Origin of the sequence: Nonomuraea angiospora, from assembly GCF_014873145.1 — a bacterium.
Lineage (GTDB): Bacteria > Actinomycetota > Actinomycetes > Streptosporangiales > Streptosporangiaceae > Nonomuraea > Nonomuraea angiospora.
On sequence record NZ_JADBEK010000001.1, the window covers coordinates 8107804 to 8164300 of the forward strand.

General features: G+C 71.4%; 50 protein-coding genes (2 of these 50 running past the window's edge). 24 read left to right on the forward strand and 26 right to left on the reverse strand.

Annotated elements, in window-relative coordinates; translation table 11 throughout:
• Together H4W80_RS37120 and H4W80_RS37125 are read left to right on the forward strand one after the other, a co-directional pair.
• Positions 1-701 carry the 3' portion of a DedA family protein gene (locus H4W80_RS37120; RefSeq protein WP_192789321.1) on the forward strand. 7 nt of this gene lie to the left of the window's left edge, so 701 of the gene's 708 nt are visible here — the last part of the coding sequence; its start codon lies beyond the left edge, outside the window; its stop codon occupies positions 699-701.
• A gap of 61 nt (positions 702-762) precedes the next feature.
• Positions 763-1173 (forward strand): hypothetical protein, encoded by a 411-nt coding sequence (locus tag H4W80_RS37125; RefSeq protein ID WP_192789322.1) that lies wholly within the window; start codon positions 763-765, stop codon positions 1171-1173.
• Between the two features lie 22 nt (positions 1174-1195).
• Here the strand turns inward: H4W80_RS37125 and pyrE are convergent, their stop codons facing one another.
• Positions 1196-1729, reverse strand: coding sequence for an orotate phosphoribosyltransferase (pyrE, locus tag H4W80_RS37130; RefSeq protein WP_192789323.1), 534 nt, complete (start codon positions 1727-1729; stop codon positions 1196-1198).
• 187 nt (positions 1730-1916) lie between these two features.
• On the opposite strand from pyrE, the gene H4W80_RS37135 reads away from it, so the two are divergent.
• Both H4W80_RS37135 and H4W80_RS37140 read left to right on the forward strand, forming a co-directional pair.
• Positions 1917-4259, forward strand: coding sequence for a sigma-70 family RNA polymerase sigma factor (locus H4W80_RS37135; RefSeq protein WP_192789324.1), 2343 nt, complete (start codon positions 1917-1919; stop codon positions 4257-4259).
• 187 nt (positions 4260-4446) lie between these two features.
• A complete protein-coding gene (locus tag H4W80_RS37140) occupies positions 4447-5664 on the forward strand; it encodes an NYN domain-containing protein (protein WP_192789325.1) in 1218 nt (405 codons plus the stop codon).
• Positions 5665-6205: 541 nt separating this feature from the next.
• On the opposite strand, the gene H4W80_RS37145 is transcribed toward H4W80_RS37140, so the two are convergent.
• Both H4W80_RS37145 and H4W80_RS37150 read right to left on the reverse strand, forming a co-directional pair.
• Positions 6206-6835: a response regulator gene (locus H4W80_RS37145; protein ID WP_192789326.1), complete on the reverse strand. Its 630-nt coding sequence runs from the start codon at positions 6833-6835 to the stop codon at positions 6206-6208.
• Between the two features lie 3 nt (positions 6836-6838).
• A complete protein-coding gene (locus H4W80_RS37150) occupies positions 6839-11023 on the reverse strand; it encodes a HAMP domain-containing protein (RefSeq protein WP_192789327.1) in 4185 nt (1394 codons plus the stop codon).
• 600 nt (positions 11024-11623) lie between these two features.
• On the opposite strand from H4W80_RS37150, the gene H4W80_RS37155 reads away from it, so the two are divergent.
• Positions 11624-12688: a PP2C family protein-serine/threonine phosphatase gene (locus H4W80_RS37155; protein ID WP_318787239.1), complete on the forward strand. Its 1065-nt coding sequence runs from the start codon at positions 11624-11626 to the stop codon at positions 12686-12688.
• Between the two features lie 98 nt (positions 12689-12786).
• Here the strand turns inward: H4W80_RS37155 and H4W80_RS37160 are convergent, their stop codons facing one another.
• The 3 genes from H4W80_RS37160 to rho all read right to left on the reverse strand — a co-directional run bounded on the left by H4W80_RS37160 (position 12787) and on the right by rho (position 17195).
• Entirely contained in the window at positions 12787-14559 is a 1773-nt protein-coding gene (locus tag H4W80_RS37160) for a S9 family peptidase (protein WP_192789329.1), read from the reverse strand.
• Between the two features lie 144 nt (positions 14560-14703).
• Entirely contained in the window at positions 14704-15744 is a 1041-nt protein-coding gene (locus H4W80_RS37165; protein WP_192789330.1) for a putative RNA methyltransferase, read from the reverse strand.
• 344 nt (positions 15745-16088) lie between these two features.
• Positions 16089-17195 (reverse strand): transcription termination factor Rho, encoded by a 1107-nt coding sequence (rho, locus tag H4W80_RS37170; protein WP_192789331.1) that lies wholly within the window; start codon positions 17193-17195, stop codon positions 16089-16091.
• Between the two features lie 409 nt (positions 17196-17604).
• On the opposite strand from rho, the gene H4W80_RS37175 reads away from it, so the two are divergent.
• From H4W80_RS37175 to H4W80_RS37185, 3 genes are read left to right on the forward strand one after another with little or no spacing between them, the layout of a single operon-like run.
• Positions 17605-17754 (forward strand): hypothetical protein, encoded by a 150-nt coding sequence (locus tag H4W80_RS37175; protein WP_192789332.1) that lies wholly within the window; start codon positions 17605-17607, stop codon positions 17752-17754.
• A gap of 30 nt (positions 17755-17784) precedes the next feature.
• The gene (locus tag H4W80_RS37180; RefSeq protein WP_318787240.1) at positions 17785-18504 is read left to right on the forward strand and encodes an MBL fold metallo-hydrolase; all 720 of its coding nucleotides are present in this window, start codon (positions 17785-17787) and stop codon (positions 18502-18504) included.
• Between the two features lie 25 nt (positions 18505-18529).
• Positions 18530-19444, forward strand: coding sequence for a TolB family protein (locus H4W80_RS37185; protein ID WP_192789333.1), 915 nt, complete (start codon positions 18530-18532; stop codon positions 19442-19444).
• 14 nt (positions 19445-19458) lie between these two features.
• Here the strand turns inward: H4W80_RS37185 and H4W80_RS37190 are convergent, their stop codons facing one another.
• Positions 19459-21363: a sensor histidine kinase gene (locus H4W80_RS37190; RefSeq protein WP_192789334.1), complete on the reverse strand. Its 1905-nt coding sequence runs from the start codon at positions 21361-21363 to the stop codon at positions 19459-19461.
• A 62-nt stretch (positions 21364-21425) separates the two neighbouring features.
• Here H4W80_RS37190 and H4W80_RS37195 point away from each other — a divergent pair, with 62 nt between their 5' ends.
• Positions 21426-21839: a hypothetical protein gene (locus H4W80_RS37195; RefSeq protein WP_318787241.1), complete on the forward strand. Its 414-nt coding sequence runs from the start codon at positions 21426-21428 to the stop codon at positions 21837-21839.
• A 1-nt stretch (position 21840) separates the two neighbouring features.
• Here the strand turns inward: H4W80_RS37195 and H4W80_RS37200 are convergent, their stop codons facing one another.
• Positions 21841-22197: a hypothetical protein gene (locus H4W80_RS37200; protein ID WP_192789335.1), complete on the reverse strand. Its 357-nt coding sequence runs from the start codon at positions 22195-22197 to the stop codon at positions 21841-21843.
• A gap of 74 nt (positions 22198-22271) precedes the next feature.
• On the opposite strand from H4W80_RS37200, the gene H4W80_RS37205 reads away from it, so the two are divergent.
• Complete coding sequence (locus tag H4W80_RS37205; RefSeq protein WP_192789336.1) at positions 22272-22799, forward strand: DUF6886 family protein; 528 nt, start codon at positions 22272-22274, stop codon at positions 22797-22799.
• Here H4W80_RS37205 and H4W80_RS37210 read toward each other — a convergent pair.
• The 7 genes from H4W80_RS37210 to xylA form a co-directional block, all read right to left on the reverse strand.
• Positions 22774-23736: a ketopantoate reductase family protein gene (locus tag H4W80_RS37210; RefSeq protein ID WP_192789337.1), complete on the reverse strand. Its 963-nt coding sequence runs from the start codon at positions 23734-23736 to the stop codon at positions 22774-22776. The genes H4W80_RS37205 and H4W80_RS37210 overlap by 26 nt on opposite strands.
• A 12-nt stretch (positions 23737-23748) precedes the next feature.
• Positions 23749-24483: a glycosyltransferase family 2 protein gene (locus H4W80_RS37215; protein ID WP_192789338.1), complete on the reverse strand. Its 735-nt coding sequence runs from the start codon at positions 24481-24483 to the stop codon at positions 23749-23751.
• A 62-nt stretch (positions 24484-24545) separates the two neighbouring features.
• A complete protein-coding gene (locus tag H4W80_RS37220; RefSeq protein WP_192789339.1) occupies positions 24546-25076 on the reverse strand; it encodes an AAA family ATPase in 531 nt (176 codons plus the stop codon).
• On the reverse strand, positions 25073-26674 hold the full coding sequence (lysS, locus tag H4W80_RS37225; protein WP_192789340.1) for a lysine--tRNA ligase: 1602 nt from the start codon (positions 26672-26674) through the stop codon (positions 25073-25075). Before lysS ends, H4W80_RS37220 begins: the two co-directional genes overlap by 4 nt.
• Positions 26675-26789: 115 nt before the next feature.
• The gene (locus H4W80_RS37230; protein WP_192789341.1) at positions 26790-27890 is read right to left on the reverse strand and encodes a Gfo/Idh/MocA family protein; all 1101 of its coding nucleotides are present in this window, start codon (positions 27888-27890) and stop codon (positions 26790-26792) included.
• Positions 27887-28630 carry a sugar phosphate isomerase/epimerase family protein gene (locus H4W80_RS37235; RefSeq protein ID WP_192789342.1) on the reverse strand — a complete coding sequence of 248 codons (744 nt, stop codon included), beginning with the start codon at positions 28628-28630 and terminating at the stop codon, positions 27887-27889. The genes H4W80_RS37230 and H4W80_RS37235 overlap by 4 nt, the downstream gene beginning before the upstream one ends.
• Positions 28627-29778 (reverse strand): xylose isomerase, encoded by a 1152-nt coding sequence (gene xylA, locus H4W80_RS37240; RefSeq protein WP_192789343.1) that lies wholly within the window; start codon positions 29776-29778, stop codon positions 28627-28629. The genes H4W80_RS37235 and xylA overlap by 4 nt, the downstream gene beginning before the upstream one ends.
• 89 nt (positions 29779-29867) lie before the next feature.
• Between xylA and H4W80_RS37245 the strand changes: the two genes are divergently transcribed.
• Positions 29868-30980, forward strand: a complete 1113-nt coding sequence (locus H4W80_RS37245; RefSeq protein ID WP_225963869.1) for an ROK family transcriptional regulator — start codon at positions 29868-29870, stop codon at positions 30978-30980.
• A 23-nt stretch (positions 30981-31003) separates the two neighbouring features.
• The gene (locus H4W80_RS37250) at positions 31004-31441 is read left to right on the forward strand and encodes a GNAT family N-acetyltransferase (RefSeq protein WP_192789345.1); all 438 of its coding nucleotides are present in this window, start codon (positions 31004-31006) and stop codon (positions 31439-31441) included.
• On the opposite strand, the gene H4W80_RS37255 is transcribed toward H4W80_RS37250, so the two are convergent.
• The 3 genes from H4W80_RS37255 to H4W80_RS37265 form a co-directional block, all read right to left on the reverse strand.
• Positions 31435-31950: a DinB family protein gene (locus H4W80_RS37255; RefSeq protein ID WP_192789346.1), complete on the reverse strand. Its 516-nt coding sequence runs from the start codon at positions 31948-31950 to the stop codon at positions 31435-31437. The genes H4W80_RS37250 and H4W80_RS37255 overlap by 7 nt on opposite strands.
• Before the next feature lie 87 nt (positions 31951-32037).
• Positions 32038-32490 carry a VOC family protein gene (locus H4W80_RS37260; RefSeq protein WP_192789347.1) on the reverse strand — a complete coding sequence of 151 codons (453 nt, stop codon included), beginning with the start codon at positions 32488-32490 and terminating at the stop codon, positions 32038-32040.
• A 98-nt stretch (positions 32491-32588) separates the two neighbouring features.
• A complete protein-coding gene (locus H4W80_RS37265; protein WP_192793972.1) occupies positions 32589-33575 on the reverse strand; it encodes a LacI family DNA-binding transcriptional regulator in 987 nt (328 codons plus the stop codon).
• A gap of 130 nt (positions 33576-33705) precedes the next feature.
• On the opposite strand from H4W80_RS37265, the gene H4W80_RS37270 reads away from it, so the two are divergent.
• The gene (locus H4W80_RS37270) at positions 33706-34671 is read left to right on the forward strand and encodes a DUF2332 domain-containing protein (protein ID WP_192789348.1); all 966 of its coding nucleotides are present in this window, start codon (positions 33706-33708) and stop codon (positions 34669-34671) included.
• A gap of 13 nt (positions 34672-34684) precedes the next feature.
• Here the strand turns inward: H4W80_RS37270 and H4W80_RS37275 are convergent, their stop codons facing one another.
• Together H4W80_RS37275 and H4W80_RS37280 are read right to left on the reverse strand one after the other, a co-directional pair.
• Positions 34685-37018: an FtsX-like permease family protein gene (locus H4W80_RS37275; RefSeq protein ID WP_192793973.1), complete on the reverse strand. Its 2334-nt coding sequence runs from the start codon at positions 37016-37018 to the stop codon at positions 34685-34687.
• On the reverse strand, positions 37018-37749 hold the full coding sequence (locus H4W80_RS37280; RefSeq protein WP_192789349.1) for an ABC transporter ATP-binding protein: 732 nt from the start codon (positions 37747-37749) through the stop codon (positions 37018-37020). The genes H4W80_RS37275 and H4W80_RS37280 overlap by 1 nt, the downstream gene beginning before the upstream one ends.
• 90 nt (positions 37750-37839) lie before the next feature.
• Here H4W80_RS37280 and H4W80_RS37285 point away from each other — a divergent pair, with 90 nt between their 5' ends.
• On the forward strand, positions 37840-38448 hold the full coding sequence (locus H4W80_RS37285; RefSeq protein ID WP_192789350.1) for a response regulator transcription factor: 609 nt from the start codon (positions 37840-37842) through the stop codon (positions 38446-38448).
• Here the strand turns inward: H4W80_RS37285 and H4W80_RS37290 are convergent.
• Together H4W80_RS37290 and H4W80_RS37295 are read right to left on the reverse strand one after the other, a co-directional pair.
• Positions 38445-40394, reverse strand: coding sequence for a sensor histidine kinase (locus H4W80_RS37290; protein WP_192789351.1), 1950 nt, complete (start codon positions 40392-40394; stop codon positions 38445-38447). The genes H4W80_RS37285 and H4W80_RS37290 overlap by 4 nt on opposite strands.
• Positions 40395-40442: 48 nt before the next feature.
• Complete coding sequence (locus H4W80_RS37295) at positions 40443-41459, reverse strand: hypothetical protein (protein WP_192789352.1); 1017 nt, start codon at positions 41457-41459, stop codon at positions 40443-40445.
• A 147-nt stretch (positions 41460-41606) separates the two neighbouring features.
• Here H4W80_RS37295 and H4W80_RS37300 point away from each other — a divergent pair, with 147 nt between their 5' ends.
• The 9 genes from H4W80_RS37300 (at position 41607) to H4W80_RS37340 (ending at position 52564) form a co-directional block, all read left to right on the forward strand.
• Positions 41607-43520, forward strand: coding sequence for an APC family permease (locus H4W80_RS37300; protein ID WP_192789353.1), 1914 nt, complete (start codon positions 41607-41609; stop codon positions 43518-43520).
• Between the two features lie 234 nt (positions 43521-43754).
• On the forward strand, positions 43755-43844 hold the full coding sequence (kdpF, locus tag H4W80_RS37305; protein ID WP_192789354.1) for a K(+)-transporting ATPase subunit F: 90 nt from the start codon (positions 43755-43757) through the stop codon (positions 43842-43844).
• Positions 43844-45505, forward strand: coding sequence for a potassium-transporting ATPase subunit KdpA (kdpA, locus tag H4W80_RS37310; protein WP_192789355.1), 1662 nt, complete (start codon positions 43844-43846; stop codon positions 45503-45505). The genes kdpF and kdpA overlap by 1 nt, the downstream gene beginning before the upstream one ends.
• Position 45506: 1 nt before the next feature.
• Positions 45507-47603 (forward strand): potassium-transporting ATPase subunit KdpB, encoded by a 2097-nt coding sequence (gene kdpB / locus H4W80_RS37315; RefSeq protein WP_192789356.1) that lies wholly within the window; start codon positions 45507-45509, stop codon positions 47601-47603.
• A complete protein-coding gene (locus H4W80_RS37320; RefSeq protein ID WP_192789357.1) occupies positions 47603-48424 on the forward strand; it encodes a potassium-transporting ATPase subunit C in 822 nt (273 codons plus the stop codon). The genes kdpB and H4W80_RS37320 overlap by 1 nt, the downstream gene beginning before the upstream one ends.
• The gene (locus H4W80_RS37325) at positions 48421-50967 is read left to right on the forward strand and encodes a DUF4118 domain-containing protein (protein ID WP_192789358.1); all 2547 of its coding nucleotides are present in this window, start codon (positions 48421-48423) and stop codon (positions 50965-50967) included. Before H4W80_RS37320 ends, H4W80_RS37325 begins: the two co-directional genes overlap by 4 nt.
• Entirely contained in the window at positions 50964-51632 is a 669-nt protein-coding gene (locus tag H4W80_RS37330; protein ID WP_192789359.1) for a response regulator, read from the forward strand. Before H4W80_RS37325 ends, H4W80_RS37330 begins: the two co-directional genes overlap by 4 nt.
• Positions 51633-51757: 125 nt before the next feature.
• Entirely contained in the window at positions 51758-52018 is a 261-nt protein-coding gene (locus H4W80_RS37335; protein WP_192789360.1) for an SAV_915 family protein, read from the forward strand.
• 147 nt (positions 52019-52165) lie between these two features.
• The gene (locus H4W80_RS37340; protein WP_192789361.1) at positions 52166-52564 is read left to right on the forward strand and encodes a hypothetical protein; all 399 of its coding nucleotides are present in this window, start codon (positions 52166-52168) and stop codon (positions 52562-52564) included.
• 4 nt (positions 52565-52568) lie between these two features.
• Here the strand turns inward: H4W80_RS37340 and H4W80_RS37345 are convergent, their stop codons facing one another.
• From H4W80_RS37345 to H4W80_RS37355, 3 genes are all read right to left on the reverse strand, one after another.
• On the reverse strand, positions 52569-52736 hold the full coding sequence (locus tag H4W80_RS37345; protein WP_192789362.1) for a hypothetical protein: 168 nt from the start codon (positions 52734-52736) through the stop codon (positions 52569-52571).
• Positions 52737-52820: 84 nt separating this feature from the next.
• Positions 52821-53450 carry an ArsR/SmtB family transcription factor gene (locus H4W80_RS37350; protein WP_192789363.1) on the reverse strand — a complete coding sequence of 210 codons (630 nt, stop codon included), beginning with the start codon at positions 53448-53450 and terminating at the stop codon, positions 52821-52823.
• Complete coding sequence (locus H4W80_RS37355; protein WP_192789364.1) at positions 53450-53941, reverse strand: cupin domain-containing protein; 492 nt, start codon at positions 53939-53941, stop codon at positions 53450-53452. The genes H4W80_RS37350 and H4W80_RS37355 overlap by 1 nt, the downstream gene beginning before the upstream one ends.
• A gap of 142 nt (positions 53942-54083) precedes the next feature.
• On the opposite strand from H4W80_RS37355, the gene H4W80_RS37360 reads away from it, so the two are divergent.
• Complete coding sequence (locus H4W80_RS37360; RefSeq protein WP_192789365.1) at positions 54084-56339, forward strand: WD40 repeat domain-containing protein; 2256 nt, start codon at positions 54084-54086, stop codon at positions 56337-56339.
• Here H4W80_RS37360 and H4W80_RS37365 read toward each other — a convergent pair.
• Positions 56336-56497, reverse strand: the 3' portion of a protein-coding gene (locus H4W80_RS37365) for a leucine-rich repeat domain-containing protein (protein ID WP_192789366.1). It continues 90 nt past the right edge of the window; the window shows 162 of its 252 coding nt (coding positions 91-252); the start codon falls outside the window, past its right edge — the gene reads right to left on this strand; the stop codon is at positions 56336-56338. The genes H4W80_RS37360 and H4W80_RS37365 overlap by 4 nt on opposite strands.

The window sequence follows — 56497 nt, forward strand, 5'->3', positions numbered from 1 at the left end:
GGCTCTGGAATCTCCTCGACCCGACGTGGTGGCTGACCGTGTTGGGGGCTTTCGCGACGATCGGCGTTCTCGCCATCATCTTCGCCGAAACGGGCTTGCTGCTCGGGTTCTTCCTCCCCGGCGACTCGCTGCTGGTGGCCGCGGGGATTTTCAGCTCGGCCTCGGTGGCCGCGGGAATGAACATCGAGCCGCTCTCCTTTCCCGTCCTGTTGATCGGCACGCCCCTGTGCGCCATTGCCGGCGCCCAACTCGGGCATTTCCTGGGGGCCAGGTTCGGTCGCAGGCTCTTCGACAAACCTGATTCGCGCTTGTTCAAGAGGGAGCACGTCGTCAGGGCCGAGGAGTTCTTCCAGAAGTTCGGTCCGGCCAGGGCGGTGATCCTGGCCAGGTTCGTGCCGATCGTGCGCACGTTCATGAATCCCGTCGCGGGCGTGCTGGAGATGCCGGCCAAGCGTTTCTTCCTGTGGAACGTCGTCGGCGGCGTCGTCTGGGTCGAGGGCCTGCTGCTGCTCGGTCACTTCCTCGGCAGCAAGGTCGACCCCAAGCAGATCGACAGGTACATCCTGCCGGGCGTCTTCGTCATCGTGTTCATCTCGCTGATCCCGATCATCGTCGAGGTGATCAAGAAGCGCAGGGAGCACAAGAACCTTCCCGAGCCCAACGGCAAACACCACCGCGTGCCGACCGACAGCCAGTTCTGAGCCGAAACCCGGGGGTTACCCGGGGTACGCTCCCCCTGTGGGACGCCACAGGTCAGATCCGATGGGCGTCGCCCGCTTGGCGCTCGCCGTCCTCGCCGCGGGCGCCGTGGTGACGCTGCTGGTCATCGGCGGCCGCGCGCTGTTCGGCTCGTTCGGCGCGACGCCGCCCGAACGCGAGCGCGCCTCGGCCGTCACGCCCGGCCCCGCCGCGGAGACCACCGCGCGGGTGCCGACCGTGCACATCGAGTGCGTGGCCGACACCTGCCCCATCGTCACCGTACGCGTGCCGGGCGGCGACGTGCTGCAGTATCGCGAGATGAGCCGGGGCGAGGAGGTCAGCTACTACGAGCCGGAGCTCGACGTCGTGCTCAGCGACGCGGGCACCGTCCGCGTCACCGAGAACGGCAAGCCGCGCGAGCAGGGGAAGGCCGGCGCGCGCGAGGCGTTCACCGCCAAGGCGTCCGGCGCCTGACGACGGCGGTGTCCCGAGAGTCTCAGAGCCCGAGGTCGTCGAGGGTGAAGACCGAGCGGTACTCCAGGCCCTCGCCGGTGATGCGCTCCCGCGCGCCCCGGTCGACGATCGTGGCCACGGCCACCACCTCGGCCCCCGCCTCGCGCAGCGCCTCCACGGCCGTCAGCGGCGAGGAGCCCGTCGTGGAGGTGTCCTCGACGGCCAGCACCCGCCGCCCCTTCACCTCGGGCCCCTCGATCCGGCGCTGCATGCCGTGCTGCTTCTGCGCCTTGCGCACCACGAACGCGTCGAGCGTGCGCCCGCGCGCCGCCGCCGCGTGCAGCATCGCGCCCGCGACCGGGTCGGCCCCCAGCGTGAGCCCGCCCACCGCGTCGAACTCCAGGTCGGCCGTCAGGTCGAGCATCACCCGGCCGACGAGCGGCGCGGCCACGCCGTCGAGGGTGATGCGGCGCAGGTCGAGGTAGAAGTCGGCCTCCATGCCGGAGGAGAGGGTGACCTTGCCGTGGACGACGGCCTTGCTCTTGATCTCGGCCAGCAGGTTGTCGCGATCCGTCATGCGCCCAAGCTTATGGCTCCGGCCGCGGGACCCGTCGCGGCGGCCTCAAACCTTCCGAAGGTAAAGGCGCGGGCGCGGTTTAGTGCCGACGGGGAGTGCGGAATGAATGCGCGAGACAACCCCGTGTAATCGAGAGGTCACTATGGGTGTCGGAACTCCGCAAAGCGACGCAGAGCTTCTCCAGCAGGTGAGAGCGGGCAACGCCGCCGCCTACGGAAAGCTCTACGAGCGCCACGTCGCGGCCGCCCGCGCGCTGGCCAGGCAGCTCGTCAGGCGCACCGAGGTCGAGGACGTGGTCGCGGAGTCGTTCACGAAGATCCTCGGCCTGGTCGGCAGGGGCGGCGGCCCCGAGTCCGGCTTCCGTACCTATCTGCTGACCGTGGTGCGGCGCACGGTTCACGACCGCTCCAGGATCGAGAGCCACCAGGTGACCACGGGCGAGATCGAGGAGTACGACCCGGGGGTGCCGTTCGTCGATCCGGCGCTCGTGGGGCTCGAGAAGTCGCTGATCGCCAAGGCGTTCCTGTCGCTGCCCGAGCGGTGGCGGGCGGTGCTCTGGCACACCGAGGTCGAAAGGTGCAGGCCGGCCGAGGTGGCGCCGCTGCTGGGCCTGTCGCCCAACGGCGCGGCGGCGCTGGCGTACCGGGCGAGGGAGGGGCTGCGGCAGGCGTACCTGCAGATCCACCTGGGCTCGCCGCCCAAGCACGACTGCCGGCCCGTCCTCGGCAAGATGGGCGCGTACGTCCGCGACGGGCTGACCAGGCGCGACGCCAAGGAGGTCGACGAGCATGTGGGCGCCTGCGAGGAGTGCAACGGGGTCCTGCTGGAGCTGACCGACGTCAACCGCGGGCTGCGCGTCATGGTCGGCCCGCTGGTCGCGGGGCCGATCTTCGGCGGGTACGCAGCGACGCTGGCGAAGTCGGCCGCGGGCGGCCGCGGGGCGAGCGGGCTGCTGCGAAGGTTCGGCGGCGGCGGCGCGGGCGGGCTGCTGCGGAGGTTCGGCCGGCTGTGGCGGGGGCCCAGGCGCCAGCAGGCCGCGATGGCCGGCAGCATGGCCGTCACGGTGGCCGTGGCGGCCGGGCTGCTGCTGTTCACCGACGAGAAGCCGATCTCGAGGCCCACCGCCGCCGTGCCGGTCGCGGGGCCGCCGCCGTTCGCGGGCGAGCCGATGCCGGCGCCCGTGCCCGTGCCCTTGCAGAGCGAGGAGCCCGCGCGGGTCCGGCCGCCGGCCAGGAGCCCGGCCAAGATCAAGGAGCCGGGCAAGGCGCGGCTGCGTGCCACCGTCGAGGCGCTGGGGTCGCTCGTACGAGCCCGGCCCGGCATCGTCGGCCTGCGCCTGCGCAACTACGGCGAGGCGCCCAGCGAGGAGCTGACGGCGCTCGTGGACCTGCCCTCCGGCGTGACGCTCGTCCCGCCCGCCCGGCACGACGACCACGACACCGTGCGCGCCGCGGACGGGTGGGCGTGCCGCCCCTCGGGGCACGACGCGCGGTGCGCCAGGGCGCCCCTGGCGGCGGGGCAGGGCACGGCGCTGTTCCTGCGGGTACGCGTGGCGGCGCAGGCGCCGCAGGGCGCGGGCCCGGCCGTCCGGGTCGACTCGGGCCCGCTGCGCGTCACGGCGCAGGCGGAGGACGGCGTACGGACGACCGGGGCGCCCGCCAGGTTCGCCACCGACGGGAAGGTGGCCGTCAGGGCGATCGGCAACTCGCTGCTGACCTGCCCCGAGACGGGGTCGGGTTGCGCGGAGGCCAGGTCGCGCCAGCGCGGCCAGCGCGACAACGACCTCTGGCCGATGACCGCGCTCGACCAGGACGACAGCTCCGGCACCGGCGCGTCCAGCGGGGCCGAGCTGAGCCTGCCCAAGGGGAGCAAGGTCGTGTGGGCCGGCCTCTACTGGTCCGCGAGCGCGACGACGGCCGGGCCCATCAAGGTCAGGCCTCCGGGGCGGCGCCAGTACACGCTGGTCAAACCCGACGACGTGGCGCTCCGCGAGCTGCCGTCGGGGCCCGTCTACCAGGCGTACGCCGACGTCAGCGAGCTGGCCGCCGCCTCGCAGCGGAACGGAACGTGGTGGGCGGCCGACATGCCCATGGAAGAAGGGGTGTCCCGGCACGCCGGATGGAGCCTGGTGCTGATCGTCACGGATCCCGCGGAGCCGTACAGCCAGGCCATGGTCCTCGACGCGGCCACCGTGGTCGGCGGGCCGGCGCGGCGGGTGCGCATCCCGCTCGGCGGGCTGAGCCCGGCCGCCTCGCCCGCCAGGGTCGAGCTGGTGACGTGGGAGGGGGACGCCGACCTCAAGGGCGACAAGGTCTCGCTCGGGTCCGGCGCGATCGCCCCCGAGGGCGGCGATCGGGACGCCTCCAACGTCTTCGACGAATCCTCGACCGGCGCGGCGGAGATGACGTTCGGCGTCGACGTCGACACGGTCGGGGCCGAACTCGGGGCGGATCCGGGGCTGACGATCGCGACGGACAAGGACGTCGTGCTGTTCGGGGTGGCCGCGTTGAGCGTCCGCGCACGATCATGACCGTTAACGGGACAAACTGGTACGGTCTGCCTGAATGGTCAGGGGTGGCAGCGGGGCGATGCCGAATCGTCGGGATTAACCCCCGCGCGATCACCAGCTTTCATTACCCTGAGAGAGGGCCGCCGAGTCCGGTCTCTGACGGTGCAGAGCCAGCCAGGACGGACCACCAGGAAAGGGGCGGTGCTAAGTGGATCGCTGTGCGCTGTTCGTGGACGCCGGCTATCTGCTGGCCGATGGCGCGATGGCCGTGCACGGCACGCGTCATCGCGAAGCGGTTGCCTGGGACTACCCGGGGCTGCTCCAGCTGATGACCAGCCTGTCGCGCGAGCGCACCGGCCTGCCGCTGCTGAGGTGCTACTGGTACGAGGCGACGGTCGAAGGCCGTCGCACGCCGGAGCACGACGCGTTGGCCGACATACCGGGCCTCAAGCTCAGGCTGTCGCGCATCCGGCCGGGCCGGCGCGAAGGCGTCGACGCCCAGGTCCACCGCGACCTCATGACGCTCGCCCGCAACAACGCCATCTGCGACGCGGTGGTCGTGAGCGGGGACGAGGACCTGGCCCAGGTCGTGTGCGACGCGCAGGACCTCGGCATCAGGGTCAGCGTGATCCACATCGCGGCCGACGGCGGCTGGGCCGTGTCGCGGTCGCTGCGCCAGGAGTGCGACGACCTGGTCGAGCTGGGCGCCGTCCACCTGCGCCCCTACGTCAGCCTCGTGGCGGGCATCACCGAGTCGTCCAACGGGCACCAGCCGGTCAGCAACGGGCAGGCCGCCCATTCGCTGCCGCCCGCCCAGCCGTCGCTGCCCCCATCCCTGCCCTCGTCGCTGCCCCCGCTGCCGCCGTCCAGCGGCAGCCACGCCGCCGGCTCCTCCTCGACGCCGTCCTCGTCCAACGGGTCCTCCTCCGGGCGCGGGCAGTCGTCCACGCCGCCCGTGCTGCCGACGTACGCCAGCTACCAGCCCGAGCAGCCGCCGGCCACGCCGGCGCCACCGGCCGCCCCGGCCACCGGGCCCATCCAGTCGCAGTCGCAGTCGCCCAGCACCGGGCAGTTCGCCAGCCCGTCGTCCAGCGGCACCTACCAGCCCGCCCAGCTGGGGCCGTACACGGGGCCGCAGCCCGCGCCCGTCACCCCGCCGTCCGCGGCCACCGCCGGCGCCACCACGCTGGCGGACGCGGTCAAGTCCGCCCACCGGGAGGGGCACGACTTCGGCGAGTCCGTGGCGCGCGACGCGCCCGCGCTGTGGCTGGAGGCGGTGCTGGCGCGCAAGCCGCGAATGCCTTCGGACCTGGAGGCGCGGTTGCTGCAGGGGTCTTCCCTGCCGATCGACTTCCTGCTGCACGACGAGGTACGGCATGCGCTGAGACGCGGCTTCTGGGACGCCTTGGAACGCGCCCGCCACTGACCCACCCCCCAGCCACCCCGCCCCACCGGCCACTTCCCCACCTCACCGGCCAGCCTTACCCACTCCCGCTTCGCCACCCGCCCCCGCCGGCCAGCCCACGGCTCCCGCCTCGCTCACCCACGTGACCTTCCGGCATGGAGCTTTCCGGCCGCAGCACTTCCCACTACAGAAATCCTGGCAACTGGGCTTCCCGTTACGCGACCGCTCCGGCCTCCTGGCCGAGCCGCTCCGTGGCCGCTCCCACGCACCAACGCCTCGCCACGCACGGCCGCCTCCGCCACCGATCCTCACGCCCCAGCACCGGCCCGCCTCCAGCAACGCCCGTCCCCAGCGCTGGCCCGTCCCTAGCGGCGACGCGCCTGCGGCACCCGGCCCGCCCGTGATTCTGGCCCGCTCTGAGCGCCGTTCGCGTTGGGCCGGGCCGCGCCGTCCGGCCGCTCGCCGACGCGGCGCTTGAGAAGCGGAGGCGGCGGTGCGGTGTTCCGGGGCGGTGCTTGGCGTGTGAGCCGACGTCGGTCGGGAGGCAGGGGCAGGGTCAGGGTCAGGAGATGGCGTCGAAGCCGGCGCGGAGGTGGTTGAGGCGGTCCGTGAGGTCGGACAGGGGGACGGAGAGGGCCGGGTCCTGGGACTTGCGGGCCAGCTCCCGCACCCGCGCCAGCTCGTCCTCCACCGCCGTCAGCCGCCGCGACAGCTCGGGCAGCACCGAGGCGTGGTCGCCGACCCCAGGCGGCAGTTCGCCGCTGACGCGGTCGCGGAGCAGGGACGCCTGCTCGGCCAGCCGCTTGTTCATGTTGTACAGCTCCGTGAACACCGACACCTTCGCCCGCAGCACCCACGGGTCGAACGGCTTGGTCAGGTAGTCGACCGCGCCGGCCGCGTAGCCGCGGAAGGCGTAGTCGGGCGCGCTGTCCACCACGGTCAGGAAGATGATCGGGATGTTCCTGGTCCGCTCCCGCCGCTTGATGTGCGCGGCCGTCTCGAAGCCGTCCATGCCGGGCATGCGCACGTCCAGCAGGATCAAGGCGAACTCGGTGTTGAGCAACGCCTTGAGGGCCTCCTCGCCCGATCTGGCACGCACCGGCACCAGGTCGAGCGAGGAGAGGATGGCTTCGAGGGCGATCAGGTTCTCCTCGCGGTCGTCAACGAGGAGAATCTTGGCGCGATCCGGCATCGATCACGACCCTTCGGCTGCTGAGGCTGACGAGTCGGACATGGACCCGCGCCCGCGGCTCAGCCAGCCGCGCAGGCGTTCGAGCAGACGGTCCACGTCCACCGGCTTGGGGACGTAGTCGGACGCGCCGGAGGCGATGCTCTTCTCGCGATCGCCCCGCATGACCTTGGCGGTCAACGCGATGATCGGCAGGTCGGCGAACTGAGGCATGCGCCGGATGGCGGAGGTGGTGGCCCAGCCGTCCATCTCCGGCATCATGATGTCCATCAGCACGAGCGCGACGTCCTCGTTTCGTTCGAGCTGCTCGATCCCCTCCCGACCGTTTTCAGCGTAGACGACCGTGGAACCGTGTCGTTCCAGGACGCTGGTCAACGCGAACACGTTACGGATGTCGTCGTCCACGATGAGGATCTTGGCACCGCTGAGCGGGTCGTCGCCCTGCCACTGGACCGGCGTCTCCACCGGCTCGACCAGCTCCGGCATCGGCAGGTCGAGCGGCAGCGGCGGCTCGGGCGCGACCGCGGCGGCCGACTCCTCCGCCGGCGCCGTCATCAGCTGGCGGCGGGCCACGCCGCCGTCGGTGGCGGCCAGCGGGCCGGTGTAGGAGGCCGGCAGGTAGAGCGTGAACGTGCTGCCCTTGCCCAGCTCGCTGTCCACGTGGATCTCGCCGCCGAGCAGCCTGGCGATGTCGCGGCAGATCGCCAGGCCCAGGCCCGTGCCGCCGTACTTGCGGCTCGTCGTGCCGTCGGCCTGTCTGAACGCCTCGAAGATGACGTCGCGCTTGTCGGGCGCGATGCCGATGCCGGTGTCGATCACCTGGAAGGCGAGCAGGTCGTCGGCGCCGTGCAGGGTGTCGTCGTCGTAGTCGACCCCGGGCGGGGCCATCGCGACGCGCAGCTTCACCTCGCCCCGCGGCGTGAACTTCACCGCGTTGGAGAGCAGGTTGCGCAGCACCTGCTGCAGGCGCTGCTCGTCGGCGCGCAGCTCCTTCGGCACGTCGGACTCGACGTCGACGCTGAACGACAGCCCCTTGTCCTGCGCCAGCGGCGTGAACGCCGCCTCCAGCAGGTCGACCATCTTCGGCAGCGACACCTGGATCGGGTGGATGTCCATCCGGCCCGCCTCGACCTTGGACAGGTCGAGCATGTCGTTGATGAGCTGGAGCAGCGACGAGCCCGCGCTGTGGATCGTACGGGCGAACTCCACCTGCTGCGAGGTCAGGTTGCCCTCGGCGTTCTCGGTCAGCAGCTTGGCCAGCACCAGCAGGCTGTTGAGCGGCGTGCGCAGCTCGTGGGACATGTTCGCGAGGAACTCGGACTTGTAGCGCGAGGAGACCGCGAGCTGCTCGGCGCGCTCCTCCAGCGTGCGGCGGGCCTGCTCGATCTGGAAGTTCTGGATCTCGATCGCGCGGTTCTGCTTGGCCAGCAGCGCCGCCTTGTCCTCCAGCTCGGCGTTGGACCTGCGCAGCTCCTCCTGCTGGCGCTGCAGCTCGTCGGAGCGCTCCTGGAGCTCCCTGGTGAGCCGCTGCGACTCGGTGAGCAGGTCTTCGGTGCGGGAGTTGGCGATGATCGTGTTCATCGTGACACCGATGGTCTCGACGAGCTGGCGCAGGAAGTCGAGGTGCACCTCGCCGAACGGCGTGAACGAGGCCAGCTCGAGCACGCCGAGCACCCGGCTCTCGAACAGGATCGGCAGCACCACGATCTGCGCGGGCGTGGACTGGCTGAGCCCGCTGTCGATGGTGATGAACTGCGGCGGCACGTCGTCGAGCATGATGTGCCGGCCCTCGGCCGCCGCCTGGCCGACGATGCCCTCGCCGATCGCGAAGCGCTGGCGCGGGCCCTGGCCGGGGCGCACGCCGTACCCGCCGATCAGGATCAGCTCGTGGTCGCCCTCGGGGTCGATGCTGTAGAAGGCGCCGTAGCGGGCCGAGACCAGCGGCGTCAGCTCGCTCATCGTCAGCTTGGCCACCTCGAGCAGGTCGCGGTGGCCCTGCATGAGCCGGGAGATGCGGGCCAGGTTGGACTTGAGCCAGTCCTGCTCCTGGTTGGCCTGGGTGGTCTCGCGGAGGTTGGCCACCATCGAGTTGATGTTGTCCTTCAGCTCCGCCAGCTCGCCCTGCGCCTCGACGGCGATCGAGCGGGTCAGGTCGCCCCGGGCCACGGCGCTGGTGACGGTGGCGATGGCGCGCACCTGCGTGGTGAGGTTGCCGGCCAGCTCGTTGACGCTCTCGGTGAGCCGCTTCCACGTGCCCTCGACGCCCTCGACCCGGGCCTGGCCGCCCAGCTGCCCCTCGGAGCCCACCTCTCGGGCGACTCGGGTCACCTCGGAGGCGAACGAGGACAGCTGGTCCACCATGCGGTTGATGGTGGTCTTCAGGGCCAGGATCTCGCCCTGGGCGTCCACGTCGATCTTGCGGGTGAGGTCGCCGTTGGCCACGGCCGTGGTGACCTCGGCGATGTTACGCACCTGCGAGGTCAGGTTGTTGGCCATGAAGTTGACGTTGTCGGTGAGGTCCTTCCAGACGCCCGAGACGCCGGTCACCCGGGCCTGTCCGCCGAGCTGGCCCTGCGTGCCCACCTCGCGCGCCACTCGGGTGACCTCGTCGGCGAAGGAGGACAGCTGGTCCACCATCGTGTTGAGGGTGTCCTTGAGCTGGAGGATCTCGCCCTGCGCGTCGACGGTGATCTTCTTCGACAGGTCGCCCTGGGCCACCGCCGACGACACGGCCGCGATCTGGCGCACCTGGGAGGTCAGGTTGTTGGCCATGAAGTTGACGTTGTCGGTGAGGTCCTTCCAGACCCCGGACACGCCGCGCACCTGGGCCTGGCCGCCCAGCTGGCCCTCGGTGCCCACCTCCCGGGCGACTCGGGTCACCTCGGAGGCGAACGACGACAGCTGCTCCACCATCGTGTTCATGGTCGACTTGAGCTCGAGGATCTCGCCCTGGGCGTCCACGTCGATCTTGCGGGTGAGGTCGCCGTTGGCCACGGCGGTGGTCACCTGGGCGATGTTGCGCACCTGATAGGTCAGGTTGTTGGCCATCGAGTTGACGTTGTCCGTCAGGTCCTTCCAGACCCCGGACACGCCCTTCACCTCGGCCCGGCCACCCAGCTTGCCCTCGGTGCCCACCTCGCGGGCGACCCGGGTGACCTCGTCGGCGAAGGAGGACAGCTGGTCCACCATCGTGTTGAGGGTGTCCTTGAGCTGGAGGATCTCGCCCTCGGCATCGACGGTGATCTTCTTCGACAGGTTGCCCTGGGCCACCGCCGTCGCCACGGTCGCGATGCTGCGCACCTGGGAGGTCAGGTTGTTGGCCATGAAGTTGACGTTGTCGGTGAGGTCCTTCCAGACGCCCGAGACGCCTGTCACCTGGGCCTGGCCGCCGAGCTGGCCCTCGGTGCCCACCTCGCGGGCGACCCGGGTGACCTCCTCGGCGAAGCCGGACAGCTGGTCGACCATCGTGTTGACGGTGTTCTTCAGCTCGAACATCTCGCCCACGGCGTCGACCGTCACCTTGCGGCTCAGGTCGCCCTTGGCCACCGCGGTGGTCACGACCGCGATGTCGCGCACCTGCGCGGCCACGCGGGACGACATCGTGTTGACGGCCTCGGTGAGGTCGCGCCAGCTCCCCGACATGCCGCGCAGGTTGGCGCTGCCGCCCAGCCGGCCCTCGGTGCCGGCCTCGCGCGCCACCCTGGTCACCTCGCTGTTGAACAGCGCGAGCTGGTCGACCATGCCGTTGATGGCCTTGCCCAGGCGGCGCACCTCGCCCCTGGCGGAGCGGTCGAGGTCGATCCGGCGTGACAGGTCGCCCTTGGCGACCGCGTCGATCACGTCGGCCGCGCCGCTCACGGGGCTCACCAGGGCGTCGATCAGCTGGTTGACCGACTCGACGCTCTCCGCCCACGCGCCGACGCCCGGCCCGGGCGTCAGCCGCTCGCCGAACCGGCCCTCCCTGACGACCTCTTTACGAACGCGCACCAGCTCGTTGGCCAGGTGTTCGCGGCGGTCGGCCACTTCGTTGAGCAGCAGCCGGACCTCGCTGAGGATCCCGGGAGGCGCGTGGGGGACACGACGCCGGAAATCACCGTCCCGCCAGGAGAAAAGAGTCTCGAGGATGGGAATGAGATCCGACTCGGTGTAGGTCCTCTCCTCCGGGCTTGGCGCGGCCTTGGCCGTGGTCATGGGGCCTCCTTCACTCGCGGCGGGCTCCGGCGAGTGATTCAAGTCTGTCACGATGAGTAGCTCGTAGTCCTGTCCTTGGATTTACCCCAAGTCAGCTGGAAGTGTGGTAGGCACGGTGGGATGACTGCTTCTCCCCATGCGGTGCTCGCTGCGACGTTCGCGCCGGGCGATACCGCTGTGACGGCTGCGATGAGGTTCACGCGCGAAGTGATGACCGCGTGGGCCACCGGTGGCGTGCTCCATACCGCCGAACAAGTCGCGGGGGATCTCGCCGAGCAGGTCGCTGACGAGCCGTTTGAGGTGATCTGGAAGCATCTCGGGGATGGCGTACAGGTAGAACTGAGGCAGCGCAGCCTCTCACAGGGCGATCCGAAAGCTCCTTCCGCGAATGTCGAAGAGTGGGGAGTCACCTTCACGGGCGAGTCCCGTGTCCATTGGGCTAGGCTCACGCTACCTGGCTCTCCGGACAGGGTGGCAGCCGAATGGTTGGAGGAGAGCGCCCGAGGGCCACACTGGCTGGGCTTCCTCGCCGATGCGAGCGATCTGCTCGCGGGCACGCTCGACCCGGACATGGTACCTGCCATCATCGCCCAAGTCGTAGTGCCGCGTTTGTCCAGCTGGTGCGCCGTCTACACCTCCGACGGCTCCACCGGTCCGATGCGGCTGGTCTATCTCTGGCACGCCGACGAGGCCAGGATCGACGGGCTGCGGGAGCAGCTCGCCGACATGGACGTCGCCGCCGCCGACGCCAGGGTCACCTCGACCGTCCACCTGGCCGACTCGCAGGTGCTCGCGGTGCCGCTCACGGCGCGCGGGCGCGGGCTCGGCATGATGTGCCTGGGCCGGCCCGACCGCTTCCCCGACGACGTCATCCAGTTCGCCGAGGACATCAGCAGGCGTGCCGCGCTGGCCATGGACAACGCCCGGCTCTACGCCCAGCAGGCCGCCGCCAACCGGGCGCTCCAGCGCAGCCTGCTGCCGCCCAACGAGCCCGAGGTCCCGGGGCTCGACTACGGCGTCATCTACGAGCCCGCCGGCGAGACCAACGAGGTCGGCGGCGACTTCTACGACCTGTTCAAGGCGGGCGACGACTCGTGGCGGTTCGCGATCGGCGACGTGTGCGGCACCGGCCCCGAGGCCGCCGCCGTGACCGGGCTCGCCCGCCACACGCTGCGGCTGCTGGCCCGCGAGGGCTATGGCGTCGCCGCCGTGCTCGGGCGGCTCAACCAGGCGATCCTGGAGGAGGGCGAGCGCGCCAGGTTTCTCACTCTGCTGCACGGCGACATCACGCCCGTCTCGACCGGGCTGGAGGTGCGCCTGGTCTCGGCCGGGCACCCCGAGGCGCTGCGGCTCAAGCCGAGCGGCAAGGTGGAGGCCGTGACCACGCCGCAGTCGCTGCTGGGGGTCTTCCACGAGGTCATGTTCGAGGCCGACACGGTGCACCTGGAGCACGGCGACGTGCTGCTGGCGGTGACCGACGGGGTGACGGAGCGGCGCTCGGGCGGCCGGCTGCTCGACGACGACGGCGGGCTGGCCAAGCTGCTGGCCGAATGCGCCGGGCTGTCGGCCAGGGCCGTGGCCGAGCGCATCCGCAGGGGCGCCGCCGACTTCGCCTCGGAGCCGAGCCAGGACGACCTGGCCATCGTGGTGCTGCGCGCCCGCTAATCCGCTCAACAACGCCTCCCTGTGACAGCGTCGCCACATGCTGTCACCGGGAGAGTCCGACGGTCAAGTCGATCGGTCAGCGAACTTTTTATAGTGTGTCAAATGTCACTGTGATGCAGGTGCTTCCTGGCGAAGTCGAGCTGGAGCGCGGTCTGCGCGATCCGCTCCGCCACCACGAGCGAGCCGCCGATGGCGTCGTACATGTAGACCTCGTGCTCGCGTCCGTGTTCGGCCAGCTTGGCCACGTACTTCTCGATCTGGCGCAGCGGGCAGCGCGAGTCGTTCTCGCCCGCGAGGATCAGCAGCGGGCTCTTGACCTGGTCGACGTAGGTGATGGGGGAGCTGGCCGCGTACTGCTCCGGCTGCTCGTCGGGTGAGCCGCCGAGCAGCGCGCGGTGGTAGGCGCGCAGGCTCTCCGCCTCGTCCTCGTACGAGGTCTGGTGGCAGGCGATCGGCACCGCCGCGATGCCGGCCGCCCACAGCTCCGGCTGGGTGCCGAGGCCGAGCAGCGTGAGATAGCCGCCCCAGGCCGCGCCGGCCAGCACGATCCGGTTGGGGTCGGCGATGCCGCGGTCGACCACGACCTGGCGTACGGCGGCCACGTCGGCCAGCTCGATGTGCCCGACGTCGCCGTGCAGCGCGTCGCGCCAGGCGGAGCCGTACCCGGTCGAGCCCCGGTAGTTGACCCGCACCACCGCGAACCCCGCGTCCACCCAGGCCGCGACCTCCGGCGAGAACGCGTCGCGGTCGTGCGCCGTCGGGCCGCCGTGCAGCAGGAAGACGGCCGGGTAGGGGGCGACGCCCGTCTCGGGCTTGGAGACCAGCGCGTGGATGCGGCCGCCCTCGCCCTCGACGTCGATGTCCTCGACGGGGACGCTCGGCGGGGCGGGCGGGCCGCCGGGGTTGACCACGACCTGGCCGCTGCTGGAGCGGATGACCGGCGGGCGCGAGGCACTGGACCAGGAGTATTCGACGTGGCCGCCGGGCCGGGGCGCCGCCTCGTCGATCACGCCGTGCGGCGTGTCGATGAGCGTCAGGCCGCCGCCCGCGAGGTCGTAGCGGTGCAGGTACGTGCGGGCGCGGTTGTCGCGCAGAATGAGCAGGCCGCGGCCGTCGTCGTACCACTCGGCGTTCAGGTCGCCGGGGTCCCTCAGCCAGATCTCGCGCTGCTCGCCGCTCACCGGGTCCCAGACCAGGGGCTCGTGGCGCTGGCGGCGCTCGTGCAGGGCCAGCAGGCGGCGGTCGCCGACGACGGGGGCGAAGTGCAGGCCGGTGACGCCCTTGGTGGGCCCGTCGTACAGCTCGCCCACCGTCTCGCCGCTCGGGCGGACGACGCGGAGCGCGGGGTGGCGGAAGTCGCCGTACTCGCCGTGGTTGATCGCGATGAGCGAGCCGTCGAGGGACATGTCGGCCACCCAGGCGGCCTCGGTGTGCTCGTACAGGAGCGTCGCCGGGCCGCCGACGCGGACGACATGGATCCTGAACGTGCCCTCGCTGGCCATGCTGATCGCCGCGACGCCCGTCGTGGACAGGGCGATGCCGCCGGGCTGGCCCGGCGGCAGGTCGGGGGCGACCGGCTCGTTGGGGCCACCGGCGAACGGCTGGCGCCACCACACGCCGAACTCGTCGCCGTCGGTGTCGGCGAACCAGTAGATCCACTGGCCCGTGGGGTCGATGGCGGCGTACGCGGTGCCCTTCGGGCGGTCGGTGACCTGGCGGACGGCGCCGGTGACGCGCTCCCAGGCGTAGACCTCCCAGGTGCCGGTGGCGTTGGAGCGGTAGATGGAGCGGTTGGGGGCCTGGCGCGCCCAGGACGGCAGCGTCATGCGCGACGCGCGGAACCTGGCCTGCCAGCGTTCCTCCGCCTTCATCCGGTGCGCCCCCTCCCATTGATGTCCCGTGCCTCCGGGCGCGGGATGCCGTCCAGTATTGCGCGTGTGCCGGGGAAAAACTCGGAGAATGTGGGGGAATTTCGGACTAAATGCCCCATCAGTAACACCAGTCCCACATGCCCGTCAAGATACGGGTCTTGATCGGGGTACGGGCTCGAAGATAGACACGTGAAACGCGGCGTGCGTTACTACTTTTTGCTGTCCGTTCATGACATTTCGGGAGATAAATCCCGCTATTCGCCTGTCAAGCTCGGCTGTGTCGGTATGCCACGCACTCGGGCCCATCCCGACCACCTGGGCGATGTCGTCATGCCCCAGCTCCATCTCGAACTCGACCGAACGTCGCTCCACCTCGGCGAAGCCCTCCAGGCTCCGCGCCAGCCGGCGCTCCTTCTCCTCGTCCACGGAGAGCAGCCCGAGCTCCTCGACCAGCGGGCTCAGATGCCGCGCCGCCGGGGTCACGACCACCGCGACGCCGCCGGCCCGCAGGATCCGCCTGAACTCGGGCCCGTTCCTGGGCGCGAACACGTCCATCACCACATCGGCCACCCCATCCCTGATGGGGAGCGGACGCCACACGTCGGCCACGAACGCCCCTGCCCTGGGATGCACCCGCGCCGCCCGGCGCACAGCGTGCTTCGACACATCGAACGCCATCCCGATGCCATCGTTCACCGCGTCCAACACGGCCGCCAGGTAGTGCCCGGTGCCCGCGCCTGCGTCGACGATCAACGGCGCGGCCCTGCCCTCCGCGCGACGATCGCCGTCGATTTCCGGCACGTACGCGGGATCCGTTGATCCAGCGCCGTAACCGGCCTCCACTCCCGCCCCACGGTACGCCCTCAGCCCCGTGCCGTCATTCGTTTCGGTGGAGTCCTCATGTTCTGCTGGAACGTTCTTGTTGTACGCGTACTTTCGTACGGTTTCTGCTACTGCGTCGTGCAGTGGTGCGTAGTGGCCCGCATCGAGAAATCGCGCCCGCGCTGCCACCATCTCGGGGCTGTCGGCGGTTCCCGGGGGTTTGTTGCCGATCAGGAGACTTACGTAGCCCTGCTTGGCGACGTCGAAGGCGTGCCCTTGGGCGCACCGCAGCGCGCCGGCGTCGAGCCGGAGGGTGGCTCGGCAGACGGGGCACGCTAGGTATTCGACGATATCGGCCAGCATGCCGCCCATTCTCGTCCTACCACCCGGGAACCCTTTCCACGGGGCGGGCGTCACACGGGGCTGGGCTCCTGACGTGGGCGTCCCCGTGCCGCCCTGGATCGAGCGGTGGCGTGCGTGCCTGAAGGGGCGCCGGCGTTGTGGGGTGGCGTGCGTCCTTTGAGGGGCGCGCAGGGTGAGGCGTAGCGCCGCCGAGCGGAGTGTGCGTCGGGTGGTGGCTTGCGTCCCAGGAGGGCGGCGCGGGCTGCGAGGTGGCGTGCCAAGGGATGTGCTCGCGCGTCGGCGGGAGGCTGGGCGCCGTGCGTCCCTTGGGGGCGGGCTTGATGAGAAGAGGTGGACTGCGGGGGTCAGGCGGCGGTGGCGGCCTCGAGGAGGAAGGCGGCGTTGGAGGGGGTGGAGCGGAGCCTGTCGACGAGGATCTCGAGGCCCTGCCGCTTCTCCAGGGCGGTGAGCATGCGCCGCAGCCGCCACACCGCCTGCCGCTCCTCCGTGTGCAGCAGGATCTCCTCCCGCCGCGTCCCCGAGGCGTCCAGGTCCACGGCCGGGAAGAGCCGCCGCTCCGCGAGCTCGCGGACGAGGTGCAGCTCCATGTTCCCCGTCCCCTTGAACTCCTCGTACAGGTTGTTGTCCATCCGCGACCCCGTGTCCACCAGCGCGGTGGCGAGGATGGTGAGGGAGCCGCCGCCCTCGACGTTGCGGGCGGCGCCGAAGAAGCGCTTGGGCGGGTACAGGGCCCCGGCGTCGATGCCGCCGGTGAGGACCCGGCCGCCGCCGGGCGCCAGGTTGTTGTACGCCCGCCCCAGCCGCGTCAGCGAGTCGAGCAGCAGCACGACGTCCTGGCCGGACTCGACGAGCCGCTTGGCGCGTTCGATGGCGAGCTCGGCGACGGCGGTGTGGTCGCGGTCGGGGTGGTCGAAGGTGGAGGAGAAGATCTCGCCGGAGATCGTGGCGCGCATCTCGGTGACCTCCTCGGGCCGCTCGCCCACGAGGAGGACCATGAGGTGCACCTCCGGGTGGTTGCGGGTGATCCCGGCGGCCAGCGCCTGCAGGACCATGGTCTTGCCGGCCTTGGGCGGTGCCACGATGAGGCCGCGCTGCCCCTTGCCGATGGGCGCGAAGAGGTCGATGACGCGCGTGCTGAGCGACTCGGTCTCGATGTTGAGCCGCTCGGTCGGATGTACGGGTGTCAGCTCGGCGAACCCTGGCCGGTCGCGCCACTGCGCGGCGCCGTTGACCGAGGTGACGCCGACGAGCTTGTTGCCGGCGAACGACGCGACGACGTGATCGCCGGGCCGCAGGTCGAACTGCCGTACCTTGTCGGGCGTGAGGCGCACGTCGCCGGGTCCGGGGAGGTGCCCGGCCCGGAGGAACGCGGATTTCTCGCGTACGTCCAGGAGGCCCTCGACCTGGCGGACGGGCACGTCCGCACGCTGCTCAGGAATGTGTACAGACATGGTGAAACCCCTTTGGGGGAATGCGCCGGATCAGCCCGGAAGCGGTCGGGCGCGGTGCGGAAAGAAGGAAGCCGGGCCCCTGGAGAGAACCGGGGCGAGACTCAGATGAAGACCGGCGGAGCCGAAGCTCGACGCCTGGTGGCAAGATACCACACCATCTGGCCCAGTAAACGCCTAGCCCTCTTGGGCTATTCCCGGACCGTTCTCGGAGTTTCTCCCACGGACGCGGGCAGGGGGACGTGACAATGTTCTTCTCGGCACCGTACTGCGAGGAAAATTACCGCACCCGGTGTGCCGGAGGGCATAGGGCCCCCGTCGAAGCAGCGCCATCGTGTCAAGTGACATGCAGGACCCCTGCAACTCGGTGAGGGTTCCATGGAACCAACAGAAAACTCCTTGGGGGAGCACCATGAAGACCGTCAACCACTGCCCGCGGTGCCACCACGAGCTCGACGAGGGCCCGATCATGTACAGGTGCGCGCACTGCTGCCGCGCCGTCTACGCGGCCGACATCGAGAACGAGTTCGTTCCGCGCGAGCAGGTAGCCGTAGCCGCTTAATCTGGGCGAGTGCCGCATACCTCAATAACAGTGTCCGGCGTCGAGGTGACGCCGCTCTGCGACGCCGTAGGTCCCATGGGAGCGGCGATCCGCCGCCCGCTCGCCGAGATGTTCCCCGGTTCCGGGCTCCAGGACGAGCCCTGGGTCCTGCACTTCCACTGCTACCTGATCCGCGACGCGGCCGGTCGGCTGACCCTCGTCGACACCGGCATCGGTGACGAAGACTCACCGGCCGCGAGCTGGGCCCCCGTTCCCGGCACCCTGGCCGGCGAGCTGGCCGCCGCGGGTGTCTCGCCCGCCGAGATCGGCACCGTCGTCCTGACGCACCTGCACAGCGACCACGCCAGCGGCGTGGTGGCCGAGGGCAGGCCCGCGTTCGAGAACGCCCGGTACGTCCTCCAGCAGGCCGAGGTGGACGCCGCCCAGGGCGCCGTGCTCGACCGGCTCCTCACCCCGATCAAGGGGCAGCTGCACGTCGTCGAGGGCCACGCCGAGGTCTCGCCTGGCGTCCACGTGCAGCACGCGCCCGGGCACACGCTGGGCCACCAGATCGCCAGGGTCGGCGACGTGGCCATGACCGGCGACCTCGTGCTCCACCCGGTGCAGCTCGACGACCCGGCCATCCGGTACGCCTACGACGACGATCAGGAGGCGGCCGCGCGCACGCGGACGGAGGTGCTCACGGCGCTCAGGGGCGAGCGAGCGATTCTGGCGACCGCTCACTTCGGCGAGCCGTTCCTGCGTCTGTGAGGTTTTCCCGGCACGATGGGTAGCCATGAAGATACGCGTTGTGACCGGTGTCGCACTCGGCGCCGCTCTGGTAGTCCCGTCGGCGGCGTGGGCGGCGCCCACGCCTGATCTGTCCGGGGCCGCGGTCTACGCGGCGGCAGGCAACCAGCTCAGCCGATACACGGCCGCCGGCGAGTGGCACCCGCTCGCCAGCTTCGGAGCCGCGCAGTTCGCCGCGTCGCCCGACGGCACCAAGGTCGCCTGGATTACCGAGAGCGGCAACCTCAACATCAGGGAGCGCGGCAAGACCAGGACGATCGTCAGCGGTCTCCAGGGCAGCACGCCGTGTCTCACCCCGGTCTGGTCCGCCGACTCGACCAAGGTGGCCTACCCGAGCGCCGACGGCACCATCAACGCCGTCCGGGCCGACGGCAGCAACGCCCCGCGCAAGCTGGGCGTGTCCAAGGGCGTCTGCCACCTCGCCTGGTCGGGGAACGGGCGCTACCTCGCCGGCTACACCAGCACCGGTGACGGGCTCCACCGGCTCGACGCCAAGACGGGCAAGACCGTCGTCGTCAAGGGCGTCAAGTCCATCACCCACGTGCAGAGCCTGTCGCCCGACGGCACCAAGGCGGTCGTGGCGTTCCCCGAGGGCGCGCAGGCGCCCGCCGCCAGGACCTGGCCCACCACGTTCAAGCCGGTCATCCTCGGGATCCCGTCGGGCAAGAGGCTGAAGCTGCCCGCCAAGGGCGACGCGATCGGCGCGTACTACCTGCCGGACGGCCGTCTCGTGATGCGGATGGCCGCCCCGCGCACGCAGCCGGGGCACGCGGCCGCCGCCCACGCGGCCGCCCACGCGCACAACACGCTGGTCGTGTTCGACAGCGCGGGCAACGAGCTCCAGCGGCTGGCCGAGCCGCCCAAGGCCAAGAACCAGGCGCTGCTCCAGGTCGTGCCGTAGGGGCTACCGCCCGCTCATGACCGCCCGCTCATGACCGGCTGATCGGCCAGGAGCGACGAGGGCAGGGAGGCCATCGCGGTCAGGCCGCCGTACGGGGAGGGTGCGAGAGTGACCCTGATGCCGTGCCTGGCCGCGAGCCTGCTCACCACGAACAGGCCGAGCCGGTCGCTCTGCGCCAGGTCGAACTCCGGCATCTTCGCCAGCCGCTCGTTGAGCTCGTCCAGCTCGGCCCTGACCAGGCCGAGACCGCGGTCCTCGACCTCGATCATCAGCCCGTGCGGGGTGGTCGAGGTCCGCAGGTCCACCCTGGTCTGGGGCGGCGAGAAGAGGGTGGCGTTCTCGATCAGCTCGGCCATTAGGTGGGCCACGTCCGTGACCACCGCGCCGAGCAGCGCGACCGGCGGCGGCTGGAGGATCTCGACCCGCTCGTACTCCTCGACCTCCGCCACGGCCGCCCGCAGCACGTCGAGGATCGGCACCGGGTTGCGCCAGCCGCGGCCGGGCGCCTGGTCCGACAGGATGATGAGGCTCTCGGCGTGCCTGCGCATGCGCGTGGTGAGGTGGTCGAGCTTGAACAGGTCCGCCAGGACCTCGGGCTCCTCCGTCGCCCGCTCCATGCTGTCGAGCTGGAGCAGCTGCCGGTGCAGCAGCGACTGGTTGCGCCTGGCCAGGTTGACGAAGACCTGGCTGACGCCGTGCCGGAGCCGGGCCTGGCTCACCGCGGCCGCGACGGCCGTGGACTGCACGTCGTTGAACGCCTGGACGATGTCGCGTACTTCGGAGGTCTGAGACTTGACCTCGATCGGGGCGACCTCGTCGGCGGTGGGCGGGGCCGTGTTCGTGCGCAGCCGCTTGACCAGGCCGGCCAGCCGCACCTCGGCCAGCTCGGTGGCGGCGTCGCGGAGCCCGGCCAGCTCGCGCACCAGCCGCTTGCGGAAGCGCAGCGAGAGAATGATCGACGCGATGACGGCGATCAGGCCGACGCCACCCGCGACCCCGATCTTGATCAGCATGCCGATGGCCGTCGGCGTCACCCGGTTCACCAGGCTCTTGACGGCCAGGGCCTGGTTGCGCTCGACCGCCGCCCACAGGTTCTGGCCGTCGACGGGCCAGGTGGCGGCCGTGACGGGCAGGCCGTTGGTGGCCGCCTGGCCGCGGATGGCATCCTCGGCGTCCAGGAACTCCTTGTAGACCGGTGATTCGGCCAGCCGCGCGTACGGGCCGCGCAGGCCGCGGTCGAGATGCGAGAGCGCCTGCGAGAACAGCAGCCGCCTGGTGGCCACCATCCCCGTGAACGCCTCGTGCTCCCTCGGCTCCACCCGGCCCTTGGCCAGCACGATCGCGACCAGCGCCCGCTCCCTGGACAGCACGTCCTTGGCCTCGCCCAGCATGGTCACCGCCCTGGCCTGCTTGTAGAGGGCCATGTCGGGCACCAGCACCATGGCGTCGTACATGCGGAAGGACGCGTCCACGATCTGGCTGTAGCCGTCGATCACGTCGAGCGGCGCCACGGTCGCGCCGTCCACCTCGCGGCGGACCTCGGTGAGCTGGTCGAGCTTGCTGTTCAGCGCGGCGAGCTGCGCGGTCATCTCCGGTGACAGGTCACGCTGGTTCTTGGCGAGCGTGCGGAACGCCGTCACGGCCTTGTCCGTCTCGCCGCGCTGCTTGGCCATCTTGGCGGCGCCCTGGCCGCTGACCAGGAACTCCACGGAGAACAGCCGCTCGTCCTGCAGCTCGATGTTGACGCGCTCGGACGGGTCGGCCAGGTTGGTCGCCAAGTCCTTGATCGACAGCAGGCGCATGCCGTCGCCGCCGGTCAGGCCCGCGGCGAACGCCCACAGGCCCACGAGGGACAGCAGCGGGACGAACAGGAGGACGAGTAGTTTCACGGCGATGGGGCGACCACGCGTGGGGGGCATGCGACCTCCGGGTGCAAGATGAGATCGCCTCGCAGAGTACACCCCCCTTTGGAAGGATTTCTGTGCGTCTTCCGCGTTCTTTCTCCGGCTGGACCATCGCGGTCTTCGGATTCCTCGCCTTCGTGCTCGGCCTGCTCGGGTTGGTCTCACCCGACTCGCTGCTGGCCATGCTGGGTTTCGAGGTGCTCGATGTCCGTCCCGCCGGGGACTACACGCTGGTCTATATGGCCGCCTCGTCGATGGCGGCGGTGAACATGGGCGTTTATTACGTTTTTGCGGCTTCTAACGACTACACGCCGTTCTTCCGGTGGACGGTGCCGTTCAGGCTCGTGACGTTCGCCGTCTTCACCACGCTGGTGGTGACGGGGGCCGCGCCGGCCAAGTTCTTCGGCGTCGGGCTCTGGGAAGGGCTCGGCGCCCTCATCACGGGGTTCGCGCTCTGGCGCGAGGGCAAGCTGGTGCCCTCGCGCCAGTGAGTCACCGCGTGGCTTCCTCCGAGTCGCGCGCGACCAGTCGGTCGCCCGGCTCGGGGGAGTGCCGCAGGCGCTTCTCCAGCTCGCGCTTCTCGTTCTCCAGCTGGGCCACCCGGTCGGTGGCCTCGGCCCTGGCGCCCAGCAACCGGCGGCGGCGCCTGGCGGACCTGCGCGAGCCCGAGCCGATCAGCCAGAGGCCCAGCAGCAGGACGGCCGCGGTGGCCGCTCCCGCCAGGAACATCTCCACCTGGTTGGGCTCGAAGGTGTACCCGAACAGGATGTACCTGGCGCTCTCCTCGGTCAGGACGATGGCCACCGCGCTGCCGGCGAGGAGGACCAAGAGCACTCCAAGCAGAATCATCCAACTCACCCCTTGTCGTAAGAGCCCGATTCCCCTGCCCTGTCGGGGATGAGGTATGCGCAACGATTGCCGTCATGAGACCAGAGCCGGGGCAGGTGCTCCACTTCTCCGAGGACCCGACGATCGAGCGGTTCGTCCCGCACGTGGCGCCGACGTCGAGCTTGAAAGAGTCGTACGTGTGGGCCGTCGATCACGACCGCTGCCCCGACTACTGGTTCCCGCGCGCCTGCCCGCGGGCCATGGCCTGGGTCGGGCCGCGCACCACCAAGGAGGACACGGCCCGGATCGTCGGCGCGGGGTGTGGCCAGCGGGTCCACGCCATCGAGTACGGCTGGCTCCAGGCGATCAGAGAGGTCCGGCTGTACGCCTACCGGCTGCCCGCGGACGGCTTCGCGCCCATCGGCGACCCGCCGTCCGCCGTGGTGTCCACGGTCGCCGTGATCCCGCTCGGCCCGCCGGAACGCGTGGGCGACCTGTTCGAGCTGCACGAGGAGGCGGGGATCCAGCTCAGGGTGCTGCCCAGCCTGTGGCCGTTCTGGGACGAGGTGATCGCCAGCACGCTGGAGTTCAGCGGGATCAGGCTGCGCAACGCCCGTCGATGAGGGCCTGCAAAGTCTCCAGCGGCATCGAGCCGGGCGGCCGCTTCTCCTGCGCGAACGTGTTGGCCTCGCGCCGCAGCACCTCGTTGACCGGGGTGGGCACGCCGTGCAGGCGGCCGAGCAGCACGATCTCGCCGTTGAGGTAGTCGGCCTCGATGGAGCCGCTGCCCCTGGCCAGGCTCTGCCACGACGACCCGCCGCCGCGGACGATGCCCTCGATGTGCCGGACGTCCACCTGGTTGCCGCGCAGGCTCGCCTCTTCCTCCGGCGTGGAGTACGTGATCCCGGCCCGGTCGAGCAGCGCCCTGGCCTCGGCCCTGGCCGCCTCGACCACCTTCTCCCTGCCGGGAGCGTGGCCCACGAGCGCCTCCACGGCGTTGCCCAGGTTGCTGAGCAGCTTGCCGTGCTTCCAGCGCATGACGTCGGTCTGGGTCAGGCCCACCAGGCCGTGCTTGCCGAGGTCGCCGGCGATCCGCTCGGCGAGGTCGTCCACACCCTGGGGATAACGTCCGACGTGGAGCAGGCCCGAGTACGGGTGACCGTACGCGGCGACGACGCCGGGCTCCAGATGCTGGGCCGGCAGCCACACGCAGATGCCGTAAACGCGGTCGAACCGCCGCAGGACCATGCGCTCGTTGGCGACGCCGTTCTGGGCGCAGGCCACGGGAAGGTCGGAGGGCCAGCCGGCCAGCGCGGAGACGGTGTCCTGGGACTTGGTGGCCAGGATCAGCACGTCGTCCTCACGCGCGGGGACGGGGCCGTCGGCGGCGGGGATATCGAGGGTCTCGGTGGATTCGGGGGTGATCAGGCGCAGGCCGTCACGCTTGAGTGCCTCGTAGTGGGCGCCTCTCGCGACGAGGAGAACGTCGTGCCCGCCTTGGTGGAGGCGGGCACCGATGGTTCCGCCGACTGCTCCGGCCCCGATCACTATGTAGCGCATTGTCCAAGGATGTCACTTTGCGAGGGCGACCTGGGTCTGCGCCGGCACGCCTGCTCCCCGCGTACGCTCCCGCATGATCGTCTTGAGCACGCGCCAGCCGTCGCGCACCGCGTTGAGGTTGCTCACGCCGTGGATGCGGGAGCGCTCGTGGCTGGGGACCTCGTGGATGATGAGGCCGGCCTGGGCGGCGCGGACGTTCATCAGGGTCTCGATCTCGAAGCCGTCGCAGTCGAGCTCGAGGGAGTCGAGGTGACGGGCCCAGAAGGCGTTGTAGCCGTAGCAGAGGTCCGTGTAGCGGGTGCCGTAGAGCAGGTTGGTCATCCCGGTGAGGACCTTGTTGCCGAGCGAGCGGATCGGACTGAGGTCGTCCGAGCCGCCACCAGGGGCGTACCTGGAGCCCTTGGCGAAGTCGGCGCCGTTGAGGAGGGTGGAGACGAAGGAGTGGATCTCCCGGCCGTCGGTCGAGCCGTCGGCGTCGATCATGACGATGATGTCGCCGCGGGCGGCCTGGAAGCCCTCGATGAGGGCGTTGCCCTTGCCGCGCCGGCTCTGCACGACGACCCGGAGGTCGGGGCGCAGCCTGCGCGCGACGGCGACGGTGTCGTCGGTCGAGTTGCCGTCGACCAGGATCACCTCGTCGATCCAGTCGGGCAGCGTCGCGAAGACGTGGGGAAGGTTCTCGGCCTCGTTCATCGCGGGGACGATGACGCTGACACTGACGCCGGCGGCGAAAGGCTGCTTGTTCATGGAATCAAGATGACTCCCCGCACATGCAAGTCACTTGACGCTGCCTTGCATTGGTCCGTCATTTATCGGACCAGTGCCTCCGCGGCCCTCTCGATGATCTCGTCGACGGTCTCTTCGGGGGTCTGGCGCGTGGTGTCCAGCCACAGGCCGATGCGTGGCGTCTCGGTGCGCAATGACCCGTCCAGCTGGGCAATCGTCCAGTCGGAGCCGTAGCCGACCTTGGGGCGGGCGCGTTCGCGGCGCTCCACTTCATCCGGATCTGGCGCCAGGACGATTACATGAAGGGGACGAGTATGAATCAATTTCGTAAACCGTTCCAAGTCCGGGCCAAGAATAACGTCCTGGACTATTGGTGTGAATCCGGCCTCGAAATAGAGATCCGCGGTGTTCGCCGCTATCCGGTGACGCAGGTGCAGCTGGCGGACCGCCTCGCCGCCGAGGCCGGGGGTCATCTCGGCGCGGCCGCCCACGACCATGCGCCGGAACGTGTCGCCGCGCACGTGGGCGGAGCGCGGCAGCCGCTCGGCCAGCGCCTGCGCCACGGTGGACTTGCCGGCCGCCGAGACGCCGGTGATCAGGACGGCGCCGTTCACGTGCCGACCAGCTTGCGCACCCGGTCGGCGCCTATGGACAGCAGCAGCGTGGGCAGCCTGGGGCCGGTGTCGCGGCCGACCAGCAGCCGGTAGAGCAGGGCGAAGAAGGCCCGCTGCGCCACCTTCAGCTCGGGCGTCGCCTTGGCGTCGGCCGGCAGGCCCGCCTGGAGCTTCGGCACGCCGTAGACGAGCGTGGTGAGGCTGTCCAGCGACCAGTCGTCCAGGCCGTCGGACAGCAGCCGCAGCGACTCGCGCTCGTCCTGGCCGAGCGAGTCGAGCAGCTCCTCGTCCGGCTCCTCGCGCACGCGCGTGCGCTCGTCGGCGGGCACGTGGGCGTCGACCCAGCGCTGCGCCCGGTCCAGGCGGGGGCGGGCCTCGTCGAGCGTCCCGATCGCGTCGAGGTCGCGCAGGATCCGCAGGGTCTGCTCGGCGTCGCCGGTCGTGACGTCCACGATGGAGGCCAGCGTCCGGTAGGGGACCGGGTGCGGGGTGGCGGGCAGCGGGCCCGTGGCCGTGCCCACCGCCCTCCTGTACGCGGCCAGCTCGGCGGGCTGGCCCTGGCCCTCCGCGATCTTGCGGCTCAGGGCGTCCCACTCGTCGTAGAGCCGCTGGATCTCCTGGTCGAAGGCGATCTTGAAGGACTGGGCGGGCTTGCGGCGGGCGTACAACCAGCGCAGCACCGGCGCCTCCATGATCTCCAGCGCGTCGGCCGGAGTCGGCACGTCGCCCTTGGAGCTGCTCATCTTGGCCATGCCGGTGATGCCGACGAACGCGTACATGGGGCCGATCGGCTGCCGGCCGCCGAACACCTCGCCCACGATCTGGCCGCCGACGATCCACGCCGAGCCGGGAGAGTGGTGATCGACCCCCGACGGCTCGAAGACCACGCCCTCGTAGGCCCAGCGCATCGGCCAGTCGACCTTCCAGACGAGCTTGCCGCGGTCGTGCTCGGCCAGGCGCACGGTCTCGCCGAAGCCGCACTCGCAGGTGTAGGCCAGCTCGGTGGTCGCGTCGTCGTACGCGGTGACCGTCGTCAGGTCACGCTCGCACAGGTCGCAGTACGGCTTGTACGGAAAGTACTCCTCCACCTGCTTCGACCGGTAGCGGGAGAGCACGGCGTCGATCTTCGCGCGCTCGCGCACGGCGAGCAGGATCTGCTCGCGGTAGGCGCCGCGCGTGTACTGCTCGGTCTGGCTGATGCCGCGGTATTCGACGCCCAGCTCCTCCAGAGCCTGGATCATGGGCGCCTTGAAGTGCTCGGCCCAGTTGGCATGCGAGCTCCCGGGAGGGGCGGGCACCGAGGTCAGCGGCTTGCCGATGTGCTCGGCCCACGACGGGTCGACGCCCGCGGGCACCCTGCGGAAGCGGTCGTAGTCGTCCCAGGACAGCAGGTGCACGCACTCGACGCCGCGCCGCCGGATCTCGTCGGCGACCAGGTGGGGGGTCATGACCTCGCGCAGGTTGCCCAGGTGGATCGGGCCCGACGGGCTCAGGCCCGAGGCGCAGACGATCGGTTTGCCGGGCGCGCGCCGCTCGGCCTCGGTGATGACCTCGTCCGCGAACCTGGAGACCCAGTCGGTCTCGGCACTTTCCGCCATCGCGCCATTCTTGCGGCTCCGCGCCGCCCAAGCCAACGCGTTACCAACCAAACCCGCCGTGTCGCAGCTCCGCCCACCCGGCGCCGGGGCGGCGGGTGGGCGGACGGCGGGGTCGCTAGAGGGTCGCCGCGTGCGGGTCCCAGTCGGCGGGCAGCGGGTCCGGAGCGGTCGTGGTGGAGGTGATGGGCAGGAATTCCCCGCGCTCGCCGGACTCCGAGATGACGCACATGAGCTCGAGCACGTGGTACGCCAGCTCCCCGGACGCCCGGTGCCCCGTGCCCGCCCGGAGCGACCTGGCCAGGTCGAGCACGCCGATGCCGCGCCCGGCCGTGGTGCCCGACACCGGCAGCTCGCGCCAGTCCGCGTCGCGCGGTCCCCGGGCCAGCAGCGGGCCCTCGAAGGTGTTCGGGTCGGGGAGGGACAGCGCGCCCTCGGTGCCGATGATCTCGATCATCCGGCGGGGGACGGGCGAGTCGAAGCTGAACGTGGCCGTCGCCGTCGCCGTCCCCGGGAAGTCCAGCAGCGCGTTGACGTGCGTCGGGACGTCCACGGGGAAGACCAGGCCCTCCTTGGGCCCCGAGCCGACGACGCGGTGCGGCCGCGCCTTGCGGGTGTCGGCCGCGACCCGGGTGACGGGCCCGAGCAGCGAGACCAGGGCGGTCAGGTAGTAGGGGCCGAGGTCGAAGAGCGGGCCGCCGCCCGGCTGGTAGAAGAACTCGGGGTTGGGGTGCCAGGACTCCGGCCCCAGGTTCTGGATGGCGGACGTGACGGCGACCGGCTCCCCGATGAGCCCGGAGCGCAGGGCGTGCAGAGCCGACTGGAGCCCGGCGCCCAGGAACGTGTCGGGGGCGCCGCCGACCCGCAGGCCCAGGTTGGCGGCCTCGGCCACGACCTTGGCGGCCTCGTCCACGTTCATGGCCAGCGGCTTCTCGCCGTACACGTGCTTGCCGGCGCGCAGCGACTCCAGCGCGACTGCCGCGTGCGCGGACGGGACGGTGAGGTTGACGACGATCTCGACCTCGGGCACCGCCAGGACGGTGGCGAGGGTGCCCGACACGGGGACGCCGTGCTCGGCCGCGACCGCGGCGGCCCGCTCGGTGTCGATGTCCGCGAGGCCCAGCACGCGGACGTCGGGGAAGGAGGTGAGGTTGCGGAGGTATTGGCCACTGATGTTCCCGGCGCCGACGAGGGCGACGCCGATGGGGCCGTTGCTCAAGAGCCCTCCAGGGAGGTGAGGTAGGCGTGGCTGTCCGCGAGAGCGGCGAAGATGTCGGTCGCGCACTCGTCGAGCTCGACGATGCGCCAGGCGTCGGGCGCGGCGTCGAGGATCTCGGGCACCGGCATGACCCCGCGGCCCACCGCGGTGTGCGGCTCGCCCTTGACCACCGGGCCGTCCTTGACGTGCAGCGCCAGGACGCGCTCGGAGAGGCGGCCGAGCAGGGCGGGAACGTCCGCGCCGCCCACCGCCGCCCAGTAGGTGTCGATCTCCAGGAACACCTCGGGAGCGAGCAGGTCGGCCAGCACCTCGATGGCGTGCCGGCCGTCGATCTCGGGCTCGATCTCCCACCAGTGGTTGTGGTAGCCGATCCGCATCCCGTACCGGGCGGCCTGCTCGGCGAAGCCGTTCAGCAGATCGGCCGTGCGCGACAGGCCGTCGCGCGTGGTGAACTCCTCGTGCTCGATGCCGCCGGGGATGATCACCAGGTCGGTGCCGACCGTGGCGATGGCGTCGAAGACCTCCGCCGGCTCCTTGCTGAGCAGCGCGTACGCGTGCGTGCTCGACACCGTCAGCCCCAGGTCGTCCACGACCTCGCGGAAGCCCTTGGGGTCGGTCGTGGGGTCGTAGGGCTCGACGGACCGGTAACCGATCTCCGCGATCCGGCTCAGCACCGTGTCGCGGTCGGCCGCCAGCGCGTCCCTGACGGTGTAGAGCTGGACACTGATGGGTTTCGTCATCCGCGTACCCCCAGGAGGTGCTCGAGCGCGAGCTGGTTGAGCCGGGTGAAGTGGAAGCCGCGGGCGGCGGCCACCTCGGGGTCGAAGTCGTCCTTGGCCAGGTCTGCCCAGGTCTCGCCCGGCGCAAGCGTAGGCTGGGCGAGCTCGTCCACGCGGGAGGCGCGCAGGGCCTCCTGCACCTCGGGGTCGGCGCGGAAGGCCCGCGACTTCTCCTTGAGGATCAGGTAGGTGCGCATGTTCGCCGCCGCCGAGTCCCACACGTCCTGGGCGTCCTCGGTGCGCAGCGGCTTGTAGTCGAAGTGGCGGGGGCCGTCGTAGCCGCCGTTCTCCAGCAGGTCGACCAGGAAGAAGGCGCTCTTGAGGTCGCCGTGGCCGAAGATCAGGTCCTGGTCGTACTTGGGGCCGTGCTGGCCGTTGAGGTCGATGTGGAAGAGCTTGCCGTGCCACAGCGCCTGGGCGATGCCGTGCACGAAGTTGAGCCCGGCCATCTGCTCGTGGCCGACCTCGGGGTTGAGGCCCACCATCTCAGGGTGCTCCAGCTCGTTGATCAGCGCCAGGGCGTGGCCGATCGTGGGCAGGAGGATGTCGCCGCGGGGCTCGTTCGGCTTGGGCTCGAGGGCGAAGCGGAGGTCGTAGCCGCGCTCGCGGACGTACGAGCAGAGCGTGTCCAGGCCCTCCTTGTAGCGGTCGAGCGCGGCCTTGACGTCCTTGGCCGAGTCCGACTCGGAGCCCTCGCGGCCGCCCCAGCACACGTACGTCTTGGCGCCGAGCGAGGCGGCCAGGTCGATGTTCCTGATCACCTTGCGCAGCGCGTACCGGCGGACGTCGCGGTCGTTGCTGGTGAACGCGCCGTCCTTGAAGACCGGGTGGGTGAACAGGTTCGTGGTGGCCATCGGGACCTTCATGCCGGTCTCGTCCAGGGCCTTCCTGAACGCGGCGATGGCCTTGTCCCGGTCGGGCTCGACGGCGAGCAGGTCGTCGTCGTGGAACGTGACGCCGTACGCTCCCAGCTCCGAGAGCCTGTGGACGCTCTCCACCGGGTCGAGCGGCGCCCGCGAGGCGTCGCCGAAGGGGTCGCGCGCCTGCCAGCCGACCGTCCAGAGGCCGAAGGTGAACTTGTCGGTCGGGGTCGGGATGAAATCTGTCATTTGGGGCTGCTCCTCGGTTTAGTCCATAATCTGTACATAATCCTGAGGAGGCAGGCATGGCGGCGTCAAGAGGGGTCCGGCATGATTCCATGCGCGCCCGTAACCTGGCCGTAGTCCTGGGTGCCATCCACCGATCAGGACCTCACACCCGCGCCGCGCTCGCCGAGATGACGGGGCTCACCAAGACCACCGTGTCCAGCCTGGTCTCCGACCTGATCGAGGCGGGAGCGGTCGCCGAGGGCGGGGCCGTGCGGGGCGGCGAGCGGGGGCGGCCGGGCGTGGCGGTGAGCCTGAGCGGCGACCGGGTCGCCACGCTGGGGCTGGAGATCAACATCGACTACCTGGCCGCGTGCGTCGTCGATCTCACCCGCGCCGTGCGGCTGCGCCGTACCCGGCCTGCCGACAACCGCAACTCCGACCCCGTGGACATCCTCGGGAGCCTGCGCGACCTGGTGAAGGAGACGACGGCCGAGGCCGAGCTGGCCGGGCTGCGGGTCATCGGCGCGGCCCTGGCCGTGCCCGGCACCGTCGAGGGCGAGGTGCTGCGTAACGCGCCGCACCTGGGCTGGCGGGACGTACGCGTGCCGGACCTCGTGGACCTGCCCTTCGCCATCGACAACGAGGCGAACCTGGCGGCGCTCGGCGAGCTGTGGTTCGGCTCGCGGGAGACGGACTTCCTCTACGTGTCCGGTGAGATCGGCATCGGGGCCGGGCTCGTGGTGGGCGGCACCGTGTTCAGGGGCACGTTCGGGCTGGCGGGCGAGCTGGGCCACGTGGTCGTCGTGCCCGACGGGCCCGCGTGCAGGTGCGGCGGGCGGGGCTGCCTGGAGGTGTACGCCGGGCAGGACGCCCTGCTGGGGGCGCTGCCCTCGGTGTCCGAGCTGGTCACGCGGCTGGAGTCGGGGGAGCCCCGGGCGCTGGAGGCGTGCGGGCGGGCCGGGCACGCGCTCGGCGTGGCGCTCACCTCGGCCGTCCACCTGCTCGACCCGGGCCGGATCGTGCTCGGCGGGATCTACGCGCCGCTCTTCCCCTGGCTCGAAGGGCCGGTGGCGGAGGGGCTGGGCACCCGGCTGGGCCACATGCGAGGCACGCCGCCCGCCCTCGTGGTCTCGGGCATCGGCGCGGACGCCGCCGTGCTGGGCGCGGCGGGGCTGATCATCCAGCAGGTCATCGCCGAGCCCGCCCAGATGCTCGGCCTGTAAGGGGCGATCCCTACCATATCCGCATGCTGATCGAAGAGCGGGCCGCCGGGGACGGCGAGCTGGCCGAGCTGCTCGACGCGGCGTTCGCGGAGCTGGTGGCGCGTTACGGGCCCGAGGGGCGCTCGCAGGTCAAGGACGGCGCGAGGTTCCTCGTGGCGTCGGTGGACGGCCGGGCCGTCGGCTGCGGCGCCGTGCAGCCCGTGGACGACCTCACCGGGGAGCTCAAGCGGATGTTCGTGCTGCCCGAGTATCGCGGGCGCGGCATCGCCACGTCGATCCTGGGCGCGCTGGAGGGGCTGGCGTGGGATCTGGGCTACCGGAGGCTGCGGCTGGCCACCGGGCTGCGGCAGCCCGAGGCCATCGCGCTGTACGAGCGGTGCGCGTACCGGCCGATCGAGCCGTACGGCAAGTACGTGGACGCCCCGCTGACCCGCTGCTACGAGAAGCCGCTGGCTCAGTAGTAGCCCTTGGCGCCGTCGAGCAGCTCCCTGACCGTGTCGAGGTGGCCGACGTGCCTGGCGGTCTCCTCGACCATGTGGATCAGGATCCAGCGCAGCGTGGCGGCGCCCGAGCTGAAGCCGGGGAACTCGCCCACGTCGTCGAACGAGTGGGCGGCGACGATCTCGTTGGAGATCGCGCACTGCTGCTCGTACTCGTCGAGGAGCCGGGCCAGCGGGACGCCCTCGACCCGCATGTCGGCGTCCTCCGCCTGCTCGTCGAACTGCGGGTTGAGGGCCGAGTCGCGACCCAGGAAGAGGACCTCGAACCAGCAGTGCTCGGTCCAGCGCATGTGGGAGACCAGGCCCGCCACCGTCATGAGCGGCGAGGTCGGCAGGACCGGCCGGTGGGCGTCCTCCTCCGGCAGGCCCTCGCATTTCCAGCGCACGAGCGCGCGCTGCAGGTCGAGCCAGCCGACGAGCTGGGTGCGTTCGTCGGCCACGGCGGGAGGGCGTACGCGCGGGAGGCTCATGGCCGCCGACGCTACTTCAGCGATCGCCCGGCCGCACCGCATTTTCCCGGCGGTGGGCGGACCGGACGGCCCGCCCACCCGCTCCTCCTAGCCGTCGGCCGCGTCCTCCAGGCCCTGGACGTCGATCTTCCCCATGCCCAGCATGGCCTTGACGGCGCGCTGCGCCCGCTCCGGGTCGGGGTCGCCGATCAGCTCCTGGAGCCGGCGCGGGATGATCTGCCAGGACAGGCCGTACCTGTCCTTCAGCCAGCCGCACTGTGACTCCTCGCCGCCCTCGGTGAGCTTCGCCCACAGCTCGTCGACCTCCTCCTGCGAGTCGCAGTCGACGTAGAGCGAAATGGCCTCGGTGAACTTGAACTCCGGGCCGCCGTTCAGCGCGATGAACCGCTGCCCGGCCAGCTCGAACGTCACCACCATGGCCGCCCCGGTGGGCCCTGGCGTGACCTCGAGGACGCGCGAGTCCTTGAACAGCGAGGTGTAGAACCCGGCGGCCTCCTCGGCCTGGTCGTCGAACCAGAGGAACGTGGTGATCTTCTGCATGGCGTTTCCTTCCTGAGAGGTCTCTCGCCAACGCGTCGAACTCCCCCGGGCCGGATCGACAGACCAGACATCGGATCTTCTCTTTTTTCTGACGGGCCCTACGCAGGCGCCGGCGCGGTGCTCTCGCGGATCACCAGGCTGGTCGCCAGCTCGACCCGCGGCGTCTCGGGCTCCTGGCCGTTGATGAGCTGGATCAGCATGCGGGCGGCCATGGCCGCCATGTTGGCCAGGGGCTGGCGCACGGTGGTCAGCGTGGGGGTGACCCACTGGGCGAAGGACAGGTCGTCGAACCCGACCACGCTCAGGTCCTCCGGCACGCGCAGGCCGCGCGCGTGGGCCGCCCGGTACGTCGCCAGCGCCTGGATGTCGTTGCCCGCGAAGACGGCCGTGGGGCGGTCGGGCAGGTCCAGCAGCTCCAGGGCGTGGTGGTAGGCCGGCTCGTGGGTGTAGTCGCCGTGCCGGACCAGGGCGGGGTCGACCTCGATGCCCACCTGGTCGAGCGCGGCGCGGTAGCCGTCGAGCCGGGCCCGCGAGGTCAGCCGGTGCGCGGGGCCGGTGATCATCGCGATCCGCCGGTGGCCGAGCCCGATCAGGTGCCTGGTCGCGGTGAAGCCGCCGTTCCAGCTGGTCGAGCCGACCGACGGCACGTCGGGGCCCTCGTCCACCGACGGCTGCACCACCACGAACGGGATGCCCAGCCGCCGCAGCTCGCGCTCCTGGTCGGCCGAGAGCTCGGAGATGACCAGGATCGCGCCGAGCGAGCCGCGCGTGCCGAGGTCGTCGAGCCACTGGCGGGCCAGGTTGCTCCGCTTGTGGACGGCCGAGACGACCAGGCCCATGCCCTCGGCCTGCAGCGCCTCCTCGGCGCCGCGGATCAGCTCCACCGCCCAGGGGTTGTCCAGCTCGTTGATGACGAACTCGATCAGGCCGCCGGGGTGCTCGTAGCGGCCGGGCAGCGTGTAGCCGTGCTGGCCGAGCAGCCGCTGGACCTTGCCCCTGGTCTTCGCGGAGACATCCGACCTCCCGTGCAGCACCTTGGACACGGTCGAGACCGAGACGCCGGCTTGGGCCGCGATGTCGGCCATCGTGCTCCGCCGCTCCGTCGTGATGTCGTCCACTGTTCACATCCTCCCGAGCTCTAAGTCTGCCGTCTCGAACAAGCCCTTGACGACATCGGATGTCTGGCCTACCTGACGCTTCGTTAGGGTGTCGATCATGGAGTCGACGACCGCGGAACAGTACCGGCGCTTCGCGTCGAGGGAGGCCCGCGGCTCGTCGCCGCTCTACGAGCAGCTCGCCTCCGGGGTGGCGGACGACCCCGACCTGATCGCGCTGCTGTCCGGCCTCCCGCCGGTAAAACGGCAGCCCAACCTGCTGTTCGCCGCGGCCCGGTACGTCGCGGGGACGCCCGCCGGCTACCAGGAGTTCCGCCGGTCCGTGCTCGACCACCGCGACGCGGTCGTCGCCACGATGCTCGCCCGCCGTACCCAGACCAACGAGGCGGCCCGGTGCGCCGCGCTCTACCCCCTGCTCGCCTCCCTCCCGCAGCCGCTGGCGCTGCTGGAGGTCGGCGCGTCGGCCGGCCTGTGCCTGCTGCCCGATCGCTACGGCTACGACTACGACGGACGCCTGGCCGGGGAAGTGGACAGCCCGTTGCGGCTGCGCTGCCGCACCGAGGGCGAGTCGCGTTTCCCCGAGCCGGGCGCGGTGACCGTCGCGTGGCGGGCCGGCATCGACCTCAACCCCCTCGACGTCACCGACCCCGACGACGTCCGGTGGCTCCGGACGCTGGTCTGGCCCGGACAGCACGACCGTCTGCGGCGCCTGGACACCGCCGTCGAGCTGGCGCGCCGGGATCCGCCCCGCATCGTGCGGGGAGACCTCAACGCGCGTCTCGGCGAGGTGGCCGCCGAGGCGCCCGCGCATGCCACGCTCGTCGTCTACCACACCGCGGTCCTCTATTACGTGCCGGACGACGGGCGCGCCACGTTCGTGGAGCAGGTCCGACGGCTCGGCGGCCACTGGATCGCCCAGGAGGACCCGGGCGTCCTGCCGGGCGTGGACGCGCGTCTCCGCGAGCGGCCGCCGGCGGACGTCCTCACCTACGCGCTCGCGCTCGACGGGCGTCCCGTCGCGTTCTCCGCGATGCACGGCGGCTGGCTCCGCTGGCTGGCCGACTGAGACCCCAGCCTCGTCACTCGCGCGCCGCGAGCGTGTCCGCCGGACGGGAGCTCAGCGCGAACCTGCCCGGGACGGCCGTGGCCGCCAGCGCCAGCGCCGCCACGGCGGCGACCACCGCGAGGTACGCGCCCGGCGGCACGTACGGCAGCGCCGACCCCGTCATCCCCGCGCTGAAGGCGGCCAGCGTCACCAGCGAGATCGCCGTCCCGAGCGCCACCGCCACGACCGTCGCCGTCAGCGTCTCCGCGCGCAGCATCCGCGCCGCCTGCCGCCGCGTCGTGCCCACCACCCGCAGCAGGGCGAGCTCCCTGGACCTGGCCAGGGTGGACATGGCCAGCGTGTTGACCACGGCGATCGCGCAGAAGGCGATGATCAGGCCCATGGCGACGTACGTGACCGCCGCGTTGGGGCTGTCCACCTGCGCCGTCCCGGCCCCGTCGAGCACCGGCGCGCCGGACGCCCGCCGGAGCGCCTCGCGGTCCCCGCCGGAGACCAGGACGGTGCCCCGGGGGTCGTCCACGTGGCCCGCGACGAGCTCCCGGGAGAGGGTCAGGTCGCCGAAGCCCAGGCCGCGGGCGTAGATCGCGACGACCCGCACCTCGGCGGGGGTGCCGTCGCCGAGCACCAGCCCGAGCCGGTCTCCCACGCCGGCGTCCAGGCGGTCGGCGGCGGTGCGGCTGATCGCCGCCGACGTGCCGCCGAGCCCGTCCAGCGAGCCCGCCACCACGCCCAGATCCATCGTCCGCTCCAGGCCGCCGGGCGTGACGGCCTGGACGGCGTACTTCTCGAGATCGATCCTGACCGACGTGCGCAGCACCTCCGTGACGGCACGCACGCCGGGCACCTGGCGCGCGGCGGCGGCGGAGGCGCCGGGCCCGAGCACGTGGTCGGCCCTGACGCCCGCGCTCAGCTCGCCCTGCGCGGCGTGTCCCATGGTGGTCTGCACGAACAGGATCGTGCACGTCATCGCCGTCATCAGGGTCAACGGCACGATCACCGAGGCCAGCCGGCCGGTGCCGGCCCGCAGGCTCTTGCGCGCGAGGTAGCCGGCCACGCCGGGGGCGCGCAGCGGCAGCGCGGTCACCGCCCGCGCGACCAGCGGCCCGAGCAGGGCGACCGAGATCGTCCACACCAGCGCGGTCAGCATGGTGACCGGGCTGGAGGCCGCCTCCGTGTTCAGGCCGGACAGCACGATCGTCAGGACCACGCCGCCGGCCAGGGCGAGCAGGCCCGCGACCAGCCGCACCGGCGGGATCCCGGCGGCGGGCATCGCCGTCTCTCCCAGCGCCTCCACCGGCCTGATCCGCGCCGTACGGCGGGCCGAGACGCGCGCCGCCACCCACGCGGCCACCAGCGTGGTCAGCACCGCGACGATCGAGGGGAACGGGCTGACCACCAGCCGCAGGTTCGCCGGCATCGCGCCCAGATCGACGAACCTGGACCGCAGCCAGAACCCGAGCGCGATCCCGGCCCCGGAGCCGAGCGCCCCGGCGACCGCGCCGATGAGCAGGGCCTCGCCGCCGACGAGCCTCCTGACCTGTCCGGGCAGGGCGCCGACGGCCCGCAGCAGGGCGATCTCACGCCGGCGCTGCTGCATGGACAGGGCGAACGTGCCCACCACGACGAGGATCGCCACCAGCAGCGAGGTGCCGCCGAGGGCGCCGCCCAGGCTGATGAGCCTGACCCGGGAGTTCTCCGCCCCGGGGAACTCGACCGCGCCGCGCTCGTCGCCGGTGTAGGCCACGGCGCCCTTGACGGCGACCTCGACCCCGGACCAGACGCCGATCGCCGTCACCAGGCCGTCGCGCCCGGCCAGGCGGCGGGCCTCGCCGGTGGCGAAGAAGATCGTGTCCTGGCCGGGCAGCGCCTGCGCGGTCACCCCCACCACGCGGTGGCCGGGGATGGCCCGGCCGGCGTGGCGGGCGTCCACCACCACCTCGTCCGCGGCCTTGGGGGCGCGCCCCTCGGCCAGCGTGAACGGGGTGAGCGCGGCCGACTCCCAGCCGTGGGCGGTGAACCCGGCGTAGGGAAAGGTCACCTCCGTGACCACCTTGGTCACGCCGGGCACGCGGGCGAGGTCCTGCGCCAGGGAGGCCGGGATCCACCTGCGCTCGGACAGGAGCTTGGCCTTCTCCTTGCCGCTCTCCTTGGTCTGCCGGACGTACTGGTCGCCCGCCACGATCACGGGGGCGCCGGCGTACCTCTCGGGAGCCACCCCGCCGCGCAGGCCCGTCTCCAGCAGCATCCCGCACGCGGTCACCAGCGCCGCCGCGCACAGCAGGGCCACGAACGCGCCGGCGAACCCGGCCTTGCGGTGGCGGAGCATCCTCAACGCGAAGGAGATCATCAGTTCCACGCCCCCAGCCCGGTCATGCGCCCGGCCACCTTCTCGGCGGTGGGAGCGGCCATCGCGTCCACGATCCGGCCGTCGGCCAGGAACAGCACGTTGTCGGCGTACGAGGCCGCCACCGGGTCGTGGGTCACCATCACCACGGTCTGGCCCAGCCCGGAGACCACCTCCCGCAGGAGGGTCAGCACGTCGCGCGCGGTCATCGTGTCCAGCGCGCCGGTCGGCTCGTCGCCGAACACCACCTCCGGCCTGGTCACCAGCGCCCTGGCGATCGCCACGCGCTGCTGCTGGCCGCCGGAGAGCTCGGCCGGGCGGTGCCCGGCGCGGCCGTCGAGGCCCACCCTGTGCACGACCTCCCGCAGCCAGCCCTGGTCGATCCGGGTGCCGGCCAGCATGAGCGGCAACGTGATGTTCTCCGTCACGGTCAGTGCGGAGACCAGGTTGAAGGCCTGGAACACGAAGCCGACGCGCCGCCGCCGGAGCTCGGTCAGCGCGTTCTCGTCCATGCCCGCCAGGTCGGTGCCGCCCAGCCGCACCGATCCCGAGCTGGGGACGTCGAGCCCGGCCGCGCAGTGCAGGAACGTGCTCTTGCCCGAGCCCGAGGGGCCCATGACGGCGGTGAAGGTGCCCCGGGGGATGGCGATCGACACCTCGCGAAGGGCCGCCACCGCGCTCCGGCCCCTTCCATACACCTTGCTCACCGCGTCCAACCGCACTGCCTCTGTCATGGTTCAAGCCTGCTGATCTGCGCTTTCCGCCACCAGAGAGCCGGTCACCACCCCGCCATGACCTCATCATGATCCGGACATAATGGTCAGGTGATCCGCATTCTCCTGGCCGAGGACCAGCACGTCATCAGGGAAGCGCTCGTGACCCTGATCAGCATCGAGCCCGACATCGAGGTGGTCCACGCGGTCGAGTCCGGGGACGCGGTGGTCTCCGCCGCCCTGGTCCACCAGCCGGACGTGGCCGTCCTGGACGTCGACATGCCCGGCACGATCGACGGCCTCGACGCCGCCGGCGAGCTGCGCGCGAAGCTGCCGGGCTGCCGCACGCTCATGCTCACCGGCCACGGCAAGCCGGGCCACCTGCGCCGCGCGCTCGCCTCCCAGGTGGACGGCTTCATCCTGAAGACCGCCTCGCCGGAGGAGCTGACGGGCGCGATCAGGAAGGTGGCGCGGGGCGAACGGGTTCTGGACCCCTCGCTCGCCAGCACCGCGTGGAACCTGGCCGACAACCCCCTCACCTCGCGCGAGGCCGACGTCCTGCGGCTGGTCGCGGCGGGCGCCGAGGCGACCGAGATCGCGGACCGGCTCTTCCTGAGCGCGGGGACCGTCCGCAACTACATCACCGCGATCGTCGCCAAGCTCAACGCCCGCAACCGCACCGACGCCGTGCGCATCGCCACCGAGGCGGGCTGGATCTAGATCGGGACCGTGGCGGTCAGCTCGAAGCAGTCGTCCTGCCGGGACACCGCCAGCCGCCCGTCGAGCGCCGTCAGCCGGGTGGTGAGGTTGCCGATCCCGGCCGAGCCGCGGCGTCCCTCCGCCGCGTGTGCCCCGTCGTTGCGCACGCTCAGCCGTACGGCGCCGCCCCGTACGGACGTCGTGATCGTGCAGCGGCGGGCCGAGCTGTGCCGCAGGACGTTGGTGACGGCCTCCCTGAGCACGATGCCGAGCGTGGTGTCGGCCTCCCCGCCGAGGGGGTCGTGGCCGAGGTCGAGCTGGACGTCGATGCCCGCGGTCGCCAGCAGCGCACGGGCCGACTCCGCCTCGGTGACCAGGGACAGCTCCCGGTGCCCGCCCGACACCGTCCGCAGGTCCCGCATCGCCTGCTCGGTCATCGACAGGACGTCGTCCAGCTCCTTGCGCGCCCGTTCGGCGTCGAGGCGGCGGGCGAGCTCGCACTTGAGCAGGATCGCCGCCAGGGTGTGCCCGAGGAGGTCGTGCAGGTCACGGGCGGCACGCAGGCGTTCCTCGACGACGGCCGCGCGGGCCGGGCCGTCCCGCGACTCGTGCAGCTCCCTGGCCAGCTGGGCGAGCTTGAGCAGCCCGTACACGACCAGGCCGGTCACGACCGTGCTGATCGCGTAGTTGACGGTCACCGGGACCGGCAGGCCGAGCAGCACGCCGGCCGCCGCCACCACCGCGACGATGGCCGCCACCAGCGGCAGCGCCGCCGCCCACGGGAAGGCCAGCAGGATCGGCCCCGCCAGGAATCCCGCCACTCCCAGCCACGTCTGCCCGAACAGCGGGATCGGCGCGAACGTCAGCACCGCCATGATCGACAGCGCCACCGGGTGCCGCCCCTCGACCGATCGCAGCTGCATGAAGACGATGACGGCCAGCGGGACCGCCGGCCACAGCGAGCCGGCCACCAGCAGCGCCTTGGCCGAGAACCCCACCAGCACGGCCGCCAGCAGCGCCATCGGCAGCACGCTGCCGCCCGTGTCGGGGACGGGCTCGGTGACCGTGGCGGGCAGCCTCGCCTCCACCGTCACCAGGGCGTCGTCGGTGAGCCCGACGGCGAGCGTGCCGCCGGCCGCCTCGACCTGGGCCGGCAGGTCGCCCAGGCTCTCGTCGCCGGCCGTGCGGGCGCCGTCGTGGGAGACGCGCAGCCGTACCGTGCCCGCCTCCGTGAAGGTCTCGATGCGGCAGGTGGTGGCCGTGCGCCGCCGTACGATCTCCGTCACGGCCTCCCGGAGCACCGCCGCCAGGAGCGCTCCCGCGGGACCCAGCGGCTCGGCGTGCCCGATGCGCACGTCCACGGTGACGCCCGCGGCGGTCAGCATGGCCTTGGCGGTGGTGGTCTCGGGGGCCAGGGACATGGCCCGGTAGCTCGCCGCCGCCGCCCTGGCCTCGGCCAGCGAGCGGCGGGCGGTCTCCACGTCGGGGTCGCCCCTCCGGGCGCCGTCGGCGATGGCGGCCAGCGCCCTGCCCAGGCCCGCGCTCAGCTCGGCGGCGATGCGCAGCCGCTCCTCGGCCGCCGCCGTCACCGCCAGGGCGAGCCTGGCCGCGTTCACCTCGTCGATCCGGTCGATCATTCTCGTCAGGCCGTAGACGACCAGGGAGATCAGCACCATGCTGATCACCGGGTCGGCGGGGCCGAGCAGCGCGGCGCTCGCCGCCACCGCCAGGGCGAGCGGCCACAGCCGGGTCAGCAGCAACGTCCCGCCGACGAAGCCGAGCACGCCGACGGAGGAGCCGGTCAGCAGGACCGACCCGTACGCCAGGACGGCCTGGAGGGGGACCAGCCACCACGACCGCCACCGGGCGAAGGCGACCTGCACCCCGAACACGGCCGGCGCCAGGGGCGAGCCGGCGGCCGCATAGACGCTCGCGAAGCCCGCGAACACCACGACTACGATCAGCATCGCCCGCTTGTGCACCCGAGCAGCCTAGGAGACGCCGGATGCCGGGCCTCAGGCGGAGGTCCCGACCGGAGCGGCGGCAACCTGCCGCCCGGCCGACGTCCTGGGCCCGCGGGCGGAGCCGGCCAGGACCGCGGCCGCGCAGGCCGACACCAGGCCGGCGAGAGCGGCGGCGGCGCCGAGCGTCAACGCGTCGGGGTGGACGAGGGCCTGCCCGCGCTGCGCCTGCCACAGCACCAGCCCGGTGAGCCCCGCGTACCCGAAGGCGGCGACGACCACCAGCGCGGTACGGGCGCCGGCGCCCGCGAGGGCCCGGAAGCGCCGGGCGAGCAGGCGCAGGCCGATCGCGACCAGCGGGAGCACCTGCAGGGCGTGCAGCCCGACGAAGTGCGCCACCCGCAGGTCGCCCGCGCCGCTCTCCCACCCGGTGACCGGCACGCCGGCGCCGCCGTCGGGCGCGCCGACACTGTGCGCGCCGATCGTGGTCAGGCTCAGCCCCCTGGCCAGCCCCTCCGCCTGGTCGGGGGTGGGAGCGGTCATCAGGTAGCCGACGGACATGCCGGCGAGCGAGATGGCCAGCCCCAGCGGGATCGCCCACGCCATCGCCCGGTCCAGGCGGCGCTGCGCCACCAGGAGGATCCCCATCCCGAAGGTCAGCAGCCAGCCCAGGTACGCGGCGCCACCCATGATCATGAAGACCGTCTCGTCCAGCCCGGTGGCGAAGTTGAAGTGGCTGCGCACGCCCCGGGCCGCCTGGAAGGTGATGGCCGTGATCTCCGGGAGGAGGAAGCCGCCCACGGTCACCGTGCCCAGCCACCACAGCGTCCGCCGCCACCGCTGAGCCTGGCCGATCATCCAGGCCAGCGTGAGCGCGTAGAGCCCGAGGGAGATCGCGAACTTGATCGGCTTGAGCCACACCCCGTGGCCCATCAGCGTCCGCCCGTCCACCGCGAGCCCGATCGCGCAGCCGACGGCCAGCACCGCCATCGCCGCCGCGCAGTAGCTGAGCGGACCATGCCACGCGGACGTGGTCTTCCGAAAGTCCCGGCGCTGGAGCAGGGCACCCATGACGACTCCTTCACATCGACTGGATGCAACTCTGCTGGTCAGCGGCCTGCCCAACCAGAGACGTGATCACCGGCTCGGCATGATCTCGTCACGAATCGGGCATCTCTTTATGGCCGGGCCGAAAATGCGAAAACTGGGGTGACCGTTATGGTGCTGGCGAAAAAGCCGGCCCCCACGGAAGGGACGCTGCGTTCCTGGTTGCTGGAGGGTTTGCAGACCGACCGGAAGCAGATCGAGCACGGCCCCCATGTGAAGCACCCGTGGTGGCGGGTGATGTGCCTGACCGGCGTGGACTACTTCTCCACGCTGGGCTACCAGCCGGGCATCGCGGCGCTGGCGGCCGGGCTGCTCTCGCCGCTGGCCACGTTGTTCCTGGTGGCGCTCACGCTGCTGGGGGCGCTGCCGGTCTACCGCAGGGTCGCGGTCGAGAGCCCGTACGGGCAGGGCTCGATCGCGATGCTGGAGAAGCTGGCGCCGCAGTGGTGGGGCAAGCTGTTCGTGCTGGCCCTGCTCGGCTTCGCGGCCACCGACTTCGTGATCACGATGACGCTGTCGGCGGCGGACGCGACCGCGCACATCCTGGAGAACCCGTTCGCGCCGGCCTTCCTGGCCGGCCAGCGGGTCATCGTGACGCTCGTGCTGCTCGCCCTGCTCGGCGGCGTGTTCCTGATGGGCTTCACCGAGGCGATCGGCATCGCCGTGGTGCTCGTCTTCGTCTACCTGGCGCTGAACGCGGTCGTGGTCGCGACGGCCCTCGCGCACGTGCTGGAGGCCCCGCAGGTGGTCGTCGACTGGAAACGCGCGCTGAGCCTGGACTTCTCCAGCCCGCTGGCCATGATCGGCCTGTCTCTGGTGGTCATGCCGAAGCTGGCGCTGGGCCTGTCCGGGTTCGAGACCGGCGTCGCGGTGATGCCGGTGGTCAAGGGCGAGATCAAGGAGCGGATCAAGGGCGCCAGGCGGATGCTCACCACCGCCGCGCTGATCATGAGCGTCTTCCTGATCCTCTCCAGCTTCGTCACCACCGTGCTCATCCCGCACCGGGAGTTCGCGGAGGGCGGCAAGGCGAACGGCCGGGCGCTGGCCTACCTGGCGCACGAATATCTGGGCAACTGGTTCGGCACCGTGTACGACGTCTCCACGATCGCCATCCTGTGGTTCGCCGGGGCCTCGGCGATGGCCGGGCTGATCAACCTGGTGCCGCGCTACCTGCCCCGGTACGGCATGGCGCCGGAGTGGACGGGCGCGATCCGGCCGCTGGTGCTGGTGTTCTCGGTCATCGCGTTCGCCATCACGATCGCCTTCGACGCCGACGTGAACGCCCAGGGCGGCGCGTACGCCACCGGCGTGCTCGTGCTCATGCTCTCGGCCGCGGTCGCGGTGACGTTGTCGGCGGGAAAACGGGGCGAGCACAAGGCCATGGTCGGGTTCGCGCTCATCTCCTTCGTCCTGGCCTACACCCTGATCGACAACGTCATCGAGCGGCCGGACGGCGTCAAGATCGCCTCGTTCTTCGTCGCGAGCATCGTCGGCCTCTCGGTGATCTCCCGCGCCACCCGCTCCACCGAGCTGCGGGTCACGGCGGTGCACCTGGACCCGCTGGCCGAGCAGTTCGTCAACGAGGCGGCGTGCGGCGAGATCCACGTGATCGCCAACGAGCCGCACCAGCGGGACCAGGCCGAGTACAACGACAAGCTGCGCGAGGCGTGGCTCACTCACCGGCTGCGTCCCGCGGAGCCCGTCCTGTTCGTGGAGGCGACGGTGCCGGACGCCTCGGAGTTCGAGTCGGAGCTGCACGTCAGAGGCGAGGAGCGGTTCGGCCACAAGATCCTGTCGGTCGAGACCTCCGCGGTGCCGAACGCGCTGGCCGCGCTGCTGCTGCATATGCGCGACCGCACCGGCTCCGTGCCGCACATCTACTTCCACTGGACCGAGGGCACTCCGGTCGTGGCGATGCTGCGGTACCTGGTCTTCGGCGGCGGTGACGTGCCGCCGGTGACCAGGGAGGTGCTGCGCCAGGCCGAGCCGGACCCTCAGCTGCGGCCGCGCGTCCACGTGGGCTGACCGCGGGGGTCGTGTACGGATCACGTCAAGAATCAACCCCCCGCCGTATGAAACCCGTCAAGAACGGCAAAACGGGCTTATTTCCGGGTTTTCCTTGCTCAAGAGCCGCTCATCTCGGGCGGTGGGAAACAGGTTCCGGAGTTGAGGAGTGGGGATGGCCGACGTCATCTTCGTCGCCCTGACGATCGCGATCTTCGTGATCTTCGGGCTGGTCGTCAAGGCGGTGGAGCACCTGTGAGTGCTGTCAACGCCGCCGGCCTGGCCGTGGTCGCCGGGCTGGTGATCTTCATGGTCGTGGCCCTGCTGTTCCCGGAGCGCTTCTGATGAGCACGACCGCCGCAGGGATGATCTTCATCGCCTCCCTGATCGCCGCTCTGGCCCTCGTGCACAAGCCGTTCGGCGACTACATGTACCGGGTCTACTCGAGCGCCAGGCACAACGCCGTCGAGCGCGTGATCTACCGGTTGCTCGGGGTGCGCGCGGACGCCGAGCAGAGCTGGGGCGTCTACGCGCGCAGCCTGCTGGCGTTCTCGCTGATCTCGATCCTCTTCGTGTACGCCGTGCAGCGGCTGCAGGACAAGCTGCCGCTCAGCGTCGGGATGAAGCCGGTCACCGACCACATCGCCTGGAACACGGCGGTCAGCTTCGTCACCAACACCAACTGGCAGGCCTACTCCGGCGAGTCCACGATGGGCCACCTGACCCAGATGGCCGCGCTGGCGGTGCAGAACTTCGTGTCGGCGTCGGTGGGCATGGCCGTGGCCATCGCCCTGGTGCGCGGGTTCGCCCGGCGCAGCTCCGACACCATCGGCAACTTCTGGGTGGACCTGGTCCGCGGTTCGCTGCGGATCCTGCTGCCGATCGCCTTCGTCGGCGCCCTCGTCCTGGTGGCCGGCGGGCTGATCCAGAACTTCTCCGGCCCGCACGAGGTCACCACGCTGACCGGCCACACCCAGTCGATCACCGGCGGCCCGGTGGCCTCGCAGGAGGTCATCAAGGAGCTGGGCACCAACGGCGGCGGCTTCTACAACGCCAACTCGTCCCACCCGTTCGAGAACGCCACCACCTGGACGAACTGGCTGGAGATCTTCCTGATCCTGGTGATCCCGTTCACGCTGACGCGCACCTTCGGCAAGATGGTCGGGCAGGTCCGGCAGGGGTACGCGATCCTCGCCGTGATGGGCGTGATCGCGCTGGCCAGCGTGCTGCTCACCAACGTCTTCGAGCTGGGCGGGCACGCGACCGTGCCGCAGGCCGCCGGGGCGGCGATGGAGGGCAAGGAGGTCCGCTTCGGCGTCTCCAACTCCGCCACCTTCGCCGCCGCCACCACGCTGACCAGCACCGGCGCGGTGAACTCGTTCCACGACTCCTACACGCCGTTCGGCGGCATGATGACGCTGTTCAACATGATGCTGGGCGAGGTCGCGCCCGGCGGGGTCGGCTCGGGCCTGTACGGCATGCTGATCCTGGCCGTGATCACGGTGTTCGTGGCGGGCCTGATGGTCGGCCGCACCCCCGAATACCTGGGCAAGAAGATCGGCTCCCGCGAGATCAAGCTGGCCTCGCTGTACTTCCTGGTCACGCCGGTGCTGGTGCTGATCGGCACGGCGTCCGCCATGGGCTCGGCGCAGCAGCGGGCGAGCATGCTGAACTCGGGCCCGCACGGCCTGTCCGAAGTGCTGTACGCGTTCACCAGCGCCTCCAACAACAACGGGTCCGCCTTCGCCGGGATCACCGTCAACACCCCCTGGTACGACGTGGCGCTCGGCCTGTGCATGGCCTTCGGCCGGTTCCTGCCGATCATCCTGGTGCTGGCGCTGGCCGGTTCGCTGGCCGCGCAGGCGCCGGTCCCCGAGAGCGCCGGCACGCTGCCGACGCACCGGCCGCAGTTCGTCGGCATGGTCGTCGGCGTGACGATCATCCTGGTCGCCCTCACCTTCCTCCCGGCGCTCGCGCTCGGCCCCATCGCAGAAGGACTGTCCTGACATGTCATCCCCCGCGCTCAAGAAGGCGGAGCGGAACGGCCGCGTGGGCGGCGGTCTGCTCGACCCGAAACAGCTGCTGACGTCGCTGCCGGACGCGTTGAAGAAGCTCAACCCGGCGACGCTGTGGCGTAACCCGGTGATGTTCATCGTCGAGGTCGGCGCCGTGTTCACCACGGTGCTGGCGATCCTCGACCCCTCGTTCTTCGCCTGGGCCATCGTGGTCTGGCTCTGGCTGACCGCCGTCTTCGCCAACCTGGCCGAGGCCGTCGCCGAGGGACGCGGCAAGGCGCAGGCGGCCACGTTGCGCAAGGCCAAGACCGACACTCAGGCCCGCCGCCTCAGGAGCCGCGCGTCCGCGGACTGGGACGTGGTCGCGGCGCCCGAGCTGCGGCAGGGCGACTTCGTGATCGTCGAGGCCGGGGAGACCATCCCCGGCGACGGCGACGTGGTCGAGGGCATCGCCTCGGTGGACGAGTCGGCCATCACCGGCGAATCCGCCCCGGTGATCCGCGAGTCCGGCGGCGACCGTTCGGCGGTCACGGGCGGCACCAGGGTGCTGTCCGACCGGATCGTCGTCCAGATCACCCAGAAGCCCGGCGAGAGCTTCATCGACCGCATGATCGCCCTGGTCGAGGGGGCGAACCGGCAGAAGACGCCGAACGAGATCGCCCTCAACATCCTGCTGGCGGCCCTGACGATCATCTTCCTGGTGGCCACCGTCACCATGCAGCCGCTGGCCATCTACTCCAAGCTCACCAACCCGGGCGTGCCCGACTCGCTCGCGCTCACCTCCGACGGCGTCGCCGGCGTGGTGCTGGTGTCGCTGCTGGTGTGCCTGATCCCGACCACGATCGGCGCGCTGCTGTCGGCCATCGGCATCGCGGGCATGGACCGCCTGGTCCAGCGCAACGTGCTGGCGATGAGCGGGCGCGCGGTCGAGGCCGCCGGCGACGTGTCCACGCTGCTGCTGGACAAGACCGGCACGATCACCCTGGGAAACCGGCAGGCGTCGGAGTTCGTCCCCGTGGAGGGCGTCACCGAGGCCGAGCTCGCCGAGGCCGCGCAGCTGTCCAGCCTGGCCGACGAGACCCCCGAGGGCCGCTCGATCGTCGTCTTCGCCAAGCAGCGCTACGGCCTGCGCGAGCGGGAGATCCACGGCGCCGAATGGGTGCAGTTCACCGCCCAGACCCGCATGTCCGGGGTCAACCTGGGCGAGCGGCAGGTCCGCAAGGGCGCGGCGACCGCGGTGATGAAGTGGGTCCGCGACCGGGGCGGCCACCCCACCGACGAGGTCGGGCACATCGTGGACGGCATCTCCGGCTCCGGCGGCACCCCGCTGGTCGTCGCGGAGAAGGGCCGCGTGCTCGGGGTCATCCACCTCAAGGACGTGGTCAAGCAGGGCATGCGCGAACGCTTCGACGAGATGCGCCGCATGGGCATCCGCACCGTCATGATCACCGGCGACAACCCGCTGACCGCCAAGGCCATCGCGGACGAGGCCGGCGTGGACGACTTCCTGGCCGAGGCCACCCCCGAGGACAAGCTCGCCCTGATCAGGAAGGAGCAGCAGGGCGGCCGCCTGGTCGCGATGACCGGCGACGGCACCAACGACGCCCCCGCCCTGGCCCAGTCGGACGTCGGCGTGGCGATGAACACCGGCACCTCGGCCGCCAAGGAGGCCGGGAACATGGTGGACCTCGACTCCAACCCGACCAAGCTGATCGAGATCGTCGAGATCGGCAAGCAGCTGCTCATCACCCGCGGCGCGCTGACCACGTTCTCCATCGCCAACGACATCGCGAAGTACTTCGCGATCATCCCGGCCATGTTCGCGGCCGTCTACCCGGGCCTGGACGCCCTGAACGTCATGCGCCTGGCCAGCCCGCAGTCGGCGATCCTGTCCGCGGTCGTGTTCAACGCCCTGGTCATCATCGCGCTGATCCCGCTGGCGCTGCGCGGCGTCCGGTACCGGCCCTCCAGCGCCTCCAAGCTGCTCTCGCGCAACCTCTACGTCTACGGCCTGGGCGGCATCGTCGCGCCGTTCGCCGGCATCAAGATCATCGACCTGTTCATTCAGTTTCTTCCGGGGATGTCGTAATGGACCGTCTACCCAGCTGGCTGCGCCGGCATCTGGCCGCGATCAGGGCCGTGGCCGTCCTGACCGTGCTGCTCGGCCTGATCTACCCGCTGGCCACCACCGGGATCGCGCAGGCGCTGTTCAACGGCAAGGCCAACGGCTCGATCGGGCGGGCCGGCAGCGCGATCATCGGCCAGTCCTTCACCGACGCCGGCGGCAACCCGGTGAAGAAGTACTTCCAGTCCCGCCCGTCGGCCGCCGGCGACGGCTACGACCCGACCTCGACCGGGGCGAGCAACCTGGGCCCCGAGGACGTCGTCGATGTGCTGCCGGTGCCGGGCGCCGAGGGCAGGCAGTCGCTGCTGACGCAGGTGTGCGCCCGGTCCAAGGTGGTCGGCGAGCTGGAGGGCGTCAGCGGCGCCCGCCCGTACTGCACCCCTGACGGGGTCGGCGCGGTGCTGAAGGTCTTCCCCGGCAGGGCGGTCAGCGTCAACCAGGCCTGCCCCGCCGCCCCCTTCGTCGCCACCTACCAGGGGCTGAAGGTGGAGTGCGCCAAGCCCGGCGAGGACTACGCCGCCGGCCGGACCGTGCCCGTGCGCGGCGAGGTGGGCAAGGTGCCGGTGCCCCCCGACGCGGTGACCGCCAGCGGCTCCGGCCTCGACCCGCACATCTCCGTCGCCTACGCCGAGCTCCAGGCGCCCCGCGTGGCCAGGGAACGCGGCCTGCCCCTCGACAGGGTCAAGGCGCTTATCGACGAGAACACGACCGGCCGGGTGCTCGGCTTCATGGGCGAACCCGCCGTCAACGTGCTCGAACTCAACCTGGCGCTGGACCGGTCATGAGCCGGGGCCGCCTGCGGGTCTACCTCGGGGCGGCGCCCGGGGTCGGCAAGACGTACGCGATGCTCAGCGAGGGCCGTCGCGGCATGGAGCGCGGCCGGGACGTGGTCGTGGGCTTCGTCGAGACCCACGGCCGCGCCCGGACCGCGGCCCTGCTGGACGGCATGGAGGTGATCCCGCGCCGGACGATGACGCACCGGGGCGCGACGTTCACCGAGCTCGACGCCGACGCGGTGATCGCCCGCGCCCCCAAGGCGGCGCTGATCGACGAGCTGGCCCACACCAACGTGCCCGGCTCGAAGAACGTCAAGCGCTGGCAGGACATCGACGACATCCTGGACGCCGGGATCGACGTCATCTCGACGGTCAACATCCAGCACCTGGAGTCCGTCAACGATGTCGTCCAGGAGATCACCGGCGTCCCGCAGCGCGAGACCGTCCCCGACGAGGTGGTGCGCCGCGCCGACCAGGTCGAGCTGGTCGACATGTCACCGGAGGCGCTGCGCCGCCGCATGGCCCACGGCAACGTCTACGCCCCCGCCAAGGTCGACGCCGCGCTGTCGAACTACTTCCGCGTCGGCAACCTCACCGCCCTGCGCGAACTGGCCCTGCTGTGGGTCGCAGGGAAGGTCGACGACCAGCTCGACCGCTACCGCGCCGAGCACGGCATCGCCACCACCTGGGAGGCGCGCGAGCGGGTCGTGGTGGCCCTGACCGGCGGCCCCGAGGGCGACACGCTGGTACGCCGGGCGGCCCGCATCGCCGCCCGCACCAAGGGCGCCGACCTGCTGGCCGTCCACGTCACCAGCGCCGACGGGCTGACCGGGGCCGATCCGGCCGGGCTGGCCCGCCAGCGGACGCTGGTCGAGAGCATGGGCGGCACCTACCACCAGGTCGTCGGCGACGACATCCCCCAGGCGCTGCTCGACTTCGCCCGCGGCGTCAACGCCACGCAGCTGGTCCTCGGAGCGTCCAGGAGAGGCCGCTTCGCGCAGATCTTCTCCCGGGGCGTCGGCGTGGAGACCACGGCGCGGTCGGGCTCCATCGACGTCCACATGATCACGCACGACGAGGCCAAGAAGGGCCGCCGCCGGCCCGCGCGCACGCGGGCCGCGCTCACCAGGAAGCGCCGCCTGACCGGCTGGGCGCTGGCGGTCGCCGGGATGCCGCTGCTGACGGCCCTGCTCGCGCCGTTCAGGGACGTGCTGTCGCTGCCCAGCGAGATCCTGTTCTTCCTCTGCCTGACCGTCGGGGTCGCGCTGGCCGGTGGCATGTGGCCGGCCATCACCGCCGCCATCGGGGGATCGCTGCTGCTCAACTGGTATTTCACGCCGCCGATCGGCGAGTTCACCATCAACGATCCGGAGAACCTGTTCGCGCTGGTCGTGTTCGTGCTGGTCGCGGTGGCGGTCAGCTCGATCGTGGACCTCGCCGCCCGCCGTACCAGGCAGGCCGCCCGCGCGAGCGCGGACGCCGAGCTGCTGGCCACGCTGGCCGGGCACGTGCTGCGCGGCGAGGCCGCGGTGCCGTCCCTGATGGAACGGATGCGCGAGACGTTCGGCTTCACCTCGGTGACCCTGCTGGAACGCCGGCCCGGCGCCGGCCGCACGCCGGACCACCGGTCTGACCCGGACGCCTGGCGGATCGTGGCCACCTCCGGCGGCGCCCCGCCCACCTGCCCGGGACAGTCGGACACCGACGTGGTCATCGACGACGACATGATCCTGGCTGCCAGGGGCGGGCCGATGGACGCCGCCGACCGTACGGTGCTGGAGTCGTTCGCCGCGGAGGCCGCCGTCGCGCTGCGGCAGGAGCGCCTGCAGGAGGCGGCGGAGCGGGCCCGCCCGCTGGCCGAGGCCGACCGGATGCGCACGGCGCTGCTCGCCGCCGTCAGCCATGACCTGCGTACGCCGCTCGCCTCGGCCAAGGCGGCCGTGGAGAGCCTGGGCAACACCGACGTGGACTGGAGCGACCACGACCGGGCCGAGCTGGTCGACACCGCGAAGGAGTCGCTGGACAAGCTGGACCGCCTGGTGGCGAACCTGCTGGACATGAGCCGCCTGCAGGCCGGCGTGCTCGGCCTGACCCCGGAGCCGGTCGCGCTGGAGGAGGTCGTCCCCCGCGCGGTCGACGACCTCGGCCCGGTGCGCGACCGCATCGAGGGGGACGTCTCCATCGAGCTGCCGGAGATCGTCGCCGACCCCGCCCTGCTCGAACGCGTCCTGGTCAACCTCATGTCGAACGCGGTCCGCTACAGCCCGCCGGACGAGCCGGTGCTGGTCACCGCGAGCCGGCACGGGGAGCACGTCGAGATCCGCGTCATCGACCGCGGCCCCGGCATCCCGCCCGAGGCGCACGACCGCGTCTTCCAGCCGTTCCAGCGGCTCGGCGACCGCGACAACCACTCGGGCGTCGGCCTCGGGCTGGCGCTCTCGCGCGGCCTGGCCGAGGCGATGGGCGGCACCCTCGTACCGGAAGAGACACCAGGGGGAGGTCTCACCATGATCCTGACCATGCCCGTCTCGTCGCGGGCGGTGCCGGCGTGACCCGCATCCTCGTCGTCGACGACGAGCCCCAGATCCTGCGCGCGCTGCGCATCAACCTCGTCGCCCGCCACTACGACGTGGACGTCGCCGCCGACGGCGCCGCGGCCCTGCGCGCGGCCGTCGACCTGCCGCCGGACCTGGTCATCCTCGACCTGGGCCTGCCCGACCTGGACGGTGTCGACGTCATCCACGGCCTGCGCGGCTGGACCGCCATCCCGATCATCGTGCTGTCCGGGCGGGCCGGCAACCAGGACAAGATCGAGGCCCTGGACGCGGGCGCCGACGACTACGTCACCAAGCCCTTCGGCATCGACGAGCTGCTGGCCAGGGTGCGCGCCGTCACCCGCCGCACGGCCATCCAGGAGGCGGAGCCGGCCCTCATCCAGCTCGGCGACCACGTGGTCGACCTGGCCGGCAAGACCGTCACCGGCGACGTGCGCCTGACCCCGACCGAGTGGCAGATCCTGGAGATGCTGCTGCGCCATCCCGGCAAGCTGATCAGCCAGCGGCACATCCTCACCGAGGTGTGGGGCGCCAAGTTCGTCAAGGAGACGCAGTACCTGCGCCAGTACATGGCCCAGCTGCGCCGCAAGCTCGAACGCGACCCGGCCCACCCCGCCCACCTGATCACCGAGCCCGGGATGGGCTACCGCTTCGTGCCGTGACCTCGACTGGCGCGGTGGTGTCAACGGGGCGTCAGGCGTGCGTCTGGAATGCGTATCGGTCGAGCAATGTCGCCGGTGGCGGTTCTAGCGTCTGCTGCGTACGACTTCTCGCTGGAAGGAAGCAGATGTCAGAGCCCCGATTGTTCGTCCCCGTCAGGGTGGGCACGTGTGCCTCGGCCCTGCGGCTGTTCCGCACGGCCTCGGGCAGGCGGACGGCGGTCGCGTTCACCTCGGCGCTCAAGCTGGCCGACGTCCTCGGGGTGGAGCAGCCGTCGGTGCTGCTCACGGTGCCGGCGCTGCGCTCCATGATCGCCGGGCTCGACGTCATCGGCCTCCTCATCGACCCGGCGGGCACGATGGCCGGGCCCGCGAAGCACGTGGCCTGACCGGTCGCCGCACCGCGTGAACAACGCGTCGACGGCTGTGGTCAGCGCGAAGTAATGCCGGAGTAGATCTCGCCCCCGCGGGCCCGGGCGGGTTTTATGAAATTGCTGCCACAGAGAGGATGGTCGATGCGCGGGCGTCCTGTGGAGATGCTGCTTCCCGCCGGGTTCGTGTGGGCGGTCGGCGCTTGCGTCGTCGCCGCGCTGGCTTTCTCCGAGGCAGCGGCACGCATCATCGTCATGGCGGTGGCGGTCGCTGTGTTCGGCGCCTGGGCGCGGCGCTATTTCGCCGCGCTGGCGACGGGCGCGATGTCGTGGTGTTTCGCAACGGGCTTTCTGGCGCATCCCCAAGGCCAACTGGCCTTCGGCGCCGACGACCTGCTCCGGCTGGCCGCGTTCACCGCCGTGGCGCTCGTGGGCTGCGCCTGGGGGTACGTGCGCGGTGCCCGCCGCCGGCATCGCCTGATGCGGGCGGACCCGCGCCGTGCCCCCGTGATGCTCGGGCGATTACACGGGCGTCCCGAGGAGCTGCCGCACGAGGCGCAGTGATGGTTCAGACCTTCTCGATCAGGTCCTGGATGCCCTGGAGGACGGCGTCGGCCCCTTCGACGTGGATCCAGCCGTGCGAGGCGTTCTCCAGGACGCGGTTCTCGCCGCGGGAGACCGAGGCGGCCAGATCGGTGCAAATGGCGCGCTTGGCCTCGTTCTGCCGGCGCAGCATCTCGGCCGGCAGGTACAGCTCCTGGCCCGGGTCGATGCCCTGGGCGGTGGGCCTTACCGGGCCTCGCTACGGCCTTATCGCGCTTCACCGCTGTTGCCAGCCCAGGTAGCCGCCGTCGAGGGGGTGGGCCGCGTGGCCGTGCTCGCGCAGGACGCGGACGGCCTCCGAGGACACCGCGCAGTACGGCCCGCCGCAGTACGCCACGATCTGCCTCTCCCCGGGCAGCTCGTCCAGGCGTTCGCGCAGCTCGGCCATGGGCAGGGAGATCGCCCCCGGCACGTGCCCGGCCGCGTAGTCGGCGGCCGGGCGCACGTCCACGACCAGCGTCCCGGGATCGGCCAGGCGGGAGGCCAGCTCGTCGGCGGTCACACCCTCAAGGGGCCCGAGCCGCGCCCGTACGGCGTCGCGCAGCTCGGCCAGCCGCTCCTCCGCGAACCCCCGCAGCTCCGCCAGGAACCGCGACACCCGCTCGTCCGCCAGCCGGTAGTAGACCCGCTGGCCCTCCTTCCTGCTGGTCACCAGGTGGACGGCCCGAAGCTGCTGGAGCTGGGCGGAGGTGTTCTTGAGCGGCACCCCCGCCGCCTGGGCCAGCTCCTCGACCGTGTGCTCGCGCTGGCCGAGCACGTCCAGCAGGCGCAGCCGCACCGGGCTGGCCAGGGCCTTGCCGATGCGGGCCAGCTGCTGGTAGATCGGCTCCTCCGGGGACTCGGACATCAGACCATGTACTGGTCGTGACGCAGGAACAGCTCGGTCCACTCCTCGGGGCCGAGCTGCCGCCCGGTGTTGGAGATGTCGGCGAGCTCCTCGAAGTACGCCTCGCGGGGCGCGCCCGGGGTGAAGAGGATCAGCATCGAGGCAGGCTCGCCCGACTCGTTGCGGAAGGCGTGCACACCGCCCTCGGGGACGAACAGGAAGTCGCCGGGCCTCCCCTCGGCCCACTTCTCGCCGTTGAAGAGCCGGATGGTGCCGGACAGCACGTAGAACGATTCGGTCATCGTGCGGTGGAAGTGCGCGCCGGGACCGGACGGGCGCGGGCCCATCTCCCACCGGTACAGGCCGAACGCGCCGTTCGTCGAGCCGCCCGTGCCGAGGTAGTGCACCTGCGTGCCGCTGGCCATCGACAGGTCGGTCGGGGTGTCCGCCGTGCGCAGGACGCCACTGTGCTCGCCGGCCTCTGCCAGGTAACGGGGCTCGGGGTAGGACATGACCACTCCTTCTCACATTCTAAGGAATTTTAGAATATATCCCTCCTCCCGGCCGGCCGGATCACGATTTGGCGAAGCGCGCCGCGTCTCAGCGATCACGATCACTAGGTTCTGACCGAGCGCGAGGAGAGGAGCAGCGCCGATGCCGCTCGATCTCACCGCACTGCACGAGGCGGAGCTCCTGCGCGGCGCGCTCCGCGGGCCCTGGCCACCGGCCGTCCTGCGCGCTTGCCGCCGGGCGCTCCCGCGGCTCCTCGCTCTCCCCGGTCCCGAACGGCTCGAGTTCCTGCGCGCGACCGCCGCGGCCGAGGAGCCGGAGGCCCTGGCGGCACTGGCTGAGGCAGGGCCGGGCATCTGGGCCCTGGCGTGGGAGACCGGCGAGCGGCCCACGGCCTTCCACGTGTGCCCGGCCCGGCACGACGGCCCGGTCCGGGCGGTGGCGGTGGGCGAGTTCGGGGGCCGTACGTTCGTGGCCAGCGGCGGCGACGATCATGTGGTACGGCTGCGCGACGCGTTCGACCAGTCGGGGCCCGATCTGGAGGGCCTCACGGCGAGCGTCCGCGCCTTGGCGTTCGGCGTGGTGGACGGCCGCCCGCTGCTGGCCGGCGGCGATCACGACGGCACCATCCGTACCTGGGACCCGCTCACCGGAGCGCGCGGGTTCGCCCGCGAGACGGCCGCGGGCCACCCGTCGGCCCTGGCCTTCGTCGCGGCCGAGGGCGGGCGGGTGCTGCTCGCCGTGGCGATCGGCTACGACGATGACGAGATCCTGGCCGCCGACCATGACGGGCGCGTCGACCTGCTGGACCCGGTCACCGGCGAGCTCGTACGTGAGCTGCGTGCGGAGTGGGACGAAACGGTGCTCGACCTCGCGGTGGCGAAGCTGGGCGAGCGGGCGGTGCTGGCCTCTCTGGGCTACGACGCGCTGTACGTGTGGGACCCGGCCACCGGCGAGCGGCTGGGCAGCGCCGGACTGAGCGAGGTCTGGCCGGACCTGGAGAACGAGGGGTTCGCTCCGCCCCTGCTCGTGGGCCAGTGGAACGGGCGGCCCGAGATCGGGGTGGTGGTCCGGATCGAACACCCGCCGGACTACACGGTGCAGAGCCGCGAGGCCGTCTACCTGAACCTGCAGAACCTCGCCGACCGGGCCCGCGGCCGGGGGTTCGACCGCGACCAGGGTCCGGTGGCCATGACCACCCATGCCGGGCAGAACGTGATGCTCGTGGCGAACCACACCGACACCGGCCGGGCCTGGGAACGGCCCGCGCAGGCCGTGATCACGTACCTGGGCGGCAGGACGGACGTCTACCTGGACGCCGACACCCGCCTGATCACGTCCGCCGCGTTCGGGAGCCTGGAGGGCGGCCTCTGCCTGGCCACGGCCGGGCTCGACGGGACGGTCCAGCTCTGGGACGCGCGGACGCCGCACGAGCACCGGCGGATCGGCTACGGCGGCTCGGGGCTGGCGCTGTTCACCACGGCGCAGGGCGCGCCCGCCCTGGCCGTCGGCACGCACAGTGACACCGTGCTCGTCGTGGACGCGGCGAGCGGAGAGAAGATCGGCTCGGTGGGCTGCCGCCAGAGCGGCCGCGGCCACGACTGCGACCTCTCGCCGTACGACCACTGCTGCCGCGGGCTCGCGGCCGGGAACGTGGCCGGTCGGCCGTACCTCGCGAGCAGCGGCTGCGCCGCCTACGGCACCATGCTGTGGCAGCCGCTGAGCAAGATCCGCGGGATCGCGCGCAAGGACGACGCCACGGGCGGCCGGGTCACCTTCGGCACCCTCGACCACTCCTCACCCACCGCCCTCGCCTTCGGCGAGGCCGACGGCCGCGTGCTGCTCGCGGCCGGAGCCGAGGTGTGGGACCCGGTCACGCAGGAACGCGTGGCCAGGCTGCCCAGGTGGGGGTTCGCGCTGAGCGAGAGCGCCTTCGGCCGGGCCGGGGACCGGCCGGTGCTGGCCACCCGGCGCGACAACGAGGTGGATCTCTGGCACCCGCTGACCGGCCGCCACCTCCAGGTGCTCGACGTGGACGACACCGGCGAGGGGCTGGCCATGGGCCGCATCGCCGACCGCGACGTGCTCGCCGTCGGCAGCGGGAAGTACGTACACCTGTGGGACACCGCCGCCTGGGAACGCCGCGAGTGGATACCGCACACCTCGACCGTCACCTGCCTGAGCCTGATCGAGCACGGGGACCGGGCCCTGCTGGTGACCGGGACCGAGGACGGCACGGTGACCCTCTGGGACCCCGTCTCCCAGCGCCGCCTCGCCGTCCTGGGCGCGTTCGCCCGCCCGGTCCGCTCGGTCGCCGCGACGACCGTCCGCGGGAGCCTGCACGTGTACGGCCAGTCCCACTACGGCCGCGTGCTCGCCTGGCGAGTCGACGCCCCCTAGCTCCCCTCTTCCTCCTCGACCAGGTGCAGCGCCCATTCCTGCACCTCGCCCAGGTTGTTGCCGGAGGCGTCCAGCTCCTCCAGCGAACTCAGGCCCGCCAGGCTTTCCGGCAGCTCCCACAACTCGTTGTCCGCGCCGAACCATTCGGGAACCACGGT

Coding starts and splice junctions, on each gene's coding strand:
- H4W80_RS37125 (WP_192789322.1), top strand. CDS start 763: ATGGGCGTCGCCCGCTTGGCGCTCGCCGTCCTCGCCGCGGGCGCCGTG.
- pyrE (WP_192789323.1), bottom strand. CDS start 1,729: ATGACGGATCGCGACAACCTGCTGGCCGAGATCAAGAGCAAGGCCGTC.
- H4W80_RS37145 (WP_192789326.1), bottom strand. CDS start 6,835: ATGCCGGATCGCGCCAAGATTCTCCTCGTTGACGACCGCGAGGAGAAC.
- H4W80_RS37150 (WP_192789327.1), bottom strand. CDS start 11,023: ATGACCACGGCCAAGGCCGCGCCAAGCCCGGAGGAGAGGACCTACACC.
- H4W80_RS37160 (WP_192789329.1), bottom strand. CDS start 14,559: ATGAAGGCGGAGGAACGCTGGCAGGCCAGGTTCCGCGCGTCGCGCATG.
- H4W80_RS37165 (WP_192789330.1), bottom strand. CDS start 15,744: ATGCTGGCCGATATCGTCGAATACCTAGCGTGCCCCGTCTGCCGAGCC.
- rho (WP_192789331.1), bottom strand. CDS start 17,195: ATGTCTGTACACATTCCTGAGCAGCGTGCGGACGTGCCCGTCCGCCAG.
- H4W80_RS37175 (WP_192789332.1), top strand. CDS start 17,605: ATGAAGACCGTCAACCACTGCCCGCGGTGCCACCACGAGCTCGACGAG.
- H4W80_RS37185 (WP_192789333.1), top strand. CDS start 18,530: ATGAAGATACGCGTTGTGACCGGTGTCGCACTCGGCGCCGCTCTGGTA.
- H4W80_RS37190 (WP_192789334.1), bottom strand. CDS start 21,363: ATGCCCCCCACGCGTGGTCGCCCCATCGCCGTGAAACTACTCGTCCTC.
- H4W80_RS37200 (WP_192789335.1), bottom strand. CDS start 22,197: ATGATTCTGCTTGGAGTGCTCTTGGTCCTCCTCGCCGGCAGCGCGGTG.
- H4W80_RS37205 (WP_192789336.1), top strand. CDS start 22,272: ATGAGACCAGAGCCGGGGCAGGTGCTCCACTTCTCCGAGGACCCGACG.
- H4W80_RS37210 (WP_192789337.1), bottom strand. CDS start 23,736: ATGCGCTACATAGTGATCGGGGCCGGAGCAGTCGGCGGAACCATCGGT.
- H4W80_RS37215 (WP_192789338.1), bottom strand. CDS start 24,483: ATGAACAAGCAGCCTTTCGCCGCCGGCGTCAGTGTCAGCGTCATCGTC.
- lysS (WP_192789340.1), bottom strand. CDS start 26,674: ATGGCGGAAAGTGCCGAGACCGACTGGGTCTCCAGGTTCGCGGACGAG.
- H4W80_RS37235 (WP_192789342.1), bottom strand. CDS start 28,630: ATGACGAAACCCATCAGTGTCCAGCTCTACACCGTCAGGGACGCGCTG.
- xylA (WP_192789343.1), bottom strand. CDS start 29,778: ATGACAGATTTCATCCCGACCCCGACCGACAAGTTCACCTTCGGCCTC.
- H4W80_RS37245 (WP_225963869.1), top strand. CDS start 29,868: ATGCGCGCCCGTAACCTGGCCGTAGTCCTGGGTGCCATCCACCGATCA.
- H4W80_RS37250 (WP_192789345.1), top strand. CDS start 31,004: ATGCTGATCGAAGAGCGGGCCGCCGGGGACGGCGAGCTGGCCGAGCTG.
- H4W80_RS37255 (WP_192789346.1), bottom strand. CDS start 31,950: ATGAGCCTCCCGCGCGTACGCCCTCCCGCCGTGGCCGACGAACGCACC.
- H4W80_RS37260 (WP_192789347.1), bottom strand. CDS start 32,490: ATGCAGAAGATCACCACGTTCCTCTGGTTCGACGACCAGGCCGAGGAG.
- H4W80_RS37265 (WP_192793972.1), bottom strand. CDS start 33,575: ATGGCCGACATCGCGGCCCAAGCCGGCGTCTCGGTCTCGACCGTGTCC.
- H4W80_RS37270 (WP_192789348.1), top strand. CDS start 33,706: ATGGAGTCGACGACCGCGGAACAGTACCGGCGCTTCGCGTCGAGGGAG.
- H4W80_RS37275 (WP_192793973.1), bottom strand. CDS start 37,018: ATGATCTCCTTCGCGTTGAGGATGCTCCGCCACCGCAAGGCCGGGTTC.
- H4W80_RS37280 (WP_192789349.1), bottom strand. CDS start 37,749: ATGACAGAGGCAGTGCGGTTGGACGCGGTGAGCAAGGTGTATGGAAGG.
- H4W80_RS37290 (WP_192789351.1), bottom strand. CDS start 40,394: ATGCTGATCGTAGTCGTGGTGTTCGCGGGCTTCGCGAGCGTCTATGCG.
- H4W80_RS37295 (WP_192789352.1), bottom strand. CDS start 41,459: ATGGGTGCCCTGCTCCAGCGCCGGGACTTTCGGAAGACCACGTCCGCG.
- H4W80_RS37300 (WP_192789353.1), top strand. CDS start 41,607: ATGGTGCTGGCGAAAAAGCCGGCCCCCACGGAAGGGACGCTGCGTTCC.
- kdpA (WP_192789355.1), top strand. CDS start 43,844: ATGAGCACGACCGCCGCAGGGATGATCTTCATCGCCTCCCTGATCGCC.
- kdpB (WP_192789356.1), top strand. CDS start 45,507: ATGTCATCCCCCGCGCTCAAGAAGGCGGAGCGGAACGGCCGCGTGGGC.
- H4W80_RS37320 (WP_192789357.1), top strand. CDS start 47,603: ATGGACCGTCTACCCAGCTGGCTGCGCCGGCATCTGGCCGCGATCAGG.
- H4W80_RS37325 (WP_192789358.1), top strand. CDS start 48,421: ATGAGCCGGGGCCGCCTGCGGGTCTACCTCGGGGCGGCGCCCGGGGTC.
- H4W80_RS37335 (WP_192789360.1), top strand. CDS start 51,758: ATGTCAGAGCCCCGATTGTTCGTCCCCGTCAGGGTGGGCACGTGTGCC.
- H4W80_RS37340 (WP_192789361.1), top strand. CDS start 52,166: ATGCTGCTTCCCGCCGGGTTCGTGTGGGCGGTCGGCGCTTGCGTCGTC.
- H4W80_RS37345 (WP_192789362.1), bottom strand. CDS start 52,736: ATGCTGCGCCGGCAGAACGAGGCCAAGCGCGCCATTTGCACCGATCTG.
- H4W80_RS37350 (WP_192789363.1), bottom strand. CDS start 53,450: ATGTCCGAGTCCCCGGAGGAGCCGATCTACCAGCAGCTGGCCCGCATC.
- H4W80_RS37355 (WP_192789364.1), bottom strand. CDS start 53,941: ATGTCCTACCCCGAGCCCCGTTACCTGGCAGAGGCCGGCGAGCACAGT.
- H4W80_RS37360 (WP_192789365.1), top strand. CDS start 54,084: ATGCCGCTCGATCTCACCGCACTGCACGAGGCGGAGCTCCTGCGCGGC.